The organism is Arcicella sp. LKC2W (genome assembly GCF_034931005.1).
In the GTDB taxonomy this organism is placed as follows: domain Bacteria; phylum Bacteroidota; class Bacteroidia; order Cytophagales; family Spirosomataceae; genus Arcicella.
Map to the genome: position 1 here is coordinate 1 of NZ_JAYGIN010000033.1, position 55,008 is coordinate 55,008.

Sequence of the window (55,008 nt, forward strand, 5' to 3'; positions counted from 1 at the left end):
TGATGTTCATCAAAATTATATCATTGCGTTCCACAAAAATGAGAGGTTTTATAAAATCTAAGCCAAACAAAATCTAAAACTTAAAATCGCACATAAATCGTGTTTCATGATTTTATATTTCTGTTATTTTAATCAAATTTTATTCTATTCATTTTTATTGGGTATTATAAAATATTGGCAGAAAAGATTATAAAGTATTTCTTCTGTCATAATAAAGTAGGAACTTACCCCTCGCAAGCAAAAAGACATATTTTTAATTGTGATGGTTAATGAATGTATATTTTAGATAAACCTCTATTCAACCAAAAAGGAAAAGTTCAAACAATTTCACTGTCGCATTATTTCCAACAATACAAACAAAGGAATTTAAAAAATTGCTCTATTAAACAGTGTATTTAAGTAATTTATTAAAAAAAACAAAAAATTAGGTTACGTTTTCATAAACAGGATAGACTAATTATCGTTGTAAACAGGTTAAATAATTAATCCCTTCAAAAAATGAAAAAGATACTTAATCTTTGCCCCCAACCCTTTGCTTTACTTTTACTACTACTTTCCATTAAATTTATTACTTCGTGTACCCTCAAAGAAGAAAAAATCGTACCCCAAAATAGCCTTGAGAGAATAAACACAAATTGTAGCAATTTTGGTTATTCTGATACTTTGTTCTTTAAATCCAACCAAGCAACTGATTTTATAGTTTCTCCCTCAAATTCACAAAATGGCACATACGGAGGATTTCCCGAGGGTCTATCTATTAATCCTTCAACGGGTGTTATAAATGTTACAATGAGTGAGGCTGGTTTGAGATATAAAGTTTATTTCGTTCCTGCAAACACCACTGATACTTGTTTTAAATTTATCACTATATCTGGTGTTGATTACCTCAGTAAAATTTATAACCTTGATAATAATGATGAAATTGCGAGTCCTAATTACAGAGGACTTAATTCAGTATTACCATGTTCAGATGATGATGAGGATGACGACGATGATAATGAATGTGAGTTTGATGATGGAAATGATGATGATGATGGAGACGGAACGGGTGATGAACCGCCAACAGGTCAGGAAGTTATTCTTCAAGGAGTTGATATTGATAAAGTTACGGGAAAAATTGATTTAAAAAAGAGTATTCAAAATGGAGCTTTGGGTATAAATCCAGCAAACGGAACATCTAAATTATTTAGGATTTATTATCGACTTAATGACAATAGTCAAAAAGCTCTGAACTTTATTGATGTAAAAATTCACTATTTTCAAACATTGGGAGCTATTCCACAATCTTTATTGAATCAGATAGCAGATAAAAATAATGCTTTGATGGTTAACTCGTTTAGCACTAATAGAAATGCGAGATTTAAGTATAGCAAACCCCGACCACCAGATATTATCGTAATAGGTTATTATTGAAAAAAGTAATAAATTGACTTCAACTTTCAACTAAATTATTTTGATGAAGTCTCTTTTGCTAACGATATTCAGTTTATTAATGCTATATATTGGATTTACCCAAACACGAATTCCTGACTTCGATAATACATCATACGAAGTCGGGAATTCTTATTTTAACTCGGACAACCCAACCGAAAAAACGGATAATCAAGCAATTGAATTCTTTGAAAAATCAATCTTAAACTCCCCTAATAATCGTAATAATGCTTATAAGAGATATGATACCTTCAAAAAAATAGGCATTTTACACCAGACTTATTCTCGCTTCAAAGAGTCTTTATTTTACTATCAAAATTCTATCGCCGTTGCTAAAAAATATTCGCTTCATGATTCATTACTATTTGAGCCTTATGTCTATTCAGGAGTGATTCAGTATTACGTGAATCATTTTGACTCTTGCTATTTTTACCTCAGCCAAGCCGAAAAACTATATACCAAGTATCCAAAGATAAAACACGCCGAATCTTTATTTAATACGTTAGGTGTTTTGTATTTTGAAAGTGGAAACTATCGCCAAAGCATCAATTATTATGATAAAGCTCAAAGTATTTTAAGAAATAAGGGAATCAACAATGATAATTTTGCAGTAAAAAGTAACATTGCTACTTCATTAAGGCAACTTGGGAGGCATCAAGAAGCATTAAAAATATACGAATCTATTATCAATAAAATACCTGGAGAAAACAGAATTTTAATCAATATTGCAACCACTTATTTGGGTTTAAATAAACCAGAAAAGGCACTAATACTTTTACAAAAAGTACGTGGTATAGATGACATTGAAACCAAAGTTGCTTTTCAAAATAGATTAGGGCAGGTGTTTTTTATGCAAAAAAACTATACTAAGGCTCAATTTCACCTAAAAAATGCCATTTCGATGCAATTGATTAATCCCAAAAGCAATGAAATTGATAAAGTGGTAGAATTAGGCAATACATACAAAATATTAGGAGATATTTCTATGCTCAATAAAAAATGGGGAGAAGCTCTTTATTATTATCAACGAGCCATTCATCATTTAGACTCTAATGCAAAAAGGGATAATATCTTTAGCAATCCAACCAATTTCTCCTCTAACATCAATAATGCTTTACTGCTTAGAACGCTGATGGCTAAAGGTGATTGCTTTAGAGAGATGTATTATACAAAGAAAAAAAGTAGAGCGTATTTTGATGCTTCCATCAATTCATACGAAGCAACTTTTCAATTGATAAACTACCTTTTAAAACAATATGATAACGAAGAAGCAAGAGTTTTTTTATCGGAGAAAATCAACCCATTTTTTGATACCTATTTTAACTTATTGATGGATGGGAACCAAACATTTCAAGAGGTTAAATTATTAGAATCAGCCTTCATACTGTCTGAAAGAAGTAAATCATGTATTTTGGGTATAAACCTAAATGAAAATACGTTCAAGAATCAATCTGTCATTCCAGACTCTTTGTTAATGCAAGAACGTTTTTTGAGAATTTCAAAATCTAAATTACTAATTTCTGCCAACTACAACGTTGCTGATGATACCACTAAAAAACATGAACTCAATGATATTGAAGTAAAATTATCTCGGATTCAAAACACAATTAATGAGTTTGAAACCAAACAAAATAATGTAAAAAAATGGAATATTGAAGATTTGAAAAAACAGTATATCAGTAATAAAAGGGTGATTTTATCTGTCTATAAAGCCAGAGAAAAATATCATTTATTTTTGCTAACCACCACTGGTTTACAGTATAAAGATTTGGGAGATGCAACGCAGATTGATTTCTTGATTAATTTAATTAATGAGAAAATTTCGGATAATCTTTATGGAAAGACTTTTTCGGGGACATCACAATGCCAGCTTTTGTTCTATAAACTGATTAAACCTATTGAACGGCACCTTGAAGCAATTGATGAAATTATTATTATTCCACATTATGAAACGGTGAGACTTCCATTTGAGATTTTGTTGGATGCTAAAGAAGAATTTATCATTAAAAAATGGAGAATGTGCTATGAATATTCTGCTGATATTCTACTAAATAATGCCAAACAAAAACCAGTTGATTTTGATAAATTATTGATTTATGCACCTTTTGCCAATGAAACCTTGGACGGTTTTTTACCTGCTTCGGTGAAAGAAATCAATACTTTGGAGGGAGAAAAAATTATTGATAAAAATGCCACTAAACAATCATTTATTACCAAATCTGCCCAATATTCTATTATCCATTTATCTACTCACGCTCGGGCGGACAACTTAATTCCTGAAAAATCTTACATTTCATTCTATCCTACCCCAAACGATACTGTAAATACCAGACTTTATTCAGAAGAAATAAAATTGTTAAATTTACATCATACCGAATTGCTTTTTTTGAGTGCCTGTGAAACTTCGGCAGGTAAAAAAGCTAAAAATGAGGGTGTTATGAGTTTAACAAGAGCATTCTCTTTGTCGGGATGTACCAATATTATTACCTCTCTCTGGAAAGCAGAAGATGAGGCAACCGCATATATCTCAGAACATTTTTATGAATATCTTGGAGATGGAGATTCGGTAGCGGAGTCTCTTCAAAAAGCAAAAATTGATTTATTACAAGACCCAAAAATGGCTCAATACCACTCACCAACTTATTGGGGACACCTTATTTTAGTTGGTGTTCCCAGCAAGTCGATTAGTTGGAATAGTTTGATATTAATTATTGGTGTGTTAGTGATATACTTTGGGGTTTTACTAAAATTTAGACTAAAAAACGGAGATTTATTACTGAAAATTAAAACGGTTTTCAAAAATGGGTACATCAAATTGAGGTAATAATCTGTCTAAATCCACAATTTTATCATATTCAATGGTATGACAATTTCTGGAGGATATGACTAAAATAGTTCTATTTCGTTTTAATTCATTGATATAAAGTCCTAAAAAGTGCGTAGTATGGTCACTCATTCCTGCAAAGGGTTCATCAAATAGTAAAATTGGTTTTTCGCTTAAAATTGCTCTGGCAAAAATTAAAACTTTTTTCTCCGTTTGTGACAAATTACTTCCTCCATTGATGAGCAGTTGATGAAGCAAAAGCGGTTGTTTGAGCTGAAAAGTTTGACAAAGGTTTTTCAAAATGGCGAATGCCTTTTGTCTGCTATCTTCACTTTTTGATTCTGTGATTGCTTCAAAAATATCCCTTCCAACAAATGGAAATTCTTCCGAAACAACCCCAATATATTTCCTAACGCCCGAAACACATTGAATATCTTGTCCATCAATACATATTTTGCCATGTTGAGGCGAAAATAATTTTGTTATCAGTCGATAAACGGTTGTTTTTCCAGTACACGAATTACCGCAAATACGAGTAATCTGATTTTTTCTTGCTTCAAAAGATAGATTATTCAATACTCTTTTTGAGCTATCATAGCCAAAGCAAACAGAAGTAAAACTGATGGTGCCGTCACAGAAATTAAGTTTTGGCACCTCCATCCTACTCGTTTCTAAACTCAAACTTTTTTGTATCGATAATTCAGCATTTTTCCAGTGAACCCTTACTTTCAAAAAACGTTTCAAAATCGGTCTTATTGAAAAAATAAGTAATATGAACGCAATGGAAGATGTTCCATCAAATATAGAATCTGAAGTATCTGAAAGTTTAAAGATACTAAACAATAAAATACAGATTATCAAGTAAATACCTGTGGGAATAAGTGCATTTTCAAGACTCCTAATAAATGAATAATTTAAAAAAGAAGCACTCATTATGTCTGCCTTTTTCTCAAAACGTTTTGTTTCAATTCGGCTTCTCTCAAAGATTTTAATCGTCGAAAAGCTATGAAACCTTTCTGATACAAAATTGAGATAAGCGGCTTTAGAATCTTGTCTTTCCAAGAGTAATGCTTTTCTTTTAGACTCAAGCGAACTAAGACTAATAATATGTACAACTAAGCCCAAAACTGATATTAAAGTGAGAGTTGAGTTGATATTTATTAAAAATATAATGGCAAAAATACTAAATACGACATCTGCAAAGAATATTAAAATACCCACCGAAAGTCCTTTCTTCATACTGCCAAAGTCGGATGAAAATCTACTTAAATACTTAGCCGTTGCTTTTTTTTGATGCAGGATATACTGAGCATCTATTTGTTGTTTAAAGGTAAACGACCTAATATTTGAAATAAATTTTTCTTCGATTCTATCTTTTAATAGCTTGTGTGTAAACTCAAAAATCGCTTTCAAAATTATCATTAAAAGAAAACAAAATATAAATGAATCAAAACTTTTGCCAAAATTTAACTGCAAAGCATCCAAAATAAAACCTTTGTTGGACTGCCCATGAAACATTAATTCATAAAACCTTCCTACCGATATCGGAATTAATAAATTGGTAATATTATTGAGAATTCCGATGATGACGAAGGCAATGCAAAATAGTTTATTTTCAAGGATGAATAACCGATAAAACCGAAGGTTTCTCATGAGTTGATGAATATGCTTTTATGCCACTTCTAAAAATAATTGAGATGATTCAACCCTTCTGCTCTTATTGATTCCTGAATAAGTGATTAGCTCTGTTGCCCCTTCTTTATCCCAACCCTTCAAGGAATATATTGGGGTTTCAACGAGTGCCTCAACTTCTTCAATCAATAAAGGGGAAGTAGTAAACATTCCACAAAGAGCAAAAGGTTGAATCCCCCAACTTCTCAAGGTTTGTACGCCACATACGGCAGCCATACTATCATTGGCAGAAAAAATCACTTCCGAGACACTATTTACAAAAGCCTCATTCTGAAGCAGTAAGCGTGTTTCTCTCTGGTAAATGCCATCGGCAATTTCCATGATAACATAGTCTGGTTCGCATAATAATGTTTTTTCTAAAAGTGTTTCGTACAAATTCAATAGTTCATTTTCCGAACACATATAAGTTGATGGAAAACCCAGTTTACTAAAATCTATGGATATACTTGCCCCTAAATCATAAGCTAAGTCGGCATCTTTTGTATAAGCTGTGCCTGTTATTTTGATAAATGCTACTGTTTTACCCTGTTTTATTAAACTATGAACGACATAAGCCGCCGTTGTAGTTTTTCCACTATCCATCGAAGACCCAATCGACAAAACAACTTTTGTTTGAGTAGCCGCACTTCCCGTGAATGTTAACATTTGCGAACTGTGGATAGTTTTCGTGTTGATAATCTTATTTTCAGAATCTGTAACGTAGCCAATTATACGCAGACGAGTTGGCCCACCATCTTTAAATTTATCGTTGGTCGATTTAACTTCACCTATTACGCCACCAGCACCCAAAATATGAAACTCTGTTTGTATTTTGTCTGGCACATAACCTTCAAATTGAGCAGTAGCATACCGATGACCAAAAGCCGCCATTATATGGTCGCCAACCATAATTTTTTCATTTCTCGTTGATTCTCCCTGAATAGTCGAGTGTTTGCCAATATTCAAAACTTCAAAAATAGCAATGTCTCCTACTGTGGGAATATGAGATTTTATCAAATTCAGATTGATTTGATAATCATTTACATCGCTACAAATATATGATTTCTTGATTCTTGATTTCATAATGATGAATATTTAAGTTTCGTTGTTTTTTGATTATTAGTTGAAGCTATCAATCTTTTTGTAACCTACTTTGAGATTTTTTTTTAATAATTATCAAAAAAAATCTTAAACTGATTCCATAAAAAAAGCCGACACATTTCGTATCGGCCAAATTATAGTGGTAGGTAATATGAAATATGGGTTAGGATTTAATTTTTTAAATTACTATTAATCAGACCATTACATTACAATCGTACATAGGTTAACGGAATTATCTACAATTTGTCGGAAGACAAAATTAGACCACGGATAGAACAGATAAAACAGATTTACACTGATTTATCTTTAAATTTATCCGTGTAAATCCGTTGAATCAGTACAATCTGTGGTCTAATTTTATTCTGCGACAAATTGTAGATAGTTCCGTAGGTTAATTATACACGATTATTTATCAGTTTAACAGTTTTAATTTAAACAATTGCCATTCCGAAACTCCTACATGGTAAGGATTATTAGGGTCAGCTTTAATTTTTTCAAGTTTTTCAATTGCTAAATCATAATTTTTGTTGCCAACCAATGATAGAGCTTCATAATAAGTTAATTCATGGACAAAACTTGGTTCAGATGTTTTTGCATTTGCCTTTCTTAATTGCCCAAACTCATTGATGGCGAGTTGATAATTTTTCATTTTAAAGTTTGCCATTGCTTTTAGAAATATCATTTCGGCATTCGGAGAACTTTCATTTTGTAGGGTTTTAAGCATTTGAGTATAATTTTTGTTTCTGTAAAGTCCCCGAATATGACCAAGATTTGATTTTTCGCCTCTAAAAGTAGAAGATGTGTACTCAATTTGAGAATCCGTAATGATTGATTCAGCACTTAAGATACTGACTTGATAAATGACCCACAATCCTATAATCATCATCATTGATGCTGCGATTTTGGTAACGTTATTCCAAAATAGCTTTCTGATTATAGGTTTTGGAGGGGTGACTTGCTCCTGATAATCTTCCTGCATGAATTTTTGATGAATATTGGCAACCTCTTTTCTGAGGTTGGCGGCTATAATAACATCTTTGGCGGAGATGAATTTCTGAATTTTCTCTAATAATTCTGAATTTTCAGACATCTCACGCTGGAAAGACATTTTATCTTCCAGCGTGAGCGAATCATTCACGAACGATTCTATTTTTTCTAATTCTTCGGTATTCATTTTTATTTTTGATTAAACAATGATGATTTAAACGATGAAGATAAACTGGGCGAACTTTCTAATATATCCATCAAACTCTTCATACATTTATATTTTTTATTTCGTATTACCTGCTCATTTTCATAGTCCGTTTTACCCAAAATTTCTTTAAAACTGAGATTATCATAATAATAAAAAGTAAGAATTTTTTTACATGAATCTCCAATTTTATCAAAAACTTGTCCAATAATTTTATTGGCTTCGGTCTTTTGTATTTGCTCTGTTATATCACTTTCAAACGACTCATTTTCAAGAATATAGCCTTCTATTCGTTTATTATCTTGGGTAGTTTTTCTAAATTTTGTTATCCAAATATTCTTGCTAATGGCATATAATATTGATTTTATGGCAGAGTCTCCTCTAAATTTTCCTGACCTCACCATTTCAATAAAAGTTATCATTGTTTCTTGAATGACATCTTCGGCGTCCATTTTATTTCCGCCGTTTTTAAGCACTAAATTTTCGAGAATATAGTAGTTATTTTTGTAAAGAAATGAAATGGCACTGTTACTATTTTGTGTTGAAAGTAGTGCCTCCAAAACGTCAGAATCTGAACTAAACTCCCTCATATTTTTTTCTATTAAATTTGTGGTTAAGCCTCCATTTGGGGTTACAACCATTAAAAATATCACTTATTTCGATAATTCAAACACATACCAAAATTTTAACCTATCCAATAATTCACTTTAAAAATCAAACCAACATTTCTGAATCTTAAATCATCACTGTAATTATTGGTAAAGACAAGATAAAAATCTGACATTGGTTTATAACGCCACTGAAATCGAATATTTGTGTTGATATTTTCAATTTGGCTATTGTACTGAATTACGGTTTTCAAAAACATATTCTTGTTAAATGCCCAGTCTAAATTTGGTCCAATCAGCCATAAAGTTCTGGAAGCATACGGCTCTGGCATTTTAATATGATTGACGTTTATTTCAAGACCAAGTTCTCCATTTGGTTGAAAACGTTTGACCAAATGTCCATTAAATGAAGTAATTTTTCCACTGAAATAATCCCCAAATTTCACATAAGCACTTCCATTTATTTCTTTTCGTTTGTCTGATTCATACTTAATTCTAAAATAATTAAAATAATAATCACCGATTGGAAGTTTAGTAGATTTTGTGTTGGTCGGGTCAAATGCTTCAAAAAGATAAACGTAATTTTGGATATAATAAACGGATAAATTTGCTGTATTTTGTAGTTTTAGATATACTTTATGTTCCAATTCTTTTTCATATAATTTATTGGTCGTGAGGTTATTTAACAATCTAATACCAATACCATAAGAGATTTTATTGATAGGGAATTTTTTTCCAAAATAATAGTTTCCTTTTAATTGAGGCGTATATTGATAATAGTCTGTAAGCCTCACAAATCCAAAATCAGGACGGTAATTTTTCCCTACTATTTCATGCTTCCAATCTCCTTCAAAATACTTTGAATTAAAACCTACTTGTCCTCCCTGAGACCAACCGCCTCCTTCCCTATCTGGACGAAATAGATGATGTACAAATGCTTTTCCTCTCCATTTATCTTTATCAGTGATTAAATTATAATCAACCCCAATTACACGATTATATTCCGCTTCTTGACGGTCGGCGATGGTTGTCAAATCACTCTCAAATCTGTTACGATTGGCAAACATGAACGATACATTAGAGCGTTCTTGAACCTTTCGTTGAATGGTAAAAACTGAATAATTCTGAGAGGCAATTTTTTCATCTGGCAGCTCTGCCGTTTGTAATGTCATGACCCCAATTCGGGTATCATCATCTATTTTACCACTCAATCTTGCTCCAAATAAAATAGGTTGCTGTTTAAATTGCTGGGTAAATGGGTCACGTCCAACTCCGACACGTCTTGAAAAAAAAGGATTTACATCGTTGAAACCGAAATTCCCGAAAAGGTCGTTATTCTCAATAAAAAACTGTCTCCGTTCTTCAAACTGAATCTCGAATCGACTAAGATTCGTAATTTGCCTATCAACTTCTACCTGTGAAAAATCAGGATTGATAGTTAAATCCAAATTTAACGCTGAGCCAATTCTAATTTTTGAGTCAATACCGATTCTTGATAGTAGTTTTGTATCTGAGTTTTCTATTTTTTCAAGACCACCACTAATGTAAGGACTTACATTAAAATGAGTATTTGAAGTTGACAGTTTCCCCTTAAACTTTAGCGGTTGTGTATTGGCCAAATTGTGTATGTCGTAATTTCTGGGAATACCCACCGACGATGATATTTCACTATTTTTATAATCATATCGAACAAAATTAACCTTCCAAGCGTCATTATAATTTCGATAATTAAGGGTATGAAAAGGGATTTTCATTTCAACTGTCCAATAACCTTTTTGCCGTTTTGTTGCTGATTCCCAGACACAATCCCACCGAGAATCAACTTCTGAACCCTCCGTAATCAGTCCTTCTCTTTCTACCCCAAGTGGAGTAACTCCAAAAAAATAACCATTATTTCCCTCTCCATACGGGTCAATGTAAACTTCAAATTTATCAGATTTTCCTTTAAAATCTCTTCGGAGTGAACTCGTTATAAACTCGCCGTCCTTCGTATCGTAGCATTTTGCGGCAAAATATAAATTTTTGTCATCATAAACCATCCAAACCATTGTATGCTGATTGGCGGAAACCTTATCTTCTGGAAAATGCTGTATAAATCCTGAAATTGTTTTTGCTCTTTTCCACAACTGTTCATCAAGTTTTCCGTCCACAATTAAGCGTTCATAGTTACCTTTTTTAAATGCTTCAGCGGTTTTTTCTTGAGCAAAACTCTCAAATATTACACAAAAGAATAAAATTATTTTTTTCATTTTCCATTTTACCTTTAAGTCGAAGCTCATTGGCAAAATGTAACCTTTACTTATCTGATTTTTTATGATTGGATAAAATAAACAGGTTCAATATCAAATTTAGTGGTATGTTGTACCTGATAATACAAACGAAATATGTTGTTTAATAAATAAAATGGAGAAAAGCATTCTTTTTGTTGTCGTGTATATTATATTTGTGACAACAAAAAAATATACCATGAGAAAATTAGATTTTGCTTCTCTTCAAGTAAGAGATTTGGAAGTATCAAAGGCATTTTACACAACCAAATTAGGATTTGAATTATCCGAAATGAGTAATCAATATGCTTGTGTTTTTAAATTCAATAAAGGTGAAGCAAGTTTTGCCATAAGAACACCAATTGGGAATATAGACGGTAAAGAACTCGGTATTGGTGCTTCACTTTGGTTTGCTATTGATGAAAAAATAGAACAATTACAAAGCCAATTGACCGAAAAAGGAGTAACTATTTTAGGAACAATCAATCATACCCCTTTTGGGAAAACATTGATAGTAAAAGACCCCGATGGTTATGTCATTACATTTTTAGAAACGGTTTAAGCTAACTTTGAGGAATTGGAAAACCATTTGAAACTATTAAAAAGAAGAGTAGGGAAACGAAACTTTGGCGTGTTGTGGTCTTTAAAATTATGCTGAACATAACGATTAGAATTTTATTGAAACCAAAAAGTTGGGCTATCATTTCTGTTTGGGTAACTTTGAAGAAAAACACTCGATTTTGTTTTAATGGCATCACTAATGCTTTAATATCATTATGTCTCAAGAAATTGAATTCCATTTTAAAAGTCCAAACGATAGTCCAGGATATTTACTCGGACAACTCACTATGCTATGGCAACGTAAACAAAAACGGGTTTTAGACCCTTTAGACTTAACGCAAACGCAATTTGTATTGTTGGCGGCATTAGGTTGGCTTTCAAAAAATAACAATTCAGTAACCCAAGTTGATATTGCCGTACAAAGTAATGCAGACAGAATGATGGTTTCAAAGGTGTTGCGAACGTTACAAGAAAAAGGGTTTATAACAAGACAAGAACATGAAAAAGATACACGAGCTAAAACGATAAAATTAACATCAAGTGGTGAAATTATTTTGCAAAAAGCCATCATTGAAGTAGAAAAAGCTGACTTAGATTTTTTTGCATCCTTAGACACTCAACTTCCATCATTTAATAAAAATATGGTGCAACTAATTGATAAAAACAGTGAGTAAAATACTATCATAGATGTTTAATTATTCAACTTTACTCAAGAACTTAGGCTATTTCTATACTTGTAAATCTTGCGTTAGTTATTCAAGATTACGATTACCATAATCCTGATTATCAATAGTTTATGGAATTTTGAAATAATGTCTTATTTTGTCCCTTTACATAATTCCAAAAGTTAAATCTGACTGAAAATTTATTTCAACAAGGGCAATAATATATTACAACTAAAACCCTACTCATGAGTGATTAAAACAGTTGCTTATCTTAATCACTTCATCAGTAGGGTTTTGATTTTAGGTGGAAAAAAAATTATTCTTTCATGAGGAATATAATCCTAAAAAATACCTATATAATGATTCCCTGCCTTATTTACCAATTTTGCACCTTTCGTGAAAGTACCAGTTCTTTTATTGAAAATATAGATATTTCCGTCTTTTCCTACTGGTGTTACTGCCACAAAAACTTCATCACCGCTTACTAAAATACCTTGATATTGACCAAAGTTTAGTGCTGCGTCGTACTCAATACTTTCTTTAATTGCTGTTTTTGCATTCAAGTCCAAACGAGCAATGTATCCTTGTGTTGTGCCTTCGTGCGTATAAAGTACATAAGCAATGCCGTTACCTGCGTATCTCCAACTATCAACATAAACGCCTTTTACGCCAAGAGCCGCATCCAAGCTAAATACATACGAATTGTCATACTCATTATTTGAGTTAATACGCAAAATATGAGAGCCTTTACTATCACGTTGAGTAGCTTGATAAATGTTTCCATCTTCTGATACAAAAGCATTCGGACTACGATAACCACTATTATCACCATTACTTATCGTCGATGTTATTACTTTTGGGTTTTCGAGCGATGGATAATCAACAATTACCGATTTTGTGCCTAAACGGTCGAATGTACTTTCGGTAAGACCCGTAGCTGGGTTATATTTACGCATCCATGTTCCAAGAACCAGTTTATTTTGAGCTTTATTAAGCAATGGAGCATCAAAACGGAAAAAACAGTGACCCTTCAATTCTTCATCTGCCGACAATGGTATTTGGTATTGTTTATAGCCATTAATCAAAACTTTTTGTAAATCAAGCGAAAGTACAGTTGCTGTACCTCTATAATATTGAAAAGCTTTTGTTTTATCGGTAGCATTATTGGCAGCGATATTTGCCACATTAAGAGCGATACCCGTTTTATCGCCATCAAATAACTTTGACCAACGTGGGGTTACTGTTGCATATTGTGAGATATTTACGGTTACATCCTCCTGCGTAAAACTTCCTGCTCCGCTTACTTTATAACGAGCAAATTCGCCACCATTATCGCCCGAATAGGCAATATTAAAAAGCGTATTTCCATCTTCTGATGATTGTAAACGTGCTGTTCTGGTAGATTTTACAGGAAACCCTTTGTCATACACACTGATAGATACATTTGGATTTCTGGCATCTTCTTTACTTACTGAATACACCACTGTTCCGCCATTTCCATCACCTGCTGTTGTTCCCATCAAAGCTCCAGCCACAGTAATCCATCGGCTCTGATTTGTCACTGGGTCAATATTATCAGTAGAATCAACCTTCTCGCAGCTCGTTAAAGTAGAAATTACCGTAGCTATAAATAGTAAACTTTTAAATTGGTTTTTCATTTTTATATAAATTATTGATTAAAATTTATTGATTATGTAATTAAGTTTTAAATAAAAGGCACGTCCAGGTTTTTGCACCGCAAAATTGTCGTAGGCTTGTCGGTCGAAGATATTTTTAGCATCGGCAGTTAGCACAAATTTTTTATTGGGGAAAGCATAACTTATCCCAAGGTCTTGAATATACTGACGTGGGGTTCGGAAGTCTTCAATTTCGAGCCAAGAAGTATAAAAACGTTCTACAAAACGGAAACTGTAATAAAGATTTAACGCCGAATTTTTCAAGAACAAGTTTTTAATCGTGTATTGAATATTGGTATTGGCAGTCCAGTAAGGTTCGTTGGGAAGTTGCTTATTGTAGTAAGGAAATTCTCTTCCATTTTCATCAAATTGCACATTGAAAACCGAATTGAATTTAGACATATTAAAACCTACGGTCAGATTGTTATCATACGTATAGCGAAAATCTGACTCAAAACCGATTGACTTGTTTTTACCTATATTTTCGTAAGGATTGGTTTGAAGTGCATCATTGACTCTTGGGTTGATTCTCTGCGTTATTTTGTCACGGGTGTCCCGAATAAAACCCGAAATTGTGAATGAATATTTATGTTTTCCTCTGTAAAAAGTGCCTGCGTTCAAACCAACATTTAGATTATTACTGACTTCTGGACGAATACCAAAATTCTCAATAATATTCTCACCAGGACTTCCAAACACTTCACTTTCTGAAGGTAAACGCACCGCTTTTTCCGCTGAAACTAAAAGCGTAAATTTGGGCGTAATGGCGAATGATGTTGCTATTCCGTATCCAAAAGCCGTTTTATTACTGTTGGTTCTATTTTCTGTTTTTGTACTTTGTCCATCAACAATTCGTAGCACTGGATCCATGCGGTCGATTCCTTGTTGATAGTATTTAGCAAAAATATTATTTTTTAGTTTTGAGCCGAAAGCCCGCAATTCGTAGGCAGCAGAGGTGATATTTTTCTCCAAATTACGAGTTCCAATAAATTCTCGCTCAATCTCAGAACGCATAAAATCTTGTTCGGTTCTATCAATCGCATAATAAATATGATTAAGTACCAAACGATGATTTTGATGAATGTCGTAATTGAAACCAGCTCTAAACGTACTCACATTTCTATCAATATTATTGATAGTTGGGGCTGCCTGTTGAGCTCCAGTTGGTCTTAAAATCGGATTTCCATTGAGTCCTACGCTTATTTCTCCGTACCAATTGTAGTTCCATTTTACGGTATCTACCACTAACTGTCCACGCTGACTGTACATTCCGTTTACGTTAAACTCCAACCCTTTCAGCAAAAAATCTTTTTTGATATAATTTAGACTAAAAACATTCGCCTGTGACTCTGTGAATCTACCTTTATAGGGAATCGACATATAAGTGCCGTGTTGAATTTCTTTATAATCATCCGAACCGTTATAACCGATTAGAAATTGGTCAGCCCATCGCACATTTGTAAAACCCACCTGAATTTGTCCACCCGTTGAGCGATACGCATCATCAAATCTTTTGGCTCTTACATATTCGTAGCGACCATTTGGAAGAATATTTCTCACAAATTTTCCCCAAACTTCATAATCATTATCTGAGTAATTATGAAACGCTGATGCTTTCACCGTAAAACCTGTTTTTTCTGAACGATACGAAGCATTGAAATTGGTCTGAAAAGTATTAAAAGAGCCATAAGAAACTGAAGCAGTCAAATTATTTATTCCTCCTTTTTTGAGAATAACGTTGATTGCTCCTCCCAAAGCATCATCTGCCAAATGAGCAGGAATTACCCCTTTATAAACTTCTATTCGTTCAATTAAGGCTGGCGGAATACTATTTAAACTGAACGACTCGCCATAAGTTGAAATCGGAATACCATCAATAAAAATTCGGACAGAGTTTCCAGACATTCCATTGAGATTATAATTTACTGCCGAACCCAAACCACCATTCTGCCTAACCCTGATTCCAACCGTTCTGTCTAACATTTCGTTGGTTTGAAAATTTCTTTGAGCCACCTCTTTCGTTTCAATAACATTGACGGCAAAACCTTTCGTTTCAATTTCTTTTTTCTCAGATTTCTGGATGATACTTACTTCATCTAAATCAAAACTTCTTGGTTTGGTGATGATTGGTAAGTCAAGTTGTGATTTATTCACATTGATTTTCAAAGTCTGCGTTTCCACTTCAACCGATGAAACGATAAGTTCGTGGTTTCCAAATGGAATGTTTTTTAACACAAAAAAACCATTATTGTCCGCCAAAGTAGCGATGTTCCCAGTTATCAATCTTATACTGGCGTGACTAACTCCTCCATTTTCTTTGGTATAAACTTTACCTCTAATGGTTGCTTTTTGTGTAAAACCTTCAAACGAGATGAGTATTACTAAAATGGCAAAAAAATATATTTTCATGTTTTGTGAATGGCAATATTTCTTAGAAATCAAGAAGTAGCCAACTTGATTTTTTACAATTCTTTTCAAATTCAAAATTTATTTAGACTAAATATAAATAGTTGACAAATGTATAATGAATTTTTAATGCAACAAGGGCATACAGCGAAATAGTCTAATAAAACTTTAAATAATTATATTTTTATGGCTTATTATTTTATAACTATTAGCTTTTGTTCTAAAAAATGAATTGAATGAAATAATAAAATATAAAAGTCTTAAGGAAATGGCAGTACAATAAATCAATAAAATCTTTGAATTATTATATTGAAAGCTACTTTGAAAAAATTGAAGGGACATCGCAAAATACTTATCTGATTGAGTATCGGATAGTTTGGCTTCAATCAATCGATTTTAACGCTTAAAATCGTAGTAATTATTGGGAAATAGGCTTAATAATTTGTTCGTCAATCATTTTAAGTCCTATATTTGCAGTATTATTTATATTTATTCTAAATAAAAATAATACTTAATCGTTTCAAGATATATCATTGGTAAGGACTATTTGCAGATGTATTCATTTACAATGTTTAATAGAAAATCGAAATTCAAATCTTACCATTAATAACATTTCATTAAATAAAATACAGTATGAAAAGAATTTTTATTGCAGTATTTGCTTTATTTAGCTTTACTGTAAAAGCTCAAAAAAATACCCTCTTAGACCAGTCCTTCTGGAAAAATCAACCTAACGTTGAAGTCGTTAAGGCAGAAGTTTCAAAAGGAAATAATCCATTGGAATTCAACAGAATGATGATGGATGCCATTGCAATAGCTATTAATACTGGTGCACCCAATGAAACTATAAAATTTCTTTTGTCGCAATCAGGAGCTGATGTAAATAGACTTACTCATGAAGGTCGTACTTATTTGCACTGGGCGGCTTTTAAGGGTAATGTTGAAATCATGGAAGAACTGATAAACAAAGGTGCAAAAGCCACTGTGCAGGATGTAAATGAAACTACGCCACTCTGTTTTGCTGCTATGGGTGGACAATTAACGATTCAAGGGGTTGAATTATGTGTAAAAGGTGGTGCAAATCTTAAAAATGATGTCAATCGTGATGGAGCAAATGTTCTTTTATTAGCAGTTACCAATGATAAAGACCTTGCTTTAACAAATTATTTTGTTTCAAAAGGACTTGATATAAAATCGGTTGATAAAAATGGAAATACGATTTTTAGTTATGCGGCAAGAGGTGGAAATGTTAATACGTTGAAGGCACTTATTCAAAAAGGAGTTGCTGTTTCGGATAATGCAATTATTATGGCGGCTCAAGGTAGAAGAGGACCTGCCAATACTATTGAGGTTTTTGAATACCTTGAAAGTTTGAACATTAAACCTACTGTTACTTCTAAGAGTGGTGAAAACGTACTTCATTTTATCGTTCGTAAACCAAATCAGAAAGATATAATTGAACACTTTTTATCGAAAGGAGTTGATGTAAATCAAGCTGATAGCGAAGGAAATACCGTTTTTATGAATGCCGCAGCTTCAAACAAAGATTTGGCGATTTTAGAATTACTTTCGGCAAAGGTTAAAAATATTAATCAAAGTAATCAAAAATCAGAAACGCCACTTGCATTAGCTTTGAAAGGGAATTCACCCGAAGTTGTTAAGTTTTTGTTGGATAAAGGTGCTGATGTAAAAATGACAAACAAAGACGGCGAAAATGTACTGGCTTATCTTATTCAGTCTTATGCAGGGGCAGAAGGAAGACCAGGACCAAACGCTTCAAAGCCAGAAGATTTTGACAATAAGTTGAAAATGCTTCAAGAAAAAGGTTTAGCGGCGACTACTCCACAAAAAAATGGGAATACCTTATATCATTTGGCAATTATGAAAAGTGATATTGGCTTATTAAAGCGTCTTCAACCACTTGGAATTGACATTAATGCCAAAAATACTGAGGGCATTACCGCTCTACATAAAGCCGCTATGATTGCTAAAGACGACACCATTTTGAAATATTTATTATCAATTGGTGCTGAAAAAAATGTTGTGACTAATTTCAAAGAATCAGCTTTTGACTTAGCTTCAGAGAATGAAACACTCACAAAATCAAATGTATCTATCAATTTTTTAAAATAGTAAAATGCTAAAATTAACAAAATTATTAATTCTGATCATATTAGTGTCGTTGGGGTTTTCTAAAACGTTACAGGCACAAAATACAGGAACTACCAAGTATAAATGTATGATTCAAATGACCAACTACATGGGCGAAGGTGCTTACATTGTAGTGTCGTTGGTAGATGCTAAAGGCGGCTATAACAAAACGTTATATGTTTTGGGTTCAGATAAAAAATGGTATGCCGACCTAAAAGAATGGCACAAGGCATTTTCAAAAAAGCCAAGTAATATTAGTGCTATTACGGGGGCATCTGTCACAGGTGGCGACCGTAGTGTAGTTGTACTTGAAATAGAAAATGCTAAAATTAATTCAAACTATAAAATCCGATTTGAAAGTGCCGTTGAAGATAAACCGTATAATGTCAAAGATTTAGAAATCCCATTGACGACCGAAAGTTTATCTGCAAAAAATGAAGGTACAGGCTATATTCGTTATGTAAGATTTAGCCCTAACTAATACAAAAATATGAATCTTTCTATCTGGAGATACAGCCACTTATTGTTGGCTGTATCTTCTTTTCTTTTTCTAATCTTAGCCACTATTACTGGGATTATTCTTGCTTTTGAACCTGCTGTCGAAAAGTACAAACGCCCAAATCTTGAGTCGCTCGACCAAATTACATTAGCTCAAAGTCTTTCAGTCTGGAAAAAAAAATATCCTTCTATTAGTGAAATAGAAGTTGATAATTTTAAGACAGTCATCGCTAAAAGTTCAGATTTTCCAAAAGAAATATCTTCCGCATATATTCATCCAAAAACTGGGGAGTTTTTAGGGGAATCTCAAGCTCAAAATCCTTTTTTTGAATGGGTAACCGCTTTGCATCGCTCCTTATTTTTACATGAATTAGGTCGTTTTTTCGTCGGAATTACCGCTTTTTTACTACTGCTGATTACTATTTCGGGAACACTTTTACTGATTCAAAGACAAAGTGGTATTCGCAATTTTTTCAAAAAAATCCCAAAAGAAAATTTTGCACAGTATTATCATGTCGTTTTGAGTCGTTGGATACTAATTCCAATATTCATTCTTGCTCTTACAGGTAGTTATTTATCTTTGGTTCGCTTTGAAATATTTGCTTCGCCAAAGGTAAATTTAGAGGTTGATTTAGATAAAATAAATGCTTCTCCACAAATAGCATTTCAAGATTTCAAGGTTTTCAAAGAAATTACTTTAGATGAAGTCAGAAGTATAGAATTTCCATTTTCCGAAGACCCAGAAGATTATTTTACCCTTAAACTGCGAGATAGAGAACTGGCGATTAATCAAATTACGGGAGAGATTTTATCAGAACAAAAGTATCCTTTTTACCAAATGATGACAACCCTTAGTTTGGAGCTTCACACAGGAAGAACCAACCTTTTTTGGGCATTAATTTTGGCGATTGCTTCTATTAATATTCTCTTTTTTATCTATTCTGGATTTGCAATTACTTATAAACGTGTTGCCAAAAAGACAAAAAATAAATTTAAAGCAACTGACAGTCAGTTCATTATATTAGTTGGCTCTGAAAATGGAGGTACTTGGGATTTTGCCAACGGCTTTCATCAACAATTATTAAAGCAAGGAAAAAAATCTTTTATTGATTCATTAAATCAATACCAAACCTACCCAGAAGCAGAACATTTAATTGTTTTTAGTTCGACTTATGGTATTGGCGAAGCTCCATCAAATGCAAACAATTTCAAGAAATTATTGAAGGAACATCCTCAAAACCAAGACATTAACATTTCTGTTGTTGGCTTTGGCTCTCATTCATATCCAGATTTTTGTAAGTATGCGTTTGAACTGCATGATTGGTTGAGTAATGAATCATGGGCAAAACCTTTGTTAGACATTCATACGGTTAATGATAAATCTATCGAAGAATATTCAGGCTGGACGGAGGCTTGGTCTGCTCAATCAGGTATTTTGATTTTAGGAAAAACACCAATAAAACAGCCCAATAAATTTCAAAAAATATCTGTTATCTCTAATACTTCAGGGCATCACTATGATACTTTTTTAATACGTTTTCAAGCAAAAAAATGGGTTAGTATAAAATCAGGAGACTTATTAGCCATATACCCTGCCAATGACCATCGTGAGCGTTTGTACTCCATCGGTATGGTCGATAAAAACAGTATCCAATTAAGTGTGAGATTACACCCTCAAGGCTTAGGTTCAAGTTATTTGCATGAATTAAAAACTGGCGAAAACATTAAAGTACGGATTATCAATAATAGCCATTTTCATTTTCCAAAAAAAGCCAAAGAAGTGGTTATGATTTGTAATGGAACAGGAATCGGTCCATTTTTAGGAATGATTAGTCAGTGTAGAAAAAATGTGAAATGTCATCTATATGCTGGTTTTAGAGATTCTAACTCAATGATGCTTTATAAACCACAATTGGAGGGATTTTCAAAACAAGCAAAACTTGCGACCTCAGCATTTGCTTTTTCGAGAGAAATAGAAAAACAATATGTTGGTGATTTAGTAGAAAAAGATGCGGACAAATTTGCAGAAATTTTAAAGAATGGCGGAGTAATTATGCTTTGTGGGTCGTTAGCGATGCAAAGAGATGTAATGGAGATACTTAAACATATTTGTGAGCATGAACTCAGACAACCTCTTAGTCATTACCAAGCTCATGCTCAAATCCTTTCAGATTGCTATTAAAGTCGTTTTATTTTAATTGATATAAGTTAATATCCAGATTTTGGGTTGTGATTACTTTTCCCGAATCAGTGATTAGAATTGCACTATAATCTGGATACTTTTTTAATAATTTCAATCCTTTTTCCTTGCCCAAGACCATTATCGAGGTACTAAAACCATTGGCTTTTTCAGCACTACTACCCAATACGGTTACACTACACAAGCCACTTGCGGGGTATCCCGTCACAGGATTAATGATGTGAGAATACCGTTTTCCATTAAAAACCACGTATTTTTGATAACTTCCAGAAGTAACGACGGCACTTTTTATTAAAGGCACAACCGCAAAAACGGTATCTTTTTTCATTGGATTGGTAATGCCAATATTCCAAGGATTTCCATTTGGTTGTGTACCCCAAGAATTCATATCGCCAGAGGCATTTACAATTCCTGCTTGAATACCTTTTGCTAACATCATTTCACGGCAACGGTCGGCGGCGTAACCTTCTCCCAACGCTCCAAAACCAATTTTCATTCCTTTTTTCTTCAAGAAAATGGTACTATTAGTTTTGTTTAATTCTATATGCTCGAATCCTACTTTTTCTACCGACTTTTTAATGGCTTCGGGGGTCGGCATCGTTGTCATTGAACCATCGAATTTCCAAATTCTATCCATTGCTGCAAAACTAATATCGAATGCTCCGTTCGTTATTTTTGAAAAATGCAATGCTCTTTCCGTCAAAGCAAGCACTTCTGCATCTACCTTGACAGGTTTAATTCCTGCATTTCTATTTACTTCCGAAATTTGTGTTGTGTTTTTCCAGTCTGAAATAAGATATTCGATACGAGAAACCTCTGCAATAATTTCATTGATACTTTGTTCAGCTAAAGTTGTATCTTTCGCCACCACCGTAATATCAAACCGCCCACCCATTAGCATGGTTGTTCGTTTACGAAGTACCTGAGCATTAGCAATAATAGTGATTGTGAAAAATATTAATAATAAACTACATTTTTTCATTACAGTAAATTTTGTAAACCGCTTGATTGTTATTACAAAAAACACTTTTATCTGTAATTATAGATAAAAGTGTTTTTGAGGGTTTGTTTCGATAAATAAAATGAGACTAAAATCATAAGGTTCAAATTGAACCTTATGATTTTAGTCAATATAAGAAGCCATTTTGGAAATGATAGTTTGTAACGCCGTTAAGTAAATTTTATCTTTTGATTTGTAAAATTTCTTTGCAGTTTGTAGTAAAATAGCTGCATCATTTTCAAAATTTTGCGGTGATTCCTTCAAAGATACCTCTATTTCAGGAAATGAATTTTCTAAAATAATGTTCAATTCATCTAAATTCTGAATCGGTTTTTCAATAGTATCATTTTTTGCGATTGACTGTATTAAGGTCTTAGATACTTTTTGTTTCCCCGTTAAAATATCGTCTCTGAAATTCTTATCCAATTTAGAAATCCCTTTGGCATATTCAGCATCTCGTTTGATGGTAGAACGTCCAACATTATATTCTTCTGCCAATTTCTCAGCGGTATCAATTCCTTCTTTTTGAGCATAAGGTTCAGATTGAACCTTATGATTTTCACGGTCATATTTCCCTTTTTCAAACTTCTCATTCAAGAATCTTAAACCTCTAAAATAAGATATTTGTTCGGGTCTAAGATTTCTTCTACCAAGCTGTAAATCAATCATATAGTCTTTAACTTCTTGTAAATCAGCAAAAGTTAAAAGCTGTACATTGTAAGGAATATTATTTTCTTTACAAATATCAAAACGATTATGTCCGTCAATTAAAACATAACATGGTTCATCATAATTATCTGTATTTTCAGATATTTTTCCTTGTGTCGTTTCCCATATTGATAGGGCATCACGACAACCATTTTTTATAATATTGGCTTCTAATTGCGAAAATTCATCTGCCCCTAAAGGTGGAATTAAATCACGCAATTCGTCAATAATGATTATATTATTTTTGACATTTTCATTATTAATAAGTTTGTTACCTGCAAAAGTTTCTTTGGTTTTACTGGCAATCATAGCCCCAATATTCATTTTAGCCATTGTATATTATTTTAAAAATTGGAGATAATCAATATATTCTGCACAAAAAGCACTGTATAAACCAGCGGCTTCGGAGGAATTCGAGAATTTAGAAATCGTATTTCCAGCTACTTGAGCTTTCTGAAAATCTACTAAATGCTTAATCTCAGTGTTGAAAATACGTAGAGGGAGATTTTGCCTAATCGCCTCCTTAATGCCTTCATGAACACTATTTTTTTTGACCATTGTAAAGACCAATCCATCAATTGTCAACATCGGATTTAAGTTCTTTTTGATGTCGTGAATTTTCTCTAATAAAGAATTTACTCCTTTCATTGCAGCCATTTCTGGTTGCATCGTAATCAAACAGGAATCGGAGGCATAAAGAGCCGAAACTGTTAATTTTCCTAAAGATGGTGGGCAATCAATCAAAACATAATCATATCGACTCAACAAGGGTAAAATTCTATTTTTTAGACGTAAATCGCCACCTGGCATTAAAATCAATTGATATTCTGCATTACCCAAATCAATATCACTTGGAGAAATATCTAAATTGGTATCCAATGAGATGACAGGAAATTCAATATCCCCAATCAAAGCGTCAGCTACTTGAACCTCAGGCTGTTCAATGCCTAAAATCTGGCTTAAGTTTCCCTGTGGGTCAAGGTCAACCATCAAAACTTTAAATCCTTTGTTTGCCAAAGCTTCACCCAATGAACAAACAGTTGTTGTTTTTCCTACACCACCTTTGTGATTTATTACAGACACAACTCGTGCTTTTTGATATAATTCATCAGAATACCCATAATCTCTCAACACTTTATCGAGTGCAACTAAATGTTTTTCTGCTAACTGCCTACCTTGTGAAAGCGATTGTTGTAACGTTCCCGAAGGGATTTTAGCTTGTTTTTCTACCGCAGATACTGATATAGCTGGTCGGTGTCTCAAAAACTTTAAAGCATTTTCTTGTGTAATCATATATCATGTAATAATATTCATACAAATTTAATATATTTGTAATAACATTATTACAAATATGGGTAATATTTAATTAAAAAATTAGTCTTATAGCCCTAAGGGGAGTTTTTGGACACATTCACAAATAGCGTTGAAATATATGTTTTTAGCTACAATCAGTAACAACCAATGTATTTAACGTCTAAAAAGTTAAGAAAATAATTGTTTTTGACCTTGTTAAAAGGCTTAAAATTCACACAAGGGGAGTTTTCGGACACTTCGGAAAGTCTTTTTTATTCAATTTAGGTTTTATTAAGTGGTAAAGGGAGTTTTTAGACACTTTTTAAAAAACTACTAAAGTTGCTATGCCTATTTAGGTCTTGTTTTAGCTAAAATTGACCCCAATACTTTTATTTTTAGTAATTTTTTCTCTTGATTTATATATTTCTCAATATTATTTGATTGATTTAGGAGATTGTAAACTATTGAAAACCAATTACTTACAAGATGTAAGGGGAGTTTTTAGACACTCTAAGGGGAGTTTTTAGACACTTAGAAACGCTGTAAGGGGAGTTTTTAGACACTCTAAGGGGAGTTTTTAGACACTTAAAACTTTGCTAATATCAACGATTGTGGATAACTTTATATGATGTTGCCTAATATCATATAAAACTTAATAATCTACCGAAATTTATGGAAAATGGAGACGAACTATCCCAAGTACAAGAATATAATTTTGAAGAGCAAACTTTCATTGAGAGGCGAGCTAATAATTACTTACCTAACAATTTAGTTGTCAGCCATGCCAAATATGGAAGGATAGAGCAAAAGATTTTTGAGTTTTTCATTAACCAGATAGATTTTGAGAAATCAAGAGATATTTCATCAACAACAGGGTTAATTATCAAAATTCCATTAAAATATATCTCGAAGCATATTAAATACGCCGATTTAAAGACCCATTCAGCCACTCTGGGAGCCAAACCTATCACAATTGAGGAAATATCCGTTGAAACCAAAAAGGAGAAATTTACGCACCTTTTCCCGTTTATTAAAATTGAGTACAATCCAGACAAAGGTTTTTTGGAATTTTATACAAATCCTCAGATTTCACCGTATCTATTTTTTCTTGAAAAACAGTACGCCAGATACAAATTTGAAAACGTTTTAAGTTTCAAATCAATTTATACAACACCCATGTATAGATTATTGCGAATGCATATTGGGCAAAACCGCAATATGTTTGTTTACAGTATTGAAGAAATCAGGAAAATTTTGGGCGTTGACGCAGATAAATACACAAATTTTAAGGATTTTAAAAAATATGTAATTGAACCTGCTAAAAAAGAGTTGGCAGATAGCCCATACGAATGTATAAATTTTGAATACGAAAGTACAGGCAAAAAACTTAGAAATGTTTCTCACTTGACATTTACCATTTTGGATGCCATCACCATAAGCCACAGAGAAAAAGAAGAATTATCAGATGCTCTAAAAACCATTACCGACCCCGATTATTTATCAAAAGCGGCATCTGTAATTTTGGCTCGTGATTACAATATGCCCAATCATTTAATGAGTAAAATTCTCATGGATGGAGAGCTTTTAACAAGATTTGTGACTTTAGATATTGAATTAAACAATGGAGTTCATCCAAAAGTGAAAAACAGAACAGCTTGGATATTAGCCTGTTTGGATTTGGTAAAGAAAAAAGTCAAGGTATAAATATTGATTTAAGTCAAAAAATGAGGTGGCGTTTTAATAGAAAATTTTGAACCTGTTTAAACTTTTCACTTTGTGCAGTTCGCTGCAACAATGAGTAATTTTTAGATTTACATCAAAGTAATTAAGGTCAAACAGGTCAATATTTTGATATAACACAGATATTATCGTTACAAATTAATCGTCAAACTTAAACGTCCTAAAAAAGGCGTGCCTGGAGTAAAGTGAATTTCCTCAATAGATGTCGTTTCATTGCTCAATCTGCTCTCCGTATTAAATTGGGTTTCTTTCCATTTTACATTAAATAAATTTTGAATAGACAAACCAAGACTATAATGCTTTTTAGTATAATTAAGTTGTAAATCATTGACAAAATACCCTTTGGCAACAACAGAATTATCTTCATTGGCTGGACGGTCAGCAATATAGCGATAACGCAAAGAACCATTAAATCCTGTTGGCATTTGTAACGAAAGCCCGCCAGTTGTTGTAAAAATAGGGGCAAGGGGTAAATAATTTTTCCCCGATTCTTCATCTAAAGAACGTGGTGTAGCGGTGTTTAAATCAGCGTCAAAATACAAAGTCTTCGTTAATTGATAACGAACAGACAAATCAATTCCATAACGACGAGAACGCCCACTTGGCTCTACTACGCCTTCATCGCCAACATAAACAAATTCTTGTTGTGACCATAAATACCACAAAGCCGTGTTGATTAATAAGCGTGGAAATGGTTTATATATCGCTCCGAAATCTGAACCATAAGTGGCAGGTAAAATATGAAGTCCATTTTGTTGTACAACGGCTCTTGTGTCGTTGGAATGAAAACCTTTACCTGTGTTTAGATATAATTGCAAATACGGATTGAATGTATAGTAAAAATTCAATTTTGGAGAAATAATACTCGCTTCAGCACTGCCGATGTTATTTGATGGATTTTGGAGTAAATCCTCGTATTTATTATGAAAATAGTCGAATCTAAGACCAGCATTAATGGTAAATTTTTCAGAAACCTTAATTAATTCATCCGCATAAACTGCTGCATCTATTTCGTTGATATTTCCATATTTCAATTGTTCAAGCGTAACAATTCGGTCTTTTGTTCGAGATAATTCTGTTCCGTTAGTAATGTCTTGACGATATTGTATGCCAAATGTGGTTGTCCAATCGCTTTTTCCAATAGTGCTATTGGTTGAAAAACTACCATTGTATCCAAATAAATTACGCTTTTCTTTCTGTCTAATTTGGTCGCCGTTGATACTATCATTCAAGAAAAAAGTAAAATTTGAATATAACTCAAAGTTGTAATTACTGTAAAAAAGCTGATTTTTGATAACGTTATTTTTGGGCGTAATGGTGGTAAATTGAGCGTTGAAATTGGTTCGAGACGTTTCACCGCCTTCGGTTGGGTCAACCGAACCAAAGAAACCTGTCAATCCCGATTCCACCGCACGGTCTGGGATTTGTCCCGAATGATTCCATTTGCTCCAAAAAGTTGAACCTGTTAGCGTAAGATTTGTATTTGGTGTGATATGTCCATGAAATTTACCCACGACATTCAGACGTTTAAAATTCTGAGGATTATCAAAATACGAATTGGTGTAAGAATATTCTGAAGCAATATAAGCTGATTGATTTTTCACTTTTCCTTTTTCTCCCAACAAATCAAGACCAGCCACAGCTCTAAAAGTATCATATTGACCGCCTTCTAACTTTAGAAAAGAATGGTCAATACTATTACGAGTCCTAAAATCGACCCAACCAGCCGTAGCTAAATTTCCTTTTTCAGCATTGTAAGAGCCTTTTTTGAAATCCACCCCTTGAATTAACTCAGGAATCACAAAATGTAAATCTGCGTAACCTTGTCCATGTGCATGCGAAACCATATTGACAGGCATTCCATCAACAGTCAGGCGAATATCCGTTCCGTGGTCGATGTCAAACCCACGCAAAAAAATCTGTTCCGCTTTTCCACCGCCTGCGTGTTGCCCCATGAATAAACCTGGAACCATTCGTAAAACTTCTTGAGAATTCACAACAGGGCGTAATTTAATATCTAAACTACTAATCAATTGCTGGTCGTGCGGACGTTGCGAAGGCACAATAATTTCCGTAAGTTCTACCGATTTATAACTCAATAATACTTTTACAAACGTATTTAAGTCATCTTTTACCGTAGCCGTAACCGTTTGAGGATTAAACCCAACATGAGCAATTTCAATTTTATAAGGAGCTTCTGGCAGGTTTTCAAAACGAAATTGACCTAATTCATTGGTAAATACAACCTTGTTGAGCCCTGTTAATTGTACACTTACCCCTTGAATAGGCAAGTTAGTTTTTTCATCGTAGGCAACTCCAGAAATATTACCCAAATGAGCAAACGCCTGTAAGGACGAAAGTAGGGAAAATAATAGTATTAAATGTTTCATTATTGTTGATGATGTTTGAAGCTTCAAAGGTATTTCATCCATATAAAATAAAAAATATTGCATTCAGAAGTGTTTTTCTAAATACAATATTTTTAGAGGGATTATTGCTATGAATGGTGAATTATCTAATATTTAGAGCGAACTCATCATTTCTTTTCGTATCCAAACTTGCTACCGTTTTTGAAATTTTACCAGCATCACTCAATAATTCTGGGTCTTTGCAACCAGTGCTTAAGGCTACCAAGATAAATTCTTGAGCTTTTTTGAAATCATTCATTTGATAAGCTACAACCGCCAAAGCATGATTTACATCAATGTTTCGAGGTCTTTTTTTGTATTCAATCAGTCCATGTTTTTTGGCCAAATCCAATTGACCCGATTTTGTATAAAGTTTACAAAGTTCCAAATCTACGGCGTGTCCTGATTTGGCATCTTCGTCTAACATCAAAGCAACTTCTGCAAATTTTTGTTGTGCTTTTTCTTTACTTCCTTGCAAAGCATAGATTTCCGCCATTTCTTCATGGAATGAAAACTCAGGCATAATTTTAGCGGCTTTGTCTAATATTACTAAGGCTTTTTCATATTCTTTATTGGCTTTCAAAACGCTCGCCTGACCACGAAGAGCGAAAGCATAACTTGGGCGAATTGCTAAAATTTCATTGTATTGACGGTCTGCTTCTTTCAGTTTTCCTGTCGTTTCATATAAATGACCAAGTGTATTTTTACTCCAACAGTAAGGTTCAGAACCTGGTAAACCTGCTTGTACTGCCATTTTCATGGCATCAATTGAACCATTAATATCACCGTAGATTTCACGTAAGTAAGAAGCTCTTGAGTATGATTCTAATGACGGTTTGAGTGCTTGCATTTTATCGGACATCAAAACGGCATCTTTGTATAAACCCAATTCTACGTTTGCATCAACCAAAACACCGTAAACGTAAGCATTATCAGGATTGATTTTACGAGCTGCTTCTGCTAATACACGGGCTTCAGCAAATTGATGTTGTGACATTTTTACGGATGCTTTAAAGGTAGTAGCCTCGAAATTGTTGGGATTCAAATATAAAATGCCGTCTAAAATGGTCAGGATTGCAGGGTAATAATAAGGGTGTTCTCCAGTAATACGGGCTTCTGCCAAATAAATAGTAGCTATCTGTAAACGAGATTTTATGTCGCTCGGGTCTTTATTAATTTTTTGCTTAAGTTCTTCTACTTTTCCTTTAGTCTTTTGCCATTCAGAAGCTTTTGATAAATCGCCTGTTCGTTCAAAAAGTGGTGGAATTCCCATACTGGTTGTTCCATCTTGTGAAGATAAGTTATCTGTTTTTGATGTTTTTGTACAACTTATCTGAAATCCTAAAAGTAATAATATTAAAAAATATTTTGAAGTTTGTCTGTAAATCGCAGTAAATGCTTTCATGGCTTTGAATGGTTTTAATAATGTTGTATTTGATTGATTTCCAATACTATAATATACGAGGCTTTGATGTTTTTGGATTTCGAGGGTGAAAATAATTTTAGCCACAAAGGCACAAAGTGTTTTTTTGTCTTCGTGGATAATGCAACGATTAAAATAATTTTAGCCACGAAGGCACAAAGTCTCAAAGTGATTTTATTCATTTTTAGATTCCTTGTGTCTTCGTGGCTAATTCACTTTTAAACTTTAATTACGAATAATCTTTACTGTATTGCGTCCTGTTGGTGAAATTGTTCTCAAGAAATACGTACCAATTTCTTTTCCCAGTTTAAGCGTTTTTATTTCTGTATTACCAGCTTCTTCAATGGATTCATGACTGATAATTTGCCCCTGAATGTTCACAACGTCCATTTCCAAAGATTCGCCTTTAGCTCCTCTCACTTCAACGGTTACATTATCGCTACTTACAGGATTTCCTAAAACTGAAACCGTAAATTTGCCTTCAACAGGTTCTACCGAAGTACGCTCATTTTTATTAGTCGAATTGGTAGATTTACCTGCATAATTACCCCCACGGAAACCTCTCCATGGATTTTGCTCATACGGAAAAACAGCTTTAAATGTTGTATCGTTTTTGGTAACACCCGCATTGAAAGTCAAAGCACTTAACAATTGTGGGGTAACTGGGCTGGCGGTTACGTTTGGTGTATAATCATCGTACCATAAACCAATCGCTGCCAAAACAACCCCACCAACTGCTTGTAATTCAATGGTTGTAACATCATCTTCCAAACGGCGACCGTTAGGGAATCCGTCCATATTTGGAATAAATTGTAGGTCTTTTGAACCATTAAAACGTCCGTCGGTAAGTCCTAAAACGGCTGCATAAACCAATCCCAAAGAATTAAAATCACTACTATTTCTTGGCGTAGCAGGAACTGCCATGTTTAAACGTAATAAATCTCCTAATGTTGGTAAGAAGTTATTAATGAATGGTTTACCACTTGCCAAAGGATTTCCTGCTTTGCCTGTTGCCAATTGGTAAGGAGCTAAATTAGGAACACCTGTATAAAAAATAGGTAAAATATCAACCGCACGTGGACTCGTTGGATTTGGTAATAAAACACTACCAAAAGCTGCTTCAGAAAGAGCCGTTCCGTTTAATGCAGCGTTACCTTTCAAGCCAAATAAACCAGCTTTTCCGTTTCTGAAGTCAAATGAACCTAACGATTTTGATTGAATTCTTAACGATGACAAACCTGGAACTGCTCCGCCAAACTGAGAATCATCCATGTATAAACCTAACTCAGGATTTGAGAAATACGAAGCAAATTGTAAATCTTCGCTTGGTTTAACTGAATTCCATTTATCTTTCAATCCTAAAGGAATAATTGCTTCATTGGTCAAAGGCATTCCCAAACGTGAAACTTGTACATATTCTCCATCATGACCTACATCGCCACCTTGATACAAGGTTTTAATTCTCTGACGACTTGCCGAAGCATACACTCCAATTACATAATCAGAATCAAGGATATTACTTGCCATTGCTACTGTTTTACGGTTTTTTTGTAAAGTAGCGACTGGTACTTCGATTACAATTGAATGACAGTTGAATTTCGCAACGCCATCTATGCCACTATTCGGACGAACATTTCCTACATCAAAAATACCGCCTAAATCCACAAAGAATGGGTCATCAACAGGGCCACAAAACACTTTTTCTCCTGAACTTGCCGTCATGATTGATTTGGTCACCAACTCATTATAATCAGCAGCACCCAAACCTACTGGCGTACTTTCAATTGAACGAGGTCCAATATTGGGAGGTGGCACAATTCCGTTTGAAATAATGGTTGAGAAACTTCTTCCGCCATCCATACTTCTCTCGCAAGTATAAGTTGTTTTAAGATTTTCTTTGCCAAGTCTAATCAAAAAGAACGTTGAAGGGTCTTCGTTTACTCTTTTGAACGTAAAACGATAAACGATATCATCACCTGGAGTTCCTGCATTGTTATCCACATGGATTTCATAACGGATTCTTTCGCCAAATGTGTACCAGTTTGGTCCTCCAGCAGGATGCTCAAATGGAATATAATTGGCAATTAAAACCACATTTTCAGGATTTGTTGGACTTTTGAAGGCATACAAATCGGTATTATCCGCCAAAGGGTCATTTGAAATTAAGGGAGCTTCTCGGTGTGATGAAGCTAAAGACTGCGAAGGAATCTGGCAAATCAAAGCCAGTAATCCCATCAGATATATGAGTTTTTTCATTGTTTTATGAATAAAATTTATGAAATGTTGAGTTTTAAGAATGAGATAATTTCAGAAAATCACTAAGAAACTGTTATTAAATCATTCATTTCCTTTGAAAACCGCACTTAAAAACGAGCTTTAGCTGGATAATCAAATCCTCTCCAAGGACTTGCCATATAAGGGAAACCAGTTCTGAAAGGAGCATCGTTTTTAGTTGGGCCAGCGGTAAATCCTAAAACACTACCCAATTTTGGCGTAACTGGACTTGCCGTAACGCCTGGTGTAAAATCGTCATACCATAAACCAACTGCTGCCAATACTACACCACCTACTGCTTGTAATTCAATGGTAGTAACGTCATCCTCTAAACGTCTGCCATTCGGGAAGCCGTCCATGTTAGGAATAAACTGCAAATCTTTATTTCCTGCGTACATTGGGTCAGTCAATCCTAAAACTGCTGCACCAACTAATCCTAATGAACTAAACTTAGGGTCATTGCGAGGAGTCGGCGGAACTGCCATGTTCAAACGAAGCATATCGCCCAAAGTAGGTAAGAAATTATTAATGAAAGGTTTTCCAGTAGCTAAAGGATTGCCATTTTTGCCCGAAGCCAATTGATAAGGAGCTAAATTGGGAACACCTGTATAAAAAATCGGAAGAATATCAACTGCTCTCGGACTTTTTGCATCGGGTAATAAAACACCACCAAAAGCCGCTTCTGATAAAGCAGTACCTGCTAAAGCTGAATTACCTTTCAAACCTGCTAAACCTGCTTTTCCATTACGGAAGTCAAACGAACCTAAAGATTTTGATTGAATACGAAGAGCATTCAAAGAAGGAACTGCTCCACCAAATTGGGTATCGTCCATATAAAGAGCCAACTCTGGATTGGTGAAATACTTAGCAAATTGTAAATCGTCTCCGTTGTATGGCGTTGTTGCATTCCAACGGTCTTTCATGCCAGAAGGAATAATTGCTTCATTGACTAAAGGCATTCCCAAACGTGAAACCTGTACATAACCACCGTCATAAGCAATTCCATCAGGATAAATAGTTTGGATTTGACGACGACTTGCCGAAGCCCAAACGCCAATCACAAAATCAGGGTCAAGGATATTGCTTGCTTGAGCAACACTTTTTCCATCTTTCTGTAATAAATTAATTGGTACTTTAATGGCAATAGTATGAACGTTAAAACGGTTCAAACCATCAATTGGAGCATTGGTTGTGTTACCTTCTGGACGGAAATTGCCCGCATCAAAAGCACCTGCCAAATCCACGAAGAAAGGGTCATCAACAGGGCCACAGAAAATCTTTTCGCCAGACATTGCACTACCAATCGCTTGTTGTGCCAAAGCATCATAAGAAGTACCCAATCCAACTGTACCATTCTCAATTGAGCGTGGCCCAATATTGGCAGGAGGTACAATTCCATTCATGATAATTGTTCTAAATGTTCTACCTCCGTCGGTACTTTTTTCGCAGATATAAGTAGTTTTTAAATTCTGCTTACCAAGACGAATGTTAAAAAAAGTTGATGGGTCTTCGTTGGTACTTGAAAAAGTAAAACGGTAAGTAATGTCATCACCAGAAGTATTCGCTTTGTTTTTAATGTGAATTTCATAACGAATATTACTGCCAAAAGTATAGTAATTTGGTCCTCCTTCGGGAGATTCAAACGGGATATAGTTGGCAATGATGGTAATGGTATTTGGGTCGTCAGGGCTACGGAAAGCATACACGTCGGTATTATCCGCCAAAGGGTCATTAGAAATTAAGGGAGCTTCTCGGTGACTGGAAGCGAAGCCATAGTTAACTACTGACAGAGAAACGAAGAAGAGAAAGCACTGAAGCCATCTTCTTAATGGTAAACCAATTCTGTTCATTAGACTTGAGATTTAGTATGGATTGAAAAAACACTTAAATTCAAGAGTACAACAGTTGCAAGCAATTGTTATCTCTTTGATTTACATACGATTACCTAAGTCGTTTGGATTTATCGAAAGTTTGGTTGAATATTAATTTTAAAGGAGAAAAATCAAAATAGAAGTTGAAATAGATGTGTCATAAAGCCCAAAAATCCGTTCAATAGCTCGTAAATGCCATAAATGGACGTGTTTGTGAAGAATATTAAAAATGATAAAAAAGATAAAAAAATTACAGTTTTTATCTTTTTTATCATTTCAGAAACCAAATAGAAAGGAAAAAACGGCTATTATTTATAAGATGTTAGTGACCATTTAGAGACGCTTTCTATGAAACATTTGATTGTTTAAAGAACTAATATTACAAAATAACTCATCATCTAACTACACGATATTTATACCACATTGATTTGCTTAATGCTCTTAATCATCAAGATAAAAGGCATTAAACTTGCTTAAACAAACTCTTTAAGACAAATCTTTCAAAACCTCATATACTTTTTTGAATTTGCTAAAATTTTTATGATAAACTGCAAAATTCTCTGGATTAGGAATAAACATTTTTTCCTCAATTTCTTGATGGCTTGGTTCGATTTCAAATGCCATAAATCCAATAAGAACCGCACCCCATGCAGCACTTTCAATGTCTTGAGAAACAACCACCTTCATTTGAAAAATATCAGCAGTCAGTTGTAGCCAAAAATCGCTTTTAGTAAACCCCCCACTGGTCATTATCGTGATTTCATCCCTTTCTTTTTTATCAGGAATTAACACCTCTGTAATGGTCAGTAAACTAAATAAAATACCTTCGATGGTGGCTCTAATACAATGAGATTGAGTGTGATTGATGGTGATGCCTAATAGTGTTCCTTGAGCGGATGCATCCCAAATTGGAGCTCTTTCACCTAATAAATATGGTACAAAAATTAGCCCATCTGAACCAGCAGAAACGGTTTCGGCTTTTGTTAAAAGGTCTTCAAACGATTCTTCTGATTGTAAAATTGATTCTTTTAGCCATTGTAAAACAACTGCTCCGTTATTGATTGCCCCCAATTTAAGATATTGATTATCAACAAGATGATAACATTGCGTTCTCATTTTTGAATCAATAAAAGGTTGGTTTATCGGTAAACGAACGGCTCCACTTGTACCAATGGTTAATGCCATTTTACCTTTTTGCATTGCCCCTGTTCCCAAGTTGGCTAATGCACCGTCTCCACCACCCAAAACTAAAGATAGATTTTGCGTTAAACTTTTAGAAATATGTTTTGGAGAAACAATAGATGAAAGTTGATTTTCACGAATGTCGAGATGATTTAAAATGGTTAAGTCCCATTGAAGTTTCTCAATATCCATCATTCCAGTACCCGAAGCCATTGAAGAATCTATCACATACTCGCCCGTCAAATGATGCCAAACATACTCCTTTATGCTAATGAATTTATGCGTTTTGGCAAAGATTTCGGGTTCATGTTGTCGTAACCAAAGAATCTTAGTCATCGGACAAAACGTATGAATTGGCAATCCCGTACTTTTGTAAAATTCTTTTCCTAACTCGCTATTTTTTAGATTATTAGCAATCTCACTTGCTCTATTATCTGCCCATAAAATAATGTCCGTTAATGGATTTCCTTCTTTATCAACGGCAATAACACTCTGCATTGCTGAACTAAAACTGATAAAATAAGGCGTAATATTGGTTGATACTTTATTGATACATGCTAAAACAGCCGTTAGAATTTCTGATGGTTTTTGAACACTCCAATCGGGTTGAGGATGATACATTTCATAGCTTATGCAACAATGATTGACGACTTTTCCTTCTTGGGTAAAAACCATTGCTTTGGTGGCAGTTGTTCCAATGTCTATGCCTATATAAAAATGGTTCATTGATTAAAGGTTGTAACGATAAAACTTTACGTCGATTGAAATAGACCACAGATAATACAGATTTAACAGATTTACACCGGGACGCACAGTCTGATAAAATTTCAATAAAATCTGCGTAAATCTGTATAATCAGTGGTCTAATTATTATTTCTTCTCAACCGCATGACCACCGAACTCATTTCTAAGAGCAGCCACTACTTTTCCAGAGAAAGTATCTGTCATTTGTGAACGGTAACGCATCATTACAGACATGGCAATTACGGGTGTTGGTACGCCCAAATCTAAGGCAGTTTCTAAAGTCCATTTCCCTTCGCCCGACGAGTGCATGATGCCTTTGATTGAATCTAATTGTGGGTCTTTTGAGAAAGCTTTTTCTGTCAATTCCATCAACCAACCTCTCACAACTGAACCATGATTAAACATTTTAGCGGTTTTTTGAAAATCAATATCAAATTCAGAATGTTCAAAAACTTCAAAACCTTCCGCAATAGCTTGCATCATTCCATACTCAATTCCGTTGTGAACCATTTTGGTAAAATGCCCACTTCCTGCTGCTCCTGTATGTAAATATCCGTTTTCAACTGAAATATCTTTAAATACTTTTTCAACATAAGCAAAGACTTCATTTTCACCACCAATCATGGTACAAGCTCCATTTAATGCCCCCGAAGTTCCGCCCGATGTTCCACAATCTAAGAAATCTATATTTTTGGTTTTCAGATAGTTATACCGTTTTTTAGACTCCTTAAAATTTGAGTTTCCACCGTCGATGATAATATCGGCAGGATTTAAAAAAGGCAATAATGTTTCAATAACTTTATCTACAATTTCACCCGCAGGAACCATCAACCAAATTACTTTTCGGTCTGTTAATTGCTGACATAATTCGTCAATAGAGTTGCCTGTTTTGATTCCTTCAGCCGCTATTTTTTGAACAAAATCTTGATTTACATCATTAGCTACTACTTCGTAACCATTTCTTTTTAAGTTAAGGGCAAGATTGAAACCCATTTTGCCTAATCCTATAATTCCGATTTGCATACTTTTCTGTTTATAATTAATTCCCTCAAAGGTAAAATAAAGACTCCATGTTTTTCATGGAGTCTATAAGGTTTATGACTTTGAAAGGTTGTATTGTTCTTTTTAGTTGTACTCATTTTCTACTTATCCCACCAAACTTTTGCATCCAAATCATCTGCTCCCATTCTGGTGATAGCTTCTTTAACATTTACGCTATTGACTGAGATTTCAGAATTTGGGTAGGTCAATCTTCTGATAAATGTACCTTTAATACTTTTTCCTGGGAATGGATTTGGTGCTAAATTTGGAAAACCACTTCTTCTGAAATTGGCAAATGCTTCAGGCCCATTCAAGAAAGAGGCAACCCAATATTGCGTATTTATTTGCTCCAAAGCTTTACTTGCATTGTATGGATTTTCTTTTTGATAAGCCTCAATTGCCGAAGCAGAAACTGCCGAATTAGCATCATATAAAGCCATTTGTTCCATGTGTAATTTTACCCCTTTATTGAAAAATGCCTCAACAGTTGCACCCGTAATCCAGCCACGTTGGGCGGCTTCTGCCAAAAGTAATTGCGTTTGGGCAGCCGTTACCAAGAACATCGGCGAAGTCGTTTTTGCCATGCGAGTTCTATCCACTTGGCTATAATCATAGAAACTCGCCAATTTTGATTTCGTTACTTCTGTTACAATTGAACCATTATCAAATCCAAAAGGCATTCCAATTTGTTGTGTTGGGTCGGTCGTTGCACGAGCAGAGGTTTGCTCAATTCCCGATTTTGCCCCCACATATCTTAAGGCAATAGATTTTAAGCGTGGGTCATTTGTTTGTTGTAAAAAAGTAACAAATGGAGCTCCCAAATAAATATTACTCGATTCTGTCGAATTGAGTGTTTGCCCAAGTGCATTCAAATAATTGGCATCATGTTTTATGAAGGCATTATCAGAATTTGCTTCCATAATTCCTGACTGAAACGCTTTTTGAACAATTGATTGTGCTTGAGTAGCATCAATTTTAGTTAATCTCATACCTGCACGAAGCAACACAGAATTTCCAAATTTTTTCCAAAGACTGATATTTCCTCCGTACAAAACATCCGCAGTTTCAATGGTTTTTGAAGCATCCAGAGCAGCAGTAGCTTCGGTTAATTCTTTAATAATTCCTGCATAAACAGTTTGTTGCGAATCATATTTTGGCGAAACTAATTGGTCTGTATAGCCTTTTCCAGCTTCTGAGTAAGGAATATCACCGTAAGAATCCGTCAAAACCAAAAAACTATATGACTGTAAAATACGAGCCATGTTATAAAGGTTACTTCTGGCGGGCAAACTTTTAGTTTTTGAAATCACGTCATAAGTATTGCGAATCACCGAACGATAATAACGCTGCCAGTTTTGTTGGGTATTGTCCCGAATATCCTGATTATAATTTGCCCCTGCCAAAACGCCCGAATTTGGCGAAATCATTTGCTGAACAATGCCAATTTCATACAAAATTGTCCCTGTTGGAAACGATGTATTTATGGTAGCATTATTGAGTATAAAAACGGGATTAACGGATGTTGCGGCAGTTTTATTAACATTCAGTTCATCAAACCCTTTATCGCAACCACACATTAAAAAGCAAAGTACGATGCTTAAAATGGTAGTTTTATGGAAATATTTATATTTGATTTTCATAAGAATTTTCTTTTTATGAATTATAAATTTCAAGTCGCAAATGCTAAATTTAACCGCTGACGGGGTGAAAAACCGCCGTCAGGGATTATTTCTGTTACCCTGACGGGGTTTTCACCCCGTCAGCGGTTGCGACTTAATATTCTAATTTCGTTCTTTTTATATTTTTTATATTAAGATAAGAAGTCTAATCTACGTGCTAACCCTAAAACTTAGCATTCAAATTGAACCCAATACTACGAGTTGTTGGCAAACCCGTTGATTCCATACCCACCAAATTATCCGATGAATAACCAAATGAATCTGGGTCAATATTAGGAACCCATTTCTTAATCAAGAATACATTATTGGCTGTCAAGCTTAATTTAAGCGTTTTTACAGGGAATGATTTTGGTAAAAATTTACTCAAATCATAACCTGCCGTAATCTGACGTAGTTTCCAATATCCTCCATTAGAAACCACTGGTTCAATAATTGCCTGTGAACGAACCACCGACCAATAATCTTGAACTGGGGCTTTAACCGTATTTGGTTCGCCTTTTTCAGTTACGCCAACGCCCAAAACTCCGCCTTCACGACCTTCCAAAGTCATTTGGTGCAAACCATGACGAACGGCATTGAAATTTGTACCCGAAAGCATCATATTTCCCAATTTGAAATCAATCAAGAACGAAAGCGTTAACCCTTTGTAATTGAATGAGTTAGTAATTCCTCCCATCCATTTTGGTAAAGCACTGCCATACGAAATCAAGTCTGATGTTTTTAAAGGAAGACCGCTTGTTCCAAAAATCATTTGCCCTTGAGCATTTCTCTTAAAGCCAAAACCATAAATTTGCCCCATTTCTTGCCCTACAATTTGGCGAAGTTCACCATTGAAAACGTGCGTTCCCGTCGTAATTCTTTCGCCTTCTTTATCGGTTGTCAAACTCAATACTTTGGTAATGTTATAAGAGCTATTCACGGTTACATTCCATTGAAAATCACTATTTTTTATCGGTGAAAATGCCATTAACATTTCTAAACCATTGGTTTGACTTTTTCCACTATTAATCAAAGAATTGGTAAAACCAGAAGCATCCGAAATTTGAGCCGATACAATTTGGTCGCTCGTAACTTTTTGGTATGCCGCTAAGTCAATCGAAAGACGGTTTTGGAATAATTTTAATTCTAAACCAATTTCAGATTCTGAAGTACGCATTGGTTTCAAATTTGAATTAGGAACGGTAGCTCCCGACGAACCTCCAATGGGTTGTGGATTTCCTACTGGATTAGCAAATAAGTTGGCATTGATGGCATAAAACAAATTATTTGAATACGGAGAAACGTCTGTATCACTACCAACCTCAGCATAAGCCACTCGTAATTTCCCAAAACTCAACCAACTTGGAATACTCGAAAGTGATTGAGAAAAAACATAACTTCCTGATATAGAAGGATATAAAATACTTCTATTTTCTTTGGAAAGCGTTGAAAACCAGTCATTTCTGGCGGTAACGTTCAAGAATAAAAAGTTTTTGTAAGAAAATTCACTCGAACCATAAATAGAATTTACGGACCTTTCAGACAAACCATAAATTGGGTCTTTTACTCGTCCGTTCATCACTGTATAAAGGTCACGAACCACAAAATCAGTTACTTGCGTTGAGTTTACATCAGAACGACGATACATTTGATTACCTCCAACGTTTAAATCAATGCCAAAATCGCCAAAAGTTTTGCTTGCCATCAATAAAATGTCGGCGTTAGTTTCTCTAAATCTGCGTGACTCTTGGGTATAAACGCCATTGACAAAACCTACTGGAGCAGGCGTAAGTGACGCTTGTCCCGTTGGAAAATTGTTATAATCTTGGTCACGTGACCAATAATCCTGACCTACTCGCCCTTGCACCGAAAGCCAATCTAATAATTTATATTTCACTGAGATATTTCCGAAAATTCTATCACGGGTAATATTTTGAAATTGTTGTGAAAGCGTAAAATACGGATTGGTTCTATTTTTAAATCTTGAATAAACGTACTCGTCGCCATTGGCATCAAATTTCTTGGCTTCCAACAAATCAAAAGGCATTGAATTTGCCATATTATATACCGCCGTTGGAATAGAGTTATCTTGATTCGCAATATTTGGCGGGTTTTTATTAAACTCATTTGAATAATTGACGTTACCAGAAATACTTAATTTTTTAGAAATATCATAGGCATAACCCAAGTTTATCGTCTTGCGGTTAAACGTGTTATTGGGTACAATTCCTTTGTTATCCATGTTGGCAAACGACAAGGTAAGTCCGCCTTTTTCGGTATTTGAAGAAATGGAAACCGTATTTGTGAAGTTAGTTCCATCTCTAAAAAACGTTCTAATTCTATTTTGTACAGGTACGTAAGGCACAGTTACGCCATCAAAAAGCACTTGAGTCATACCAGCTTGAAATTTTTCTCCAAACGACCACTGTCCCGATGTTGGATTGGCAGTAGTTGGACGAACACCGTTTTCACCTTGACCATAAACGTATTGATAATCCGTAAAATCTAAAGGTGTATCATTCGTAAAATTTGAGTTAAACGAAACGCCAATTCCTTTTGAATCACCTTTGGTTTTGGTAGTAATCATAATTACGCCATCCTTCGCACGTGAGCCATAAAGTGCGGCTGCCGTTGCACCTTTCAAAACGGTCATATTTTCAATATCATCTGGATTGATACTTGAAAGTCCATCACCACCATCAGATGTATTTCCACCGCCACGTACACCAATTGAATTATCAGATGCTGCATTTCCTGGATTCGTACCAAAGTTAGTATTATCAATTGGAATACCATTTACCACAATGAGAGGGCTATTTTGTCCAGAAATCGAACTTTGTCCTCTGATTCTAATTTTAGACGTTCCAGCAGGGCCTGTTCCCAAAGGAGCAATATTTACACCCGCAATTTGTCCTTGCAAAGCGTTCATAAAATTGGGTGTTCTGTTTTCGGTTAATGCTTCACGAGTGATGGTTGAAACAGAGTACCCAACTTTTTTTGCATCTTTTTTGATACCCAAAGCCGTAACTACTACTTCTTCCAAATTTTTATTATCATCTACCAAAACTACATCAATAGTCGTTTTACTACCTACGTTAATTTCTTTGGTGGCATAACCAACTGCACTAAAAATCAAGGTTACATTATTGCCAACCGAAAGTTTATAATTTCCAGTTGCATCGGTACTTGTTCCTTTGGTTGTTCCCTTTATTTTGACGGCAACTCCAGCAATTCCATCATTAGATTTGTCTGTAACAAGCCCCTTAATAGATAAATCTTGAGAAAAGGATACGGCAGAATATAGTATAAAACCTATTGCCAAGATGATTTTGGACAGGTTTTGTAGTATATGAAGACCATTTAGTCTAATTCTTTTCATATTTCTTAATTTTAAATGATTTGAGTGATTGTGGATAAATTTTGAGTTAAGATTTGCTAAATATCATTAAGTCAGCGATGTAAAATTTCATCATTATTTAAAGAAAAACTTTCATTTATTTACAGCGGTGGATTTTGTAATATTTTCATAATTAATTGACCTAATTTTACATAAGGAATGAGTAAACAACATCTTTTAATGATTCTTTACCCATTCTCAACGATTTTAGAAAACCGATGAATCCATTTATATTGTGTCAAGGAAAGTCTAAAGAATTAGCTTCTTTCTCGCACATTATTGAATTTGCCAATCATAAAATTCAAAATATTCAGCTCAATTCTCAGGAAATACAAGCAAGTGAAGGCATTAAAATTTGCTTGATTACTGAAGGGAAATTTGACTGGAATATTGACGGACAGCAGTTTTTACTCTATCCGAATGATACTTCCATGACCAGTCCTTGGCAGTCTATTGGGAGTAGTAAAGGAGCGTATGATATTGGGGCTTTGACTTGGATAACGATAAAACCAAAAATATTTGAACCGACTGGAGAATTGATTTTGGGAGATTGGAGTGGAATTTCAGAAACTGACCAAAGAGTAATTGGAAAATTGCTTTCGCTCAATAAAAAGCCTATCTTAACCCGTTTGAAAAACTGTCAGCAGATATTTCAACACCTCGAATCAGAGTTTTTTTCCAAAGAATTAGGTTATCGAACCCGCATCAATCACTTAATTGATGAATTATTAATTACTGCGGTGCGACATTTGAGTAAACAGGATAACCTCAGGCGAGATTTCCCCCAAACTTTTTTGAAATTGGAGCAGACTTTGAGAGAAAATCTTGCTCATCCGTGGACGGTTGAAGAAATGGCGGGTTTGGTCGGTTTAGGAACAACCGCTTTTACAGAAAAAGCAAAGGCGTTTTCAGGCTTTTCTCCGCTGAACTATCTCATCAATATCAGGATTTCGGAAGCGATTAAATTATTAAACCGCAAAGATTTAAGTTTGACTGATATCGCTTTGGAAACGGGTTTTTATTCGTCCCAACATTTTTCATCAACCTTCAAAAAACTGACGGGTTATACGCCACGAGAGTTCAGGAAAAGTAAGTAATACAGGTTTCTAACCTGTCAGTTTAAAGTTTTTCATGACAGGTTAAAAACCTGTCCTACTTAAAATAAAAACATGGATTGTCTGCTTACCATCGACATAAATACTTCAACCGTTAAAATTCATGCTTTTGACATGAATGGAAGGGTTATTTGCTGCAAAAAAGGCTCGTATCCAACCTTTCATCCTCAACCCGATTATAGTGAGCAAGACCCCGAACAGATTTTTATTACGACTTTGTATATTCTCAAAAATATGCTGAATGAGTATATTCATCCCAAAAAATACAAGGTAAAAACCATTTGTTTTAGTGCATCAATGCACAGCGTTTTGCCTGTTGATAAAAATGGAAATCCATTGGGAAATGCCATTATTTGGGCGGATAATCGAGGGGTGAAAGAAGCAACATTATTAAAAAAACTGCCACAAAATGAAAGCATTTATCACACCACAGGAACGCCCATTCACCCGATGTCGCCTTTGATAAAAATTTCGTGGATAAAAAATCATGACCAAGAACGCTTTAACCAGACTTATAAATTTATCTCGTTGAAAGAATATGTTATCAAGCAATTTACGGGCGAATATGTGATTGACCATAGTATTGCTTCTTCTACGGGGCTTTTTGATATTCATACATTCAAATGGCATCAAGATTCCCTTGATTTTGCAGGCATCACCGCAGACCGACTTTCTGAACCAGTTTCTGTTTTTAACTCAGAGGTGTTTTTGAAAAAAGAATACTGTATCACGCTCGGTTTACCAACCAAAACGCATATTATTATTGGAGCCAGTGATGGATGTTTGGCAACACTTGGAGCAGGAATTATTGGGCAAGGAAAAGCAACCATTACAATTGGCTCAAGCGGGGCAGTACGAGTAGCTGGTAAGGAAGTTTTACGGGACGAAAAACAACGTTTTTTCAACTATCTTTTGGCAGAAGGACATTACGTTTCGGGCGGCCCTACCAATAATGGGGGAGTCGTTTTTGAGTGGTTTGCTCGTCAATTTGGTAATTTTTCAGAAGATTTAGATTTTGAAGATGTCCTCAACGATTTGTTTAAAGAAGCTACTCAGGTGAAAGCTGGAGCAGAAGGTTTACTTTTTTTACCGTATTTATTGGGAGAAAGAGCCCCACTTTGGAACGCAAATGCCCGTGGAATGTACTTTGGTTTGAATATTAGTCACCAACAAAAACACTTTGTTCGAGCCACTTTAGAAGGTATTTTATTTGAAATTTATAGCATCGGAAAAATACTCGAAACACACCGAAATTTTGATAGTATTTACATCAACGGGGCTTATGCTTCCTTACCACTGTGGACACAAATCTTAACAGATATGTTCGGAAAAACGATTCATGTCAATGATAATCATGACAGTGTGGCGATGGGAACGGCTTTATTAGCTCTGACACAATTGGGCGTTTATCAAAATTTAGAAGAAGCCGCCGCCACTGTAAAATCAGTTGAAACGTATCATCCCAAAGTTCAAAATCATGAAATTTATATGAAATATTTTAAGATTTTTAAAAGATTAAGTTACAAGCTTTCGGACGAATTTGAAGAAATTGTTTTGCTCCAACAGGGGGAATAATTTGACGCTATTTAATAAACTACCACTTCTTTACGGAATACTCTCATAGAAGCCACATTTCAAATCATGACGGCTTAACGAAACTCAACAAGCAATCCATTTTACCCAAATTGAGCATAAATATGTTCAATAAGAATTGCCAATTATCAGCCAAAAAAAACCAAATTTCAACATTTTGGCTGATAACAGTAAATTTATTAGCCAAAATACATAATTTTAACTATTTTTGGCTGATAATAAAACTTGGGAGACATGAAATTAATTGGGAGAATTAGAGAAATTCAGAAAATCGAAAAACTGATGGGTTCGTCCCAATCTGAATTTTTGGCGGTTTATGGTAGAAGGAGAGTAGGAAAAACTTTTTTAATAAGAGACTACTTCAAAAACAATTTTGACTTTTATGCCACAGGACTCGCCAAGGGTAATACAAAGCAACAACTCACCAATTTTACTATTTTTATTAATAGTTACTTTTCTGCTACGCATACAATTCCAACTAATTGGCTGGAAGCGTTTAATCTTTTAATTAAAGAATTAGAAAATTTAGACTCATCAAAGAAAAAGGTGATTTTTATTGATGAAATGCCGTGGATGGATACCAAAAAGTCTGACTTTATGATGGGACTTGAATTTTTCTGGAATTCGTGGGCAAGTGCCAAAAATGACGTTTTACTAATTGTATGTGGCTCAGCGGCATCGTGGATGCTTAACAACTTAATCAAAAATACGGGAGGATTATATAACCGTGTAACTGAAAGAATTAAATTAGAACCATTTGATTTACGGGAAACTAAACATTATTTCTCCTCTAAAAATATCATTTTAGACCATTACCAAATCATTCAATTATATATGGTCATGGGAGGTATTCCTTATTACTTAGACCAAGTTGAAGCTGGAAAAAGTGCGATGCAAAATATTGAAGATTTATGTTTTAGAAATGACGGAAAACTTAGAACGGAATTTAGTTATATTTTTTCCTCTTTGTTCAGAGAGGCTGAAAAACATGAATTAATATTGAAAACATTGTTTGGAAAAGGAGGGTCATTGACCAGAGATGAATTGGTAAAATATACCAAAATTCCAACAGGAGGGACAATGACAAAAACGTTGAATGAATTGGAAGAAAGCGGTTTTATTACCAAACTACCCAAATTTGGCTTAAAAACAGCAAAATCGGTCTATTGTATTTCGGATTTTTACACCCTATTTTATTTTCGATTTATTGCTACGGCGGGCAAATATGAACCTAATATTTGGTTGAATAACATTGATAATCCAGCTTTTAGAACATGGTCGGGGCTTGCCTTTGAACAAGTATGTTTTGCTCATGTTCCACAAATAAAAAGGGCTTTGAATATCGGAGGTGTATCAAGTAATACTTATTCGTGGCAAACAAAAGGTGACGACGAAAAAAAAGGCAGCCAAATAGATTTGGTAATAGAGCGAAGAGATCAAGTAATAAATTTATTCGAGATAAAGTTTTCAATCAATGAATTTGTGATTACAAAAGATTACGATGCCAAATTACGACACAAAATACAATCATTTAAGGAATCAACAGCGACAAAAAAGACTATTTTCCTTACGATGCTGACGACTTTTGGCGTAAAAGCCAACGAATATTCAGCCTCAAGTATCCAAAATGAATTAACAATGGATGCCTTGTTTATGTGAGAAAATCGTAGAAATATGATTAAAAGCCCCGTTCTAAAATCAATTATCGTTCTCCATTTTGAAAACTCAATATATTTAGAGCGAGGCAATAAATTTAAGCTAACTAATAAAATTAAAATCCATAAATTCCCCCAGAAACCGTTATTTTCTCTCCGTTAATCCATGTGGCATCATCAGAGGCAAGAAAGACCGCTACTTTGGCAATATCATCTGGCTGACCGATGCGTCCAAGTGGAGTATTGGCAATCATCGTTTTTTCCATATCGCTACCTGTTATGCCAGCAGTTACAGTACCTTCTGTTTGCACACCACCAGGCAAAATAGAGTTGATGCGGATATTTCTGCCACTAAATTCTTTTGATAATGAAACCGTTATAGAATCTAATGCTGCTTTTGTCGCTGAGTAAATCGACATCATTGCTAAAGGCAAAGTGCTTACCACCGAGCTGATGTTGATAATTGTTCCGCCATCATTTCCAAATTGTGCTACCGCTTCTTTGATAGTCAGCAAAGAACCTAATACATTGATGTTAAATTGCTGATGAAACCCCTCTTCTGTGATTCCTTCAATTGGTGCTCCTTGATAAACGCCTGCATTATTTACCAAAATATCTACTGTACCAAACGCATTTTTGGCTTCTTCAAACAGTCTGGCAACGTCTGATGATTTTGACACATCGCCATGGATTGCAATGGCTGTTCCGCCATTTTCTGTAATAGATTTCACTACCTGCTCTGCATCTTCTTTACTCGACGCATAATTTACAACCACTTTTGCACCTGCTTGAGCATAAGCTTTTGCTATACCCGCACCAATTCCTTTTGATGCACCCGTAACGATTGCTACTTTATTTTCTAACTTACTCATCTTTTGTTTTTTATAAATTTGAGTTGCAAAGGTATATTCAGTTAATTTATTTTAGTAACTTTGTATCTAAAAGTAACAGTATCATTCAAGTAACGAAGTAACTCACAGGTAACAAATAAATAGGATTATGAAATGTAGTGTATTCCAGTCAGAAGAACATAAAAAAAAGATGATGGCAGTTCAAGATTCAATGGATGTGCTGAGTGGCAAATGGAAAATAACCATTATTTCCTCTATTTGTTATTATAACAAAAGACGGTTTTCAGACATTTTGAATGATGTTATTGGTATTTCCAACAAGATGTTGAGCAAAGAACTGAAAGAATTGGAAGTAAATAAAATAATCAAAAGAACTGTTTTAGATACCCAACCTATCACGGTTCAGTATGAACTCACTGAACACGGTTTGACCTTACGAACCATAATTAATAACCTGACTGATTGGGGAATAACACACCGAAAAGAGATAATTGGGAAGTAAAATTACAATTAAGACAGGTTTTATCATTGGTTAGCTTTAGCCTACTTAAACAACTATTAATTCGACTTAATAATGACAGACTCAAGTCAGTTGCTTTTCTTTTTTAGTGCATTAGGTGCTTTTAATGGTCTATTGCTGTCAGTATATTTTGCCGTAAATGCGAAAAAGAAAATTTTCTCAAATTATTTCTTATCACTACTACTTTTGGTATTAAGTGTTCGAGTTATAAAATCTGTATTCTTCTACTTTAATCCTAATCTATCAAATATTTATATCCAAATTGGGCTTTCCGCCTTAATACTGATTGGCCCATTTCTTTACTTATTTCTAAAATCTAATTCTGAAAATCAAAAATCTAATTGGGGTATTCATATTTTACCATTTTTAATAGGTATTTGTGTGGTAGGCACTTTTTATTCTTATGTTGACCATCGTATTATATGGATTAAATGGATTGTAAAAGCTATTTATTGGCAATGGTTTATTTATATAGTAGTATCTTTTAAATACATCCAACCCATTCTGAAAAAAGTCAAAATAAAAGACAGTATAAAAAAAATAGATATTTGGCATCTTAGTATTTACACAGGAACATTTTGTATATGGTTAGCCTATTATATAGCAGCTTATACATCATACATTGTTGGGGCTTTATCTTTCACATTTATTTTGTACTTAATGGGCTTGCTTTTACTTTTTAAAAACAGTAAAACGTCCACTTTTTTTCAAGAAAAAGAAAAGTATAAAAACAAAGAAATTGATAATGATACAATAGCACACATTGCAGAAAATCTTTCTATTCTTGTTAAGAAAGAATTGTACCTGAAACCCAATTTTTCACTTGAAGAAGCCGCAAAAGAAATGAATGTATCCAAACACGTATTATCTCAATATTTGAATGTCATGCTTGGCAAATCGTTTACTAATCTCATTAATGAGTATAGGATTGAAAAAGCAAAAGAGTTATTGGAAATAGAAAGCAACCTGACCGTTGAAGGTATCGGATATGATAGTGGTTTTAGTTCAAAATCCACTTTTTTTAGCACATTTAAGAAAATAACAGGCAAAACGCCCAATGAATACCAAAAAATGTCACTCAAATAAGTACAGTTTTATAACCCCGAACTCCTATACCATAAAATAAGACTTTCAAGCCATTTCCTTACCTCATATTTGCACATATTTAAAATTAAAAAAAAGCAAATATGTACACAATAATTTCAAGGTTGAGGTTGCTACTGTTGACAGTCATTTTTTCCAATTTCTTCTCAGCCGCCATTTTTTCACAAAACAAAATTCTGTTTGTAGTTTCTAATCAAGCGTATTATGGAACTACTAATATTAGAACATCTAATCATTTTGGTGAGATTGCAGTTCCGTTTGATATTTTTACAAAATCAGGATTTACAGTAGATTTTGTAAGTCCCAATGGCGGAACTGTGCCTATTGGTTACATCAATACTTCAGATAGTATTCATAAAAAATACCTGTATGATAATTTTTTTATGAATAAACTCAAAAATACGATGAAGCCAAATAAGGTTGTTTCAGAAAATTATAGTGCCATTTTTTATGGAGGTGGCGGTGCGGCTATGTTTGGTATAGCAGAAAACAAACTCATTCAAGACCTTGCAAGGAAAATATATGCAAACAACGGGGTGGTTTCTGCAATTTGCCACGGTACAGCAGGCTTGGCATACTTAAAAGATGAAAATGGAAAATCACTTTATAAAGGCATAAAAATAACAGGCTTCGCAGATAAATTTGAAGATAAAACAGACGATTATTACAAAACATTTCCTTTTTCTATTGACCAAGCCATAAAAGATAATGGAGGCAATTTTGTACAAGCGGATAAATTGGGGGAAGGTTTTTATGTGGTAGATGGGCGGTTTGTTACGGGACAAGACCCAAGTGCAGGAGCGAAAATGGCTTCTGAAATTATCATGCTTATAGAAAAGAACAAATTTGCTATTCCGCAAGCAACCCTAAAAAACTTGGATAAAGTATTCTCTGAATGGGATAATTCTACTGCCAAATTGGGTGTAGCGGCTGGTCTAATAAAAGATGGTAAAATCGTTTATTTAAAAGGCTTCGGGAGTGCCGATATTACCAACGAAATTCCCATCAATACTGATACTAAATTTCAAATTGGGGCTATGTCTAAGCAATTTACAGCCTTTGCCATTTTATTGCTGGAAGAACAAGGAAAATTATCTCTATCTGATGAGGTAAGAAAATATATTCCAGAATTACCTGATTTTGGACATAAAATTACCATCAAACATCTACTGAGCCAATCCAGTGGAATACACGACTTTTGGGCTTTAAAGGAAATTGCAGGTTGGAGAGGAAAAGATGTTTTTACAAAAAAAGATGCTTTAGATTTGATTTTCCAGCAAAAGGAATTGGACTATGAAACAGGTACAAAGTTTTCTCACACTTCTTCTGGGCTTATTTTATTAGCTGAAGTAATAAAACAAGTTACGGGTCAAACGCTTGCTGAGTTTTCTGAGAAACATATATTTCAACCTTTAAAAATGACCAATACGTTGTTTTGTGATGATTCTGAAATGATAATACCCAATGTAGCTATCTCGTACCAAACCACAAATAATAGATTCAAAAAAAATGACATCAATTACTCCATTGTAGGAACTACCAATTTATATACTTCAGTGGCAGATTTGAACCGTTGGTATCTTAATTTTGAGAATCCCAAAGTAGGCAGCAAAAAATTGATAGAAAAACTATATTCGCCAGTTACCTTAAATGATGACAAAACTACTTTTAATCCAACTTTAGGAAGATTGTTGTATGGTCAACAATATTTACATTCGGAAAGAGGTATTCCCAAAATATGGACGTATGGCTTAGAAAGCGGTTTTAGTAGCAATATATTCATATTCCCGAATCAAAAAACCATTTCGTTTGTATTAGGCAATAACAACAGATATAATGGTATCCTTGCTATGAATATGGCTTTAGAAATACTTGGCAATATATTTCCAGAGCCTCCAACTATTGACTTCGGTAAGATAAAAACTATCAAAATGACACCTCAACAATTAGGTGCATACAGTGGCTTTTATTGGGACAATGAAAGAATGTCAGCTCTTAGAGTTTATGTAAAAAATGATACTTTACACTTTCAATCTTTAGGTAGTAATGAGGAAAACAAATTAATACCAATATCAGAGAATAGTTTCCAAATGGTGATTGATGGTGACGATGTTATTATGGTAAAATTTCGTCGAGAGAATGGCAAAATGAAAATGATTTATACTTCAGGTGAAAGCGATGAATATCTATATGAATCATACAATCCCATCAACCAATCAATCGCTGATTTAAGCGAGTTTACAGGCACATTTTATAGTCATGCGTTAAAAGCAACCTACACAATATCTAACAATGAAAAGGGGCTTTTCACGAGCAATAAAAATCAACCCATCATAAACCTTACCCCTATTCAGTTGAATTTGTTTCTAAGTAATTCAAGAAATCTTGGGAGCATTCAGTTCGTTCGTAATAAGCAAGAAAAAATCACGGGGTTTAAGATAAGCTCTGATAGAATTAAGAATCTATTTTTTGAAAAAATCAAAAACTAATTCGTAAAATTTGAATTTATGAAATTCCCCGAAATTGTCTTGATAATAGAAGGATATTTTCTTAATTTATTGATTCGACTGATTCTGATAATTATGATTTACCATTATCTATTTTAATTATATTTCACCAGTCGTAAGCCATGAGTAAAGTGTTCCATAAAATGATTTACGGCTGTTTCTTCAAAACTATAAACTATTTGTCTGCGACAAATTTAGACCACAGATTGAACTGACTTTACAGATTTACAAAGATAAAATCAGCGAAAATTAGAACGGAATTATCTACTAATTGTCGCAAGACAAAATTAGCCCACGGATAGAACAGATAAAACAGATTTACACTGATTTTTCTTTAAATTTATCCGTGTAAATCCGTTGAATCAGTACAATCTGTGGGCTAATTTTATTCTGCGACAAATTGTAGATAGTTCCGAATTAGAATAATCAGTTCAATCTATCGTTTGTCTTGCAAAAAACCCTTTATCGTTGCGTATTTATTTCGCTAAACTTCAAGAGTGAGTTTCAATTAATTTATAACAGAAAGCACGACTGCCATTCTTTAATTGCTTCTAAAATTGGTAGAAATGCTAATCCTTTTCAGATAACTTTATAGCCATAAATGCTGATGTAACCAACCTTGAAGGAGTATTTTAAGAAACCTTTGAAAATTTAAACATTCGTAGTTGCTTAAATCACACGATGAACAGGAAAGATAAAAAACCCTAATTGGATTATGATTTTTTATCTTTTCCAATGAATACGATTGATATTTTTACCTATTTTTTTTCCTTCTTCTAACCCAACCAAATTATCTTGCATGGTGTGAATTCCCCCGTAAAGCCTTGAAATACCACATTCTTCTGCTATTTCGGAAATTGTCCTAAAACGTCTATTCTTATATTCTACTTTTCTTATTTCGTCTTTTGCTCTGCTTTGATACATATTATCCTCAAGGTAAATATTATCTCCAAACACACCAATTAAAACTTCAGAAGTCGCTGCCATTTGGGTAGAATGTCCCGAAGGAAATCCTGGAAATGGAGGTTCTGGCCAATATTGTACGAATTTTTTATCAATATTCGCTTTGATATATTCCGCAGGTCTTTCAGAATGATACGTGTATTTATTTTTCCAACAGTTGATAAAAGCCTCTGCACACGCCATTCCAACTTTTGCAAAAACCATTGCTGAAACCATCAAATCCGACTTTTGAGTTTTTAGGATTGTCATGGCGAGCCAGTACGAATGCCCAGAAGGAGCAGTTGTAAAAGCGGGGTCGTCTCCCCACCAATTTGCAATTTCTTTTTGTTCCTGCGTGAGTTTTTTCTGAATATCATAAACCTGCTTAAATTGTTTGTAGCAAGCCGATGTGGTGTCTTTTGAATAAGGAATTATTTTGGCGATTTCTAAATCACTATTTGCTTTAACAAACGTCCGATTTTTGCCCCAATATGGATGCAAAGGCATTAAAACGGGAGATTGCCCTTTTAGTGGTGGAATCCAATATCCTTCTCCTTTGGGGAATTTGTAATTCGGGTCAAAATTTTGATAATTCATCTCGTGTCCTCCGTCTGTCATTGACCAACGATAAATATAATCAGCAATCGTTTTTCCGAATTTTATAGACCTATTTATAGTGGCGGAATCTTCCACAAAACATTCTCTTTGGCGTAAAATGGCAATTTCTAAAGAATCTAATTTTGAAATAGACAAACGCCCCGAAATCCTATTATAATCAGATTTTAACGGTTGCCACAATAATCTAAGAATCTTCGACTGACCCGCATTTAGCACAATTTCCCAATCGTATTTTTTACCAATTTCTGGCTTCGGTAAAGCTCCTAAACCATTAATTTGTGGGGCAATAGACTGATATTTATCACTACTATTCACAACTGATTCGTACATGACAATTCCCGTGTAGGCGAGCGTTCTGGAAATAAATGTTGGTGATTTATTGGGTTGTTCATTAATAAATTCCAGCGTTTTTTTTGCCCATTTTATAGCTATGTCTTGACTATTTTTCTGTTTTTCTTCGATTTTATTTTGAGATAAAATCGAAGAAAATATCAATAAAAATGGAATGATAAGAAAAGATAAATGGCGGAATATCATTTTCATAAATATTAGTTCTGGATTGTAAAGAATTCAACAAACGAAATAAATTTTCAAGTGGTTAACCATTGATAGTATTTTTCTATTATCAACGCTTTTTTTGCAATTCAACTATCTCATTATAAGCACATTAGAAAAAAATAGCATTGACAACTTAATACAAAACAACTTCTGTATTGCTAATTCATAAAAAAAGGACTATCTATCGAAAGTCCATTTTAGTATATTACCCAATCTTTAATTATTTGTCTAAACCTCCTTTCCACTCAGGAGTTGTTGTTTTCTTTCCAATTCTGAACGCATATCCAATGTTGATTGAATAATCGGCAAAAGCAGCATCACCCTGTACGTGAACATATTTTGTAGGGTCTGTAATCACACTATTTTGTAAGTTTTGGTTTGCAATATCAGCCGCACTTTGAATACGGTTTCTCACCATATTTTTTGGCACAAATAAGGTAAAGGTATGTTGTCCTTTACGGTATGTAATGCCTGGTTCGATAGCAATAACATAACCTGGACGACGATACGCAACCTGTCCACCAAAGGCATCATACGCCGGGATTCCTTCAAATCGTCCTGCCAATGAAACAGTTAAATTTTGTTTTTTACCAATTGGCATCATGAAACCAGCTCTACCAAAATATTGGTCTGGGGAAGCATAAATTTCGTATCCTTCCAAACCTGTTCTTGCCGCAGATTTGAATGTTCCGTTCGCTTCTCTCGGACTAAACATATAATATCCATTCGCAAAACCGTAAATATTTTTATAAATCGCCTTGAAACCCTGTAATTCAATTGAAAAACCTACTCCGCCGTCACCAGGTTGAATAGCTTGATCCATTACGGCACTTTTCTTTGTTCCATCAGTTTGTAAAGCATCATCTATTTCGGTGTAACTACCCGTTGCCAATTTGATACCCAAACCAAGACTTAAGTTTCCTTTGCTTGCTTTTTGGGGATTTTTCAACCAGTAATTTGCCCCAAAACGCACATCTGCCATTCCTTTGGCGTAAACACTATAACGAGTTCTTGCTTTTGAAACGGCATCTTGGTTAAGTACCAGAGTCTGTGAACGCTCATTATCAACGTATGGAAGGGTTATGTAAGCAGACAAACGGTCAGAAATTCCATAGGTAAAATTTAAATCAACGGCGTGTGAATATATATTAACAGCAGTGCCTAATTCTTGGCGTTGAGGTTGTTCTTCAGTACCCACAAAATGACGAAAAGAATGAAAATAACGATAATTCGCTCCCACTTGAATTTCTCCTTTGGCAAGATTGTACGACGACGAAGAAAGCCCTGTTAGTCCACCCATTTGGCGAACAGCCACACAACCTTGTGCTTGAATATTCTGATTGACACCAATTGCCAAAACGGCAAAACCAATTACTTGTAAAAGTTTTTTCATCCTAATATGTTTTTTAATGGAGTTTAAAGAATAACAGATAAATACCAACTTGTTTTATTAAAATTGAATCATTCTATCGTTATATTTTCCAAATTTACGGATATTTAAAATTAATTTCCAAATAAGTGGAATATTATTTTGAAAATTAATTTTAGATAAATC

General features: G+C 34.3%; 35 protein-coding genes. 14 read left to right on the forward strand and 21 right to left on the reverse strand.

The window, feature by feature from the left end:
* Positions 1 to 498 precede the first annotated feature (498 nt).
* Together VB796_RS21655 and VB796_RS21660 are read left to right on the forward strand one after the other, a co-directional pair.
* On the forward strand, positions 499 to 1,413 hold the full coding sequence (locus VB796_RS21655) for a hypothetical protein (protein WP_323348681.1): 915 nt from the start codon (positions 499 to 501) through the stop codon (positions 1,411 to 1,413).
* 79 nt (positions 1,414 to 1,492) lie between these two features.
* A complete protein-coding gene (locus VB796_RS21660) occupies positions 1,493 to 4,255 on the forward strand; it encodes a CHAT domain-containing protein (protein ID WP_323348682.1) in 2,763 nt (920 codons plus the stop codon).
* Here VB796_RS21660 and VB796_RS21665 read toward each other — a convergent pair.
* From VB796_RS21665 to VB796_RS21685, 5 genes are all read right to left on the reverse strand, one after another.
* On the reverse strand, positions 4,205 to 5,908 hold the full coding sequence (locus VB796_RS21665; RefSeq protein ID WP_323348683.1) for an ABC transporter ATP-binding protein: 1,704 nt from the start codon (positions 5,906 to 5,908) through the stop codon (positions 4,205 to 4,207). The two genes, VB796_RS21660 and VB796_RS21665, sit on opposite strands and share 51 nt — an antisense overlap.
* Positions 5,909 to 5,926: 18 nt before the next feature.
* The gene (locus VB796_RS21670) at positions 5,927 to 7,009 is read right to left on the reverse strand and encodes a hypothetical protein (protein ID WP_323348684.1); all 1,083 of its coding nucleotides are present in this window, start codon (positions 7,007 to 7,009) and stop codon (positions 5,927 to 5,929) included.
* Positions 7,010 to 7,439: 430 nt separating this feature from the next.
* Entirely contained in the window at positions 7,440 to 8,201 is a 762-nt protein-coding gene (locus VB796_RS21675; protein ID WP_323348685.1) for a tetratricopeptide repeat protein, read from the reverse strand.
* Positions 8,202 to 8,203: 2 nt separating this feature from the next.
* The gene (locus VB796_RS21680; protein WP_323348686.1) at positions 8,204 to 8,860 is read right to left on the reverse strand and encodes a sigma-70 family RNA polymerase sigma factor; all 657 of its coding nucleotides are present in this window, start codon (positions 8,858 to 8,860) and stop codon (positions 8,204 to 8,206) included.
* A gap of 44 nt (positions 8,861 to 8,904) precedes the next feature.
* Positions 8,905 to 11,076, reverse strand: a complete 2,172-nt coding sequence (locus tag VB796_RS21685) for a carbohydrate binding family 9 domain-containing protein (protein ID WP_323348687.1) — start codon at positions 11,074 to 11,076, stop codon at positions 8,905 to 8,907.
* A 217-nt stretch (positions 11,077 to 11,293) separates the two neighbouring features.
* Between VB796_RS21685 and VB796_RS21690 the strand changes: the two genes are divergently transcribed.
* Positions 11,294 to 11,656, forward strand: a complete 363-nt coding sequence (locus VB796_RS21690; RefSeq protein ID WP_323348688.1) for a VOC family protein — start codon at positions 11,294 to 11,296, stop codon at positions 11,654 to 11,656.
* A 214-nt stretch (positions 11,657 to 11,870) separates the two neighbouring features.
* Positions 11,871 to 12,329 carry a MarR family transcriptional regulator gene (locus tag VB796_RS21695; protein WP_323348689.1) on the forward strand — a complete coding sequence of 153 codons (459 nt, stop codon included), beginning with the start codon at positions 11,871 to 11,873 and terminating at the stop codon, positions 12,327 to 12,329.
* Positions 12,330 to 12,661: 332 nt separating this feature from the next.
* On the opposite strand, the gene VB796_RS21700 is transcribed toward VB796_RS21695, so the two are convergent.
* Positions 12,662 to 13,978, reverse strand: a complete 1,317-nt coding sequence (locus tag VB796_RS21700) for a hypothetical protein (RefSeq protein WP_323348690.1) — start codon at positions 13,976 to 13,978, stop codon at positions 12,662 to 12,664.
* An 18-nt stretch (positions 13,979 to 13,996) separates the two neighbouring features.
* Positions 13,997 to 16,405: a TonB-dependent receptor gene (locus tag VB796_RS21705; RefSeq protein ID WP_323348691.1), complete on the reverse strand. Its 2,409-nt coding sequence runs from the start codon at positions 16,403 to 16,405 to the stop codon at positions 13,997 to 13,999.
* Positions 16,406 to 17,035: 630 nt separating this feature from the next.
* Here VB796_RS21705 and VB796_RS21710 point away from each other — a divergent pair.
* The 3 genes from VB796_RS21710 to VB796_RS21720 are packed head-to-tail and all read left to right on the forward strand — an operon-like array spanning position 17,036 to position 21,233.
* On the forward strand, positions 17,036 to 18,535 hold the full coding sequence (locus tag VB796_RS21710; protein WP_323348692.1) for an ankyrin repeat domain-containing protein: 1,500 nt from the start codon (positions 17,036 to 17,038) through the stop codon (positions 18,533 to 18,535).
* A 4-nt stretch (positions 18,536 to 18,539) separates the two neighbouring features.
* Positions 18,540 to 19,034, forward strand: coding sequence for a DUF2271 domain-containing protein (locus tag VB796_RS21715; RefSeq protein WP_323348693.1), 495 nt, complete (start codon positions 18,540 to 18,542; stop codon positions 19,032 to 19,034).
* Between the two features lie 9 nt (positions 19,035 to 19,043).
* Complete coding sequence (locus VB796_RS21720) at positions 19,044 to 21,233, forward strand: PepSY domain-containing protein (RefSeq protein ID WP_323348694.1); 2,190 nt, start codon at positions 19,044 to 19,046, stop codon at positions 21,231 to 21,233.
* A gap of 7 nt (positions 21,234 to 21,240) precedes the next feature.
* Here VB796_RS21720 and VB796_RS21725 read toward each other — a convergent pair whose 3' ends face one another.
* The 3 genes from VB796_RS21725 to VB796_RS21735 form a co-directional block, all read right to left on the reverse strand.
* Positions 21,241 to 22,233, reverse strand: a complete 993-nt coding sequence (locus VB796_RS21725; protein ID WP_323348695.1) for an FAD:protein FMN transferase — start codon at positions 22,231 to 22,233, stop codon at positions 21,241 to 21,243.
* Between the two features lie 141 nt (positions 22,234 to 22,374).
* Positions 22,375 to 23,292 (reverse strand): hypothetical protein, encoded by a 918-nt coding sequence (locus VB796_RS21730; protein ID WP_323348696.1) that lies wholly within the window; start codon positions 23,290 to 23,292, stop codon positions 22,375 to 22,377.
* Between the two features lie 6 nt (positions 23,293 to 23,298).
* Positions 23,299 to 24,252, reverse strand: a complete 954-nt coding sequence (locus VB796_RS21735) for an AAA family ATPase (RefSeq protein ID WP_323348697.1) — start codon at positions 24,250 to 24,252, stop codon at positions 23,299 to 23,301.
* Between the two features lie 672 nt (positions 24,253 to 24,924).
* Between VB796_RS21735 and VB796_RS21740 the strand changes: the two genes are divergently transcribed.
* Positions 24,925 to 25,956, forward strand: coding sequence for a replication initiation protein (locus VB796_RS21740; protein WP_323348698.1), 1,032 nt, complete (start codon positions 24,925 to 24,927; stop codon positions 25,954 to 25,956).
* 167 nt (positions 25,957 to 26,123) lie between these two features.
* On the opposite strand, the gene VB796_RS21745 is transcribed toward VB796_RS21740, so the two are convergent.
* The 8 genes from VB796_RS21745 to VB796_RS21780 form a co-directional block, all read right to left on the reverse strand.
* Positions 26,124 to 28,382, reverse strand: a complete 2,259-nt coding sequence (locus VB796_RS21745) for a TonB-dependent receptor (protein WP_323348699.1) — start codon at positions 28,380 to 28,382, stop codon at positions 26,124 to 26,126.
* Between the two features lie 121 nt (positions 28,383 to 28,503).
* Complete coding sequence (locus VB796_RS21750; protein WP_323348700.1) at positions 28,504 to 29,910, reverse strand: transposase; 1,407 nt, start codon at positions 29,908 to 29,910, stop codon at positions 28,504 to 28,506.
* 138 nt (positions 29,911 to 30,048) lie between these two features.
* Entirely contained in the window at positions 30,049 to 32,079 is a 2,031-nt protein-coding gene (locus VB796_RS21755; protein ID WP_323348701.1) for a DUF4331 family protein, read from the reverse strand.
* 107 nt (positions 32,080 to 32,186) lie between these two features.
* Entirely contained in the window at positions 32,187 to 33,947 is a 1,761-nt protein-coding gene (locus VB796_RS21760) for a DUF4331 domain-containing protein (protein WP_323348702.1), read from the reverse strand.
* Between the two features lie 507 nt (positions 33,948 to 34,454).
* A complete protein-coding gene (locus tag VB796_RS21765) occupies positions 34,455 to 35,876 on the reverse strand; it encodes a gluconokinase (protein ID WP_323348703.1) in 1,422 nt (473 codons plus the stop codon).
* Between the two features lie 144 nt (positions 35,877 to 36,020).
* The gene (gene gnd, locus VB796_RS21770; protein WP_323348704.1) at positions 36,021 to 36,917 is read right to left on the reverse strand and encodes a phosphogluconate dehydrogenase (NAD(+)-dependent, decarboxylating); all 897 of its coding nucleotides are present in this window, start codon (positions 36,915 to 36,917) and stop codon (positions 36,021 to 36,023) included.
* Between the two features lie 119 nt (positions 36,918 to 37,036).
* Complete coding sequence (locus tag VB796_RS21775; protein ID WP_323348705.1) at positions 37,037 to 38,575, reverse strand: SusD/RagB family nutrient-binding outer membrane lipoprotein; 1,539 nt, start codon at positions 38,573 to 38,575, stop codon at positions 37,037 to 37,039.
* 202 nt (positions 38,576 to 38,777) lie between these two features.
* Positions 38,778 to 41,972, reverse strand: a complete 3,195-nt coding sequence (locus VB796_RS21780) for a SusC/RagA family TonB-linked outer membrane protein (RefSeq protein ID WP_323348706.1) — start codon at positions 41,970 to 41,972, stop codon at positions 38,778 to 38,780.
* A gap of 236 nt (positions 41,973 to 42,208) precedes the next feature.
* On the opposite strand from VB796_RS21780, the gene VB796_RS21785 reads away from it, so the two are divergent.
* The 3 genes from VB796_RS21785 (at position 42,209) to VB796_RS21795 (ending at position 46,357) form a co-directional block, all read left to right on the forward strand.
* A complete protein-coding gene (locus VB796_RS21785; RefSeq protein WP_323348707.1) occupies positions 42,209 to 43,087 on the forward strand; it encodes an AraC family transcriptional regulator in 879 nt (292 codons plus the stop codon).
* A gap of 72 nt (positions 43,088 to 43,159) precedes the next feature.
* Positions 43,160 to 44,680, forward strand: coding sequence for a gluconokinase (locus VB796_RS21790; RefSeq protein ID WP_323348708.1), 1,521 nt, complete (start codon positions 43,160 to 43,162; stop codon positions 44,678 to 44,680).
* Between the two features lie 252 nt (positions 44,681 to 44,932).
* Positions 44,933 to 46,357: an ATP-binding protein gene (locus VB796_RS21795; protein WP_323348709.1), complete on the forward strand. Its 1,425-nt coding sequence runs from the start codon at positions 44,933 to 44,935 to the stop codon at positions 46,355 to 46,357.
* A gap of 112 nt (positions 46,358 to 46,469) precedes the next feature.
* On the opposite strand, the gene VB796_RS21800 is transcribed toward VB796_RS21795, so the two are convergent.
* The gene (locus VB796_RS21800) at positions 46,470 to 47,225 is read right to left on the reverse strand and encodes a glucose 1-dehydrogenase (RefSeq protein WP_323348710.1); all 756 of its coding nucleotides are present in this window, start codon (positions 47,223 to 47,225) and stop codon (positions 46,470 to 46,472) included.
* 127 nt (positions 47,226 to 47,352) lie between these two features.
* Between VB796_RS21800 and VB796_RS21805 the strand changes: the two genes are divergently transcribed.
* From VB796_RS21805 to VB796_RS21815, 3 genes are all read left to right on the forward strand, one after another.
* Positions 47,353 to 47,706: a helix-turn-helix domain-containing protein gene (locus VB796_RS21805; RefSeq protein ID WP_323348711.1), complete on the forward strand. Its 354-nt coding sequence runs from the start codon at positions 47,353 to 47,355 to the stop codon at positions 47,704 to 47,706.
* Between the two features lie 72 nt (positions 47,707 to 47,778).
* Positions 47,779 to 48,810 carry a helix-turn-helix domain-containing protein gene (locus VB796_RS21810; protein ID WP_323348712.1) on the forward strand — a complete coding sequence of 344 codons (1,032 nt, stop codon included), beginning with the start codon at positions 47,779 to 47,781 and terminating at the stop codon, positions 48,808 to 48,810.
* 101 nt (positions 48,811 to 48,911) lie between these two features.
* On the forward strand, positions 48,912 to 51,317 hold the full coding sequence (locus tag VB796_RS21815; protein ID WP_323348713.1) for a serine hydrolase: 2,406 nt from the start codon (positions 48,912 to 48,914) through the stop codon (positions 51,315 to 51,317).
* Positions 51,318 to 52,058: 741 nt separating this feature from the next.
* On the opposite strand, the gene VB796_RS21820 is transcribed toward VB796_RS21815, so the two are convergent.
* Together VB796_RS21820 and VB796_RS21825 are read right to left on the reverse strand one after the other, a co-directional pair.
* On the reverse strand, positions 52,059 to 53,438 hold the full coding sequence (locus tag VB796_RS21820; RefSeq protein ID WP_323348714.1) for a vanadium-dependent haloperoxidase: 1,380 nt from the start codon (positions 53,436 to 53,438) through the stop codon (positions 52,059 to 52,061).
* Between the two features lie 235 nt (positions 53,439 to 53,673).
* Positions 53,674 to 54,846: a hypothetical protein gene (locus VB796_RS21825; RefSeq protein WP_323348715.1), complete on the reverse strand. Its 1,173-nt coding sequence runs from the start codon at positions 54,844 to 54,846 to the stop codon at positions 53,674 to 53,676.
* Positions 54,847 to 55,008 lie beyond the last annotated feature (162 nt).

Excerpts from the sequence above, each read along its gene's own strand:
- VB796_RS21695 (WP_323348689.1), top strand. The coding sequence starts at position 11,871 with ATGTCTCAAGAAATTGAATTCCATTTTAAAAGTCCAAACGATAGTCCA.
- VB796_RS21680 (WP_323348686.1), bottom strand. The coding sequence starts at position 8,860 with ATGGTTGTAACCCCAAATGGAGGCTTAACCACAAATTTAATAGAAAAA.
- VB796_RS21800 (WP_323348710.1), bottom strand. The coding sequence starts at position 47,225 with ATGAGTAAGTTAGAAAATAAAGTAGCAATCGTTACGGGTGCATCAAAA.
- VB796_RS21715 (WP_323348693.1), top strand. The coding sequence starts at position 18,540 with ATGCTAAAATTAACAAAATTATTAATTCTGATCATATTAGTGTCGTTG.
- VB796_RS21760 (WP_323348702.1), bottom strand. The coding sequence starts at position 33,947 with ATGAACAGAATTGGTTTACCATTAAGAAGATGGCTTCAGTGCTTTCTC.
- VB796_RS21655 (WP_323348681.1), top strand. The coding sequence starts at position 499 with ATGAAAAAGATACTTAATCTTTGCCCCCAACCCTTTGCTTTACTTTTA.
- VB796_RS21810 (WP_323348712.1), top strand. The coding sequence starts at position 47,779 with ATGACAGACTCAAGTCAGTTGCTTTTCTTTTTTAGTGCATTAGGTGCT.
- VB796_RS21720 (WP_323348694.1), top strand. The coding sequence starts at position 19,044 with ATGAATCTTTCTATCTGGAGATACAGCCACTTATTGTTGGCTGTATCT.
- VB796_RS21820 (WP_323348714.1), bottom strand. The coding sequence starts at position 53,438 with ATGAAAATGATATTCCGCCATTTATCTTTTCTTATCATTCCATTTTTA.
- VB796_RS21710 (WP_323348692.1), top strand. The coding sequence starts at position 17,036 with ATGAAAAGAATTTTTATTGCAGTATTTGCTTTATTTAGCTTTACTGTA.
- gnd (WP_323348704.1), bottom strand. The coding sequence starts at position 36,917 with ATGCAAATCGGAATTATAGGATTAGGCAAAATGGGTTTCAATCTTGCC.
- VB796_RS21740 (WP_323348698.1), top strand. The coding sequence starts at position 24,925 with ATGGAAAATGGAGACGAACTATCCCAAGTACAAGAATATAATTTTGAA.
- VB796_RS21675 (WP_323348685.1), bottom strand. The coding sequence starts at position 8,201 with ATGAATACCGAAGAATTAGAAAAAATAGAATCGTTCGTGAATGATTCG.
- VB796_RS21765 (WP_323348703.1), bottom strand. The coding sequence starts at position 35,876 with ATGAACCATTTTTATATAGGCATAGACATTGGAACAACTGCCACCAAA.
- VB796_RS21790 (WP_323348708.1), top strand. The coding sequence starts at position 43,160 with ATGGATTGTCTGCTTACCATCGACATAAATACTTCAACCGTTAAAATT.
- VB796_RS21665 (WP_323348683.1), bottom strand. The coding sequence starts at position 5,908 with ATGAGAAACCTTCGGTTTTATCGGTTATTCATCCTTGAAAATAAACTA.
- VB796_RS21815 (WP_323348713.1), top strand. The coding sequence starts at position 48,912 with ATGTACACAATAATTTCAAGGTTGAGGTTGCTACTGTTGACAGTCATT.
- VB796_RS21780 (WP_323348706.1), bottom strand. The coding sequence starts at position 41,972 with ATGAAAAGAATTAGACTAAATGGTCTTCATATACTACAAAACCTGTCC.
- VB796_RS21670 (WP_323348684.1), bottom strand. The coding sequence starts at position 7,009 with ATGAAATCAAGAATCAAGAAATCATATATTTGTAGCGATGTAAATGAT.
- VB796_RS21825 (WP_323348715.1), bottom strand. The coding sequence starts at position 54,846 with ATGAAAAAACTTTTACAAGTAATTGGTTTTGCCGTTTTGGCAATTGGT.
- VB796_RS21685 (WP_323348687.1), bottom strand. The coding sequence starts at position 11,076 with ATGAAAAAAATAATTTTATTCTTTTGTGTAATATTTGAGAGTTTTGCT.
- VB796_RS21745 (WP_323348699.1), bottom strand. The coding sequence starts at position 28,382 with ATGAAACATTTAATACTATTATTTTCCCTACTTTCGTCCTTACAGGCG.
- VB796_RS21795 (WP_323348709.1), top strand. The coding sequence starts at position 44,933 with ATGAAATTAATTGGGAGAATTAGAGAAATTCAGAAAATCGAAAAACTG.
- VB796_RS21725 (WP_323348695.1), bottom strand. The coding sequence starts at position 22,233 with ATGAAAAAATGTAGTTTATTATTAATATTTTTCACAATCACTATTATT.
- VB796_RS21700 (WP_323348690.1), bottom strand. The coding sequence starts at position 13,978 with ATGAAAAACCAATTTAAAAGTTTACTATTTATAGCTACGGTAATTTCT.
- VB796_RS21735 (WP_323348697.1), bottom strand. The coding sequence starts at position 24,252 with ATGATTACACAAGAAAATGCTTTAAAGTTTTTGAGACACCGACCAGCT.
- VB796_RS21775 (WP_323348705.1), bottom strand. The coding sequence starts at position 38,575 with ATGAAAATCAAATATAAATATTTCCATAAAACTACCATTTTAAGCATC.
- VB796_RS21705 (WP_323348691.1), bottom strand. The coding sequence starts at position 16,405 with ATGAAAATATATTTTTTTGCCATTTTAGTAATACTCATCTCGTTTGAA.
- VB796_RS21660 (WP_323348682.1), top strand. The coding sequence starts at position 1,493 with ATGCTATATATTGGATTTACCCAAACACGAATTCCTGACTTCGATAAT.
- VB796_RS21730 (WP_323348696.1), bottom strand. The coding sequence starts at position 23,292 with ATGGCTAAAATGAATATTGGGGCTATGATTGCCAGTAAAACCAAAGAA.
- VB796_RS21755 (WP_323348701.1), bottom strand. The coding sequence starts at position 32,079 with ATGAAAAAACTCATATATCTGATGGGATTACTGGCTTTGATTTGCCAG.
- VB796_RS21690 (WP_323348688.1), top strand. The coding sequence starts at position 11,294 with ATGAGAAAATTAGATTTTGCTTCTCTTCAAGTAAGAGATTTGGAAGTA.
- VB796_RS21785 (WP_323348707.1), top strand. The coding sequence starts at position 42,209 with ATGAATCCATTTATATTGTGTCAAGGAAAGTCTAAAGAATTAGCTTCT.
- VB796_RS21805 (WP_323348711.1), top strand. The coding sequence starts at position 47,353 with ATGAAATGTAGTGTATTCCAGTCAGAAGAACATAAAAAAAAGATGATG.